Here is a 57,671-nt window from a genome sequence, read left to right on the forward strand (position 1 = left end):
TGGCGGCCTTAGCGCGGCGGTCCCACCTGACCCCATGCCGAACTCAGAAGTGAAACGCCGTAGCGCCGATGGTAGTGTGGGGTCTCCCCATGCGAGAGTAGGGAACTGCCAGGCATCCAAATACAGTGTGCTGATATGGCTCAGTTGGTAGAGCGCACCCTTGGTAAGGGTGAGGTCCCCAGTTCGACTCTGGGTATCAGCACCAGTTACGTAAGAGTTCGGCGAATAAAGAATTTGCCTGGCGGCTTTAGCGCGGCGGTCCCACCTGACCCCATGCCGAACTCAGAAGTGAAACGCCGTAGCGCCGATGGTAGTGTGGGGTCTCCCCATGCGAGAGTAGGGAACTGCCAGGCATCAAACAAGGAAAAGCCCTTTGCATACGCAAAGGGCTTTTTTCTTTTCTGCAATTTACCCTTTGCGCATAAAAAACCCCGGAACCTGTCCGGGGCGTCGATCTGTTGGCCGTCGTTAATGAATAACCTGCGATAAAAACGCACGCGTACGCTCGGACACAGGGTTTGAGAAAAAGGTCTGCGGCGGTGCCATTTCCACGATCTCGCCGCGATCCATAAAGATCACGCGATCAGCGACGGTGCGGGCAAACCCCATCTCATGAGTAACGCACAGCATCGTCATGCCATCTTCCGCCAGCCCTATCATGGTATCCAGCACCTCTTTGACCATCTCTGGATCCAGCGCTGAGGTTGGCTCATCAAACAGCATAATTTTCGGCTTCATACAGAGCGAGCGCGCGATCGCCACGCGCTGTTGCTGTCCGCCGGAGAGCTGTCCCGGAAATTTATGCGCATGTTCTGCAATTCGCACGCGCTGCAGATAATGCATCGCCAGCTCTTCAGCCTCTTTTTTCGCCGTCTTGCGTACCCAGATGGGAGCCAGCGTACAGTTCTGTAAAACCGTAAGATGCGGGAAAAGATTAAAATGTTGAAACACCATACCGACTTCAGTCCGTACGCGCTCAATATTACGCACATCATCATTAAGATGGATGCCATCGACCACGATACGCCCTTGCTGATGCTCTTCCAGATGGTTGATACAGCGAATCGTCGTGGACTTACCGGAACCAGAAGGGCCGCATAGTACGATACGTTCACGCGGCTTTACCTGCAGGTTAATGTCTTTCAGAACATGAAACTGCCCGTACCACTTATTCACGTTCTCGAGCGAAATCATTAAAGCTGAATCGTGATGCAAATTTTGTGTCATGGAAAACCTCAGTGCGATTTACGCCCGGTGTGAAAGCGCTTCTCCAGATGCTGGCTATAGCGCGACATGCTAAAACAGAAAATCCAGTAGACCAGCGCGGCAAAAACATAGCCTTCCGTCGACATGCCCAGCCAGGCGGGATCGACAGTGGCCTGTTGCACGCTGCTGAAAAGGTCGAACAGACCGATGATGATCACCAGGCTGGTATCTTTAAACAGCGCAATAATGGTGTTCACCAGGCCGGGTATAGTGAGCTTCAACGCCTGCGGTAAAATCACCAGCATCTGGGTTTTCCAGTAGCCAAGCGCCAGCGATTCCGCTGCCTCATACTGGCCTTTCGGCAACGCCTGTAAGCCGCCGCGTACCACTTCGGCCACGTAGGCCGACTGGAACAGAATCACCCCAACCAGCGCGCGCACCAGCTTATCGATACTGGTTCCTTCCGACATAAACAGCGGCAGCATGACCGATGACATAAACAGTACGGTAATCAGCGGCACGCCGCGCTAGAACTCAATAAAAATGATCGATAGCGTTCGCACTACCGGCATCCGCGAGCGGCGTCCCAAGGCCAGCAGAATACCCAGCGGCAACGCGCCAGCGATCCCGACGGCGGCGATAATCAGCGTTAATGTCAGCCCGCCCCACTGGCGCGTTTCGACATGCTCCAGCCCGAAAAGGCCGCCAGACATCAGCACCCAGACGGTGAGAGGATAAAGCACCGCCCAGCAGGCAATGTAGCGACCGCGATGCGGCAGGGATTTCATAAACATCGGGATAATAGAGGCTACGCCTGCTATCAGCGCCAGATTAATACGCCAGCGCAGCTCATGCGGATAGAGTCCATACATAAACTGGCCAAAACGCGCATGGATAAATACCCAGCATGCGCCCTCTTTGGTGCAGTCGGCACGCGTCTCGCCCACCCAGTTCGCCTGGAACAGCAGCCACTCCAGCGCGGGCGGAATTACCTGCCACATCAGCCAGAGGCAGAACAGCGTCAGCAGCGTATTGAACCAGCTGGAGAAGAGATTTTTACGCGCCCAGCCCCAGGCGCGTCTCAGCGGCGACGTAGCGACCGGTGAGGTTTCGTGTGTGGTAACAGACATCGTCATCCCGTTCTCTTAGCGCTCAACCAGCGCAATTTTGCGGTTATAGATATTCATCAGCAGTGAAATCACCAGGCTAATCACCAGATAGACGCCCATGGTGATGGCGATGGTTTCGATCGCCTGACCGGTCTGGTTCAGCACCGTACCGGCAAACAGCGACACCATATCGGGATAGCCGATGGCCGCGGCCAGCGAGGAGTTTTTCACGATGTTGAGATACTGGCTGGTAAGCGGCGGAATAATGACGCGCATCGCCTGCGGGATAATGACCTGGCGCAGCGTTACCGGATTAGGCAGCCCCAGCGAGCGAGCGGCTTCGTGCTGGCCGTACGGCACAGACTGAATGCCGGCGCGGATCACCTCAGCGATAAACGAGGAGGTATAGACAGAAAGCGCCAGGGTAAGCGCCGCCAGCTCAGGGATCATGACGAAGCCGCCGCGGAAGTTAAAACCGCGCAGCATTGGTACATCCCAGTGCGTGGCCGCGCCAAAGCCCAGATGCGCCACAGCAGGAAACAGCACCAGCATAGCGATAGCGGCAGGCCAGGTACGGCGCAGCTGGCCGATCTTGAGCTGATACCGGCGGTGATAGCGGAACAGCGCATAGCTGCCTGCGGCCGCCAGCGCCAGCGCAATAATAAACGGCCAGGAGCCGGGCGCATATTGCGGGCAGGGGACATAGAGGCCGCGATTGCTGATAAAGGCAAGATCGAATGCGCTTAACGCCTGGCGCGGGCCGGGAAGATTACGCAATACCGCGAAGTACCAGAAGAAGATCTGCAGCAGCGGCGGAATATTACGGAACGTTTCGATATAAATAGTTGAAAGCTTACGCAGCAGCCAGTTATCCGACAGGCGCGCCAGGCCAATAAAAAACCCCAGCAGCGAAGCGAAAACGATGCAGAGCGCAGAAACCAGCAGGGTGTTGGTCAGACCCACCAGGAAGACGCGCGCGTAGGTATCGCCTTCGGTGTAGTCGATCAGATGCTGAATGATGCCGAAACCGGCGCTGCGTTCAAGAAAGCCAAACCCGGACGTAATGCCACGGCTGGCAAGGTTAATTATTGTGTTGTGGATCAGATAACCCACCACGACCACTACCGCGACGACGGCGATAATCTGGTAAAGCCAGGCGCGAACCGCGGGATTACCGAATGAAATGTCCCTTTTCACGCTTGGGCGTTGTGACATGTTGAAACCTCAGAGACAAAACGCAGGCAGGACGCCGCGCGGCGCGGCGTCCCGTTAACATCGTTAATTAGCGGACCGGCGGAGCGTACTGGATGCCGCCCTGATTCCACAGCGCATTCTGACCGCGCGCGATTTTCAGCGCGCTCTCTTTGCCCACGTTGCGGTCGAAGACTTCCTGGTAGTTGCCTACCTGCTTAATGATGTTATAAGCCCACTTGTTGTCGAGTTTCAGGTCTTTGCCGAAGTCGCCTTCCGCGCCCAGCAGGTGTGCCATATCTGGCGTAGTCGGCTTAGCCGTCATCTCGTCGACGTTCTTCGAGTTGATGCCCATCTCTTCAGCGTTCAGCATGGCGTAGAGCGACCACTTAACGATGGTAAACCAGTCATCGTCGCCGCGACGTACGACCGGGCCCAGCGGCTCTTTCGAGATCACTTCTGGCAGAACGATAAAATCATCTGGCTTGCCGAGTTTGATGCGCAGCGCATAGAGCTGAGACTGATCGGAAGCCAGGGTATCGCAGCGGCCGCTGTCCAGCGCTTTGGCGGATTCGTCAGAGCGGTCGAAGGTCACCGGGGTATATTGCATCTTGTTGGCTTTGAAAAAGTCAGCCACGTTAAGTTCAGTATCGGTGCCCGCCTGAATGCAGACGGTCGCGCCGTCCAGCTCTTTCGCGCTCTTCAGGCCTGCTTTCTGGTGAGTCAAAAAGCCGATGCCGTCATAGTAGTTCACGCCGGCGAACAGGAAGCCCATTCCACCATCGCGCGATGAGGTCCAGGTAGTGTTGCGCGACAGGATGTCTACTTCGCCTGACTGCAGCGCGGTGAAACGCTCTTTCGCGGTCAGCGGCGTATATTTCACCTTACTGGCATCGCCGAACACAGCGGCCGCGGCCGCGCGGCAAACGTCGACGTCAATGCCGGAGAATTTGCCGCTGGCGTCGGCGTAGGAAAAGCCCGGCAGCCCATCGCTGATACCGCACTGCACAAAACCTTTCTTCTTAATTGCATCCAGCGTGGTGCCGGCGTGCGCCTGCTGAGTTACCGCGAAGAGCGCAGCGGCGGCGACCAGCGTAGAGAGCATCATCTTTTTCATAAAGCATCCTGTGTGGCGTAATTATTTTGTTATGTTTGATGCGCACTCTGCAGCGCGCTATTACCTGTCTGTGGCGGTCAGCCACGCATAGCTCTGCAAAGCTGGTGCCAGGTTTGCAGAAACTCGAGTGGGCTGGAGAGATCTCTTATTAATCCGAAATAGTGGGAGAGCAGCGCTACTATCGCGCACCAAAAGGAAGCAAAGCGAGTCGCCTCGATCACAATTAGTGCAAATAGTTTCACTATATGGAAGCAATGTGAGCCAAAGCTCAGGACAGAATGTAAGTCAGAAGCACGTTACGTTTTTCGCGAACGCAGATCACTGAGCGGGCGTCAGCACTGGCGTGACGGTAAAGCAGGCAATTAAAAAGCGGGCAGTCAGGAGAATAAGGAAAGAATAAATACGCAGGTAATTTTCACTGGCGCGATTGCAACTAAGGTTACCATCCTGCAGCATTTGTTTCACCGCTTCAGGCGTTATTGTGAAAACTGTACAAATAAAAACGCCAGCACTCAGGCTGGCGTCATTTACCGCATCAACTAAAAATCAGTTCATGCCGTATTTTTTCAGTTTCTTACGCAGAGTACCACGGTTGATACCCATCATCAGCGCAGCACGGGTCTGGTTGCCACGGGTATACTGCATCACCATGTCCAACAGTGGCTGCTCGACTTCAGCCAGTACCAGCTCATAGAGGTCATTAACATCCTGACCGTTCAGTTGAGCAAAATAGTTCTTCAGTGCCTGTTTAACCGAATCACGCAGTGGCTTTTGCGTCACCTGATCCTGTGAGTTAACGGTAGAAACGGTCAGTACGTCAGAATTTACGCGTTGTTCGAACATAGTTCTTTCAGCTCTTTATTTCGTTTACGCAAGATTTTCGAAGTATGCCTCCAACGCCTCCAGCTGTTCGCTGGCATCCTCTATGGCGTTGAATGTGCGCCGAAACTGGTCATTAGGGGCATGCTCCTGCAAATACCAGGAGACGTGCTTTCGCGCTATACGGTATCCCTTGCCTGGACCATAAAAGTCGTGCAGCTCACGTATATGCGTAACGAGCATACGCTTCACCTCTGCCAGCGGCAGCGGCGCAAGCAGCTCCCCAGTGTCCAGATAATGCTGGATTTCCCGGAAGATCCACGGTCTTCCCTGAGCCGCGCGGCCTATCATCAGGGCATCCGCCCCCGTATAGTCAAGCACGGCTCTGGCTTTATGCGGGTCAGTTATGTCGCCATTCGCGATAACGGGAATGGTGACACTCTGCTTAACTGTCCGAATGCTGTCGTATTCAGCTTCCCCGTTGAACAGGCAGGCACGAGTGCGTCCATGTATCGTCAGGGCCTGAACGCCACAGCGTTCAGCCAATTGGGCAATCTCTACACAGTTACGGTTTTCCGGATCCCAGCCGGTGCGAATCTTCAGCGTAACGGGCACATCTACTGCGTTAACCACGGCGGTGAGAATAGACTTCACCAGATCGGGATACTGCAGCAGCGCTGAGCCTGCCATCTTACGATTCACTTTCTTGGCCGGGCAGCCCATGTTGATATCGATGATCTGCGCGCCAGACGCCACATTAATGCGCGCGGCGGCGGCCATATCATCAGGATCGCAACCTGCAATCTGCACGGCGCGAACGCCGGGCTCGTCACTGTGCACCATACGCAAACGGGATTTGTCACTCGCCCAGACTTCAGGGTTAGATGACAGCATCTCGGAGACCGCCATACCGGCGCCGTTCTCAAAACAGAGAGTGCGGAATGGCTTATCGGTGATCCCGGCCATCGGCGCAGCAATGAGTCGATTACGAAGCTGGTGGTGTCCAATGCGCATGAAGAAGAAGTGACCGTAACTGTTCGCAAGGCGGCGTATATTACGCATTTTTTACCGAAGATGAAAGGCCAAACTTTGAACAATTCGCCGTAAATAACGGGAGAAAGCAGGTTAAACAGCGGTCAATTTTTTAATTTACATTAAAAATCAAACAATTAAAAAAATACGCTGAAATTGTGAACAAAAATTTTTCTTAAACCATGGCGTAAATCACAACATAAAAAGCGCCACATCAGGTAATTAACCAGAGATATGACGCCCAGATGGCGCTTTATTGCGCTAACATCGTTGCGAACTGAACGTAATTACCTCGCATTATACCGTCATCGTCGCTTGCTTCGTCTGATAACGGGCCAGCGGTAACTGGCCCGTCATGCAGCTTAGCGACGTACGCCGGTAATGCGGCACCACTCCTCTTTTTCCGCCACCGGATCGAGAGTGAAACGATCGGCATAGGCCTCGCAAACCCCCTCCGCCTGGCTGGCCAGTACGCCTGACAGCCCCAGATGGCCGCCTGCTTTCGGCAGTACGCTAATCAGCGGCGCCAGCTCGCGCAGCGGGCCGGCAAGAATGTTGGCGACCACCACGTCAGCCTGCAAATTCTCCGGCTGCTGGTGCGGCAGGTAAAGCGAGAGACGATCGGCGACGCCGTTGCGTTCCGCATTATCACGGCTTGCCTGGATCGCCTGCGGATCGATATCAATGCCGATCGCCTGCGCCGCGCCCAGCTTCAGCGCCGCAATCGCCAGAATGCCGGATCCGCAGCCGAAATCGATCACCGTTTTACCTGCCAGATCCAGACCGTCCAGCCAGCTCAGACAGAGCGAGGTCGTTGGATGGGTGCCGGTGCCGAACGCCAGGCCTGGATCGAGCATGACGTTAACGGCGTCAGGATCTGGCACGTCGCGCCAGCTTGGGCAGATCCACAGCCGCTCACCGAAGCGCATGGGATGGAAATTATCCATCCACTCGCGCTCCCAGTCTTTATCTTCGATCTGTTCGATCTTATGGCGGAAGCCGGATCCCAGCAGCGGGTGCTGACTCAGCTCCGCCACCACATCATCCATGTCCGTTTCCGCGTCGAACAGGCCGATGACATCGGTATCGCCCCACAGGCGGGTTTCGCCAGGAAGCGGCTCATAGACCGGGTTATCGTGTGTATCCTGAAAGGTCACGGAGACCGCGCCGCTCTCCATCAGCGCATCGCTGAGCGTTTCGGCGTGTTCGCCGGTGCTGTTAATTTTGATTTGAATCCATGGCATAGCGTTTCTCTTTATTCCAGCGCAGCATCAGGCGCGCGGCCAAACAGATTACCGACCAGAAAAGCCAGCAGGCTTAAGGTCAATGACGGAACGATAGGGTGGAAGCCACCCCATTGAATATTCAGGCTGGCAAGCAGCGTGTAACTTCCCGCACCCACCAGCATACCGGAAATGGCGCCCGCGGCGTTGGCGCGCGACCAGTAAAGGCCGAGCACCAGCGGCCAGAGGAAAACGGCTTCCAGACCGCCGAAGGCGAGCAGATTGAGCCAGATAATCATATCTGGCGGGTTCCATGCCGCCAGCAGCAGCAGCACGCCTAACACGAAGGTGATGGTGCCGGACAACATACGCAGACGCTTTTCGTTTGCGCTCTGGCGCGGCGCGATACGCAAATAGAGATCTTTGATCAGCGTAGCGGAGGATTGCAGCAGCTGCGCGTTGATCGTTGACATGATCGCCGCCATTGGCGCGGCGAGAAATACGCCCGCGGCCATCGGTGGCAGAACGGTAATCATCAGCGTTGGGATCACCCGATCGGGAATCGCCAGATCCGGCAGGATCGCCCGGCCGAGCGCGCCGGCCAGATGCATACCGAGCATAAGCACGACGACGACGATCGTGCCGAGGATAATGCCCCGATGCATCGCTTTGCTGTCCTTATAGGAGATACAGCGTACGGCGGTATGCGGCAGGCCAATCACGCCGAAACAGACCAGCACTGCAAAGGAACTGAGAAAGGTCGGATTGATAACGTTGCCGACGCCTTCCGGCGTGACCAGCTGCGGATCGATAGCGCGCAGTTTATCTACCGCAGTACCAAGCCCGCCTGCCTGATGGATCACGGCGAACAGCAGCAGGAAGGTGCCGACCAGCATCACCAGGCCCTGCATGGCGTCGTTGAGCACGCTGGCGCGAAAGCCGCCGAAGGCGGTATAGAGCGCGATGGTGCCGCCGAAAATCAGCAGGCCGGTATCGTAGGGAATACCGGCGGCGGTCTCCAGCAGACGCGCGCCGCCAATAAACTGCACCGTCATCGCGCCGATAAAGGCCACCAGCAGGCTAACGCTCGCCAGCCAGATCAGCAGCGTGCTGCGGTAGCGGGCATAAAGCATATCGTTCAGCGTTACCGCGTTATAGCGGCGCGCCAGAATAGCGAACTTTTTCCCTAATACGCCGAGCGACAGCCAGACCGCCGGCACCTGAATCATCGCCAGTAGTACCCAGCCGAGACCATATTTATAGGCCGCGCCGGGACCGCCGATAAAAGAGCTGGCGCTGATATAGGTGGTGGTAATGGTCATCGCCAGGACGAAACCGCCCATCGATCGGCTGCCAAGAAAGTATTCAGTGAGAAAATTGCCCTGACGCTGTTTACGCATGGCAAAAACCGACAGCCCGGCGATCAGCACCAGGTAAGCCAGCAGTGGAAGAATGATTTCATTTTCCATCGTTATCCTCCAGCGGCATATCGCGGAATACCAGACGTACCATCAGCCAGCACAGCACGATAAACAGCAGTGGGGCAAAAACGCAGGAGAGTTCAAACCAGCGCGGCAGGCCGGTGACGCCGGTTTCATCGCCGCCCAGCCACGCAGAGAGGCCCCAGACGGCCAGATAGGCCAGCGTCAGGTAGAGCGCCCAGCGCGCCTCTTTATTCGCTTGCAGAAAACGCCAGTCCATTATGCAACCTCTACGGCGACAAAAATGAAAAAGGCCGGTATCACCGGCCTCGCTATTAGTCAGCGCTGTGCTTACTTATCGTACAGGCCGAGTTTCTTCTCCAGATAGTGGATGTTGGTGCCACCCTGCTGGAAATATTCGTCGGACATGATACGCATCTGCAGCTCAATGTTGGTCTTGATGCCGTCGATGATCAGCTCAGCCAGCGCGTTTTTCATGCGGGCAATCGCCACGTCGCGGGTTTCGCCATAGCAGATCAGCTTGCCGATCATGGAGTCATAGTACGGCGGCACGCTGTAGCCAGCGTAAATATGCGATTCCCAGCGAACGCCAAAGCCGCCCGGCGCGTGGAAACGGGTGATTTTGCCCGGGCTCGGCAGGAAGGTGTTTGGATCTTCCGCGTTGATACGGCACTCGACCGCATGGCCGCGGATCACCACATCTTCCTGCTTGATTGAGAGCGGCTGACCGGCAGCGATACGCAGCTGCTCTTTAATCAGATCCACGCCGGTGATCATCTCGGTAACCGGATGCTCAACCTGAATACGGGTGTTCATCTCAATAAAGTAGAACTCGCCGTTCTCATACAGGAACTCGAAGGTGCCTGCGCCGCGGTAGCCGATTTCGATACAGGCGTTAGAGCAGCGTTCGCCGATATAGCGACGCAGTTCCGGCGTAATGCCCGGCGCTGGTGCTTCTTCGACCACTTTCTGGTGGCGGCGCTGCATAGAGCAGTCGCGCTCGGCCAGATAGATGGCGTTGCCCTGGCCGTCGGCCAGCACCTGAATCTCGATATGACGCGGATTCTCGAGGTACTTCTCCATGTACACCATGTCGTTGTTGAAAGCCGCTTTGGCTTCCGCTTTCGTCATGTTGATGGATTGCTCGAGCTCTTTGTCGCTGCGCACGACGCGCATACCGCGACCGCCGCCGCCGCCAGACGCCTTGATGATGACCGGATAACCGATACGCTTAGCGATAGCGCGGTTTTTCTCCATGTCGTCGCCCAGCGAACCGTCGGAACCGGGTACGGTCGGAACGCCCGCTTTCTTCATCGCGTTAATGGCGGAAACCTTGTCGCCCATCAGGCGAATGGTGTCTGCTTTCGGGCCGATAAAGATAAAGCCGGAACGCTCAACCTGCTCGGCGAAATCGGCGTTCTCAGAGAGGAAGCCGTAGCCGGGGTGGATGGCGACCGCGCCGGTGATCTCGGCAGCAGAGATCAGGGCAGGGATGTTGAGGTAGCTTTTCACTGACTGAGCGGGGCCGATGCAGACGGTTTCGTCCGCCAGCAGCACATGCTTCAGATCGCGATCGGCGGTGGAGTGCACCGCTACGGTCTTGATGCCCAGCTCTTTACAGGCGCGGAGAATACGCAGCGCGATTTCACCGCGGTTAGCAATGACAATTTTATCCAGCATGGTTCGCCTCGTTATTCGATGACGACCAGCGGCTCGTCAAATTCAACCGGCTGGCCGCTTTCGACCAGAATGGCTTTTACGACGCCAGATTTGTCGGCTTCGATCTGGTTCATCATCTTCATCGCTTCAACGATGCAGAGCGTGTCGCCGGCGTTGACTTTCTGTCCGATTTCAACAAAGGCTTTCGCATCCGGGCTTGGCGTGCGGTAGAAGGTGCCGACCATCGGCGAACGCACGATGTGGCCGCTGATTTCAGCAGGTTTGGCGGACTCAACTACCGGCGCTGCGATCGGCGCAACGGCAGTGGCCAGCGCAGGCTGCGGAGCCGGCGCGGCGAAAGCCTGCTGCATGACAGGGTAACCCACATTGGCAGGTGCACGGCTGATACGAACGGACTCTTCGCCCTCAGAAATTTCCAGCTCAGCAATGCCGGATTCTTCAACCAGTTCGATCAGTTTTTTAATTTTACGAATATCCATGAGTGTGGTTCCGTACTCTGTTTAATTGGAGTGAGACAGGCGTTTTACTGCCGTTTGTAAAGCCCATGAGTAGCCGTCGGCGCCTAAACCGCAAATGACACCGGCGGATACGTCAGAAAGATAGGAGTGGTGGCGGAAAGGTTCACGCGCGTGCACGTTAGAGAGGTGCACCTCGATAAAAGGAATGCTTACCGCCAGAAGGGCATCGCGCAATGCTACGCTGGTGTGCGTAAATGCAGCGGGATTAATAATAATGTAATCCACATTGCCTCTGGCCTCATGAATGCGATCGATCAGCTGGTGTTCCGCATTAGACTGCAAATGGCTCAGTTCCACATCAAGCTGGTTCGCCTGCGCTGTCAAATCGCCGACGATCTGCTGCAGCGTGGTGCGCCCATACTTTTCCGGCTCGCGCGTTCCCAGCAGATTAAGGTTGGGACCATTCAAAAGCAGAATGTGAAATTTATGCGCCATCTTGCTGCCATCTCCCGCAATCATTGAGGCATCGCGTAAAATACCTTGCTATCTTCCGTTTGTCACCCGCCGCGCCCAAAAAGGCGACGCCGCGCGCAACAAAGCCGGGCATTATATCCGTTTCGGGGCAATTCGCAGCAAAATACTGGTCTTATCTGCGAAGTTGATCCAGCGTGGCCCGAAGGCCACACCTTTTATCAGAAATAATGGGGAGAAGACAACTTAGCGCGGCAGCCAGTGACGAAACTTTTTGTAACGCCACGCTAACAACGCCAGTGCGGCCAGCGCGTAGAGCAGCGGCTGCGGCGAAAGAACCTTCACCGACCAGAGATAGTGAATGGGAGCAAGGATGGCCGCCAGATAGATAAAGTTATGCAGCGTTTGCCAGCGGCGGCCGAGTTTGCGCTGGGCGCGCTGGAAGGAAGTCACCGTCAGCGCCAGCAGAATCAGCCAGGTCAGAATGCCCAGGGTGAGATAGGGGCGGGACACCAGTTCGCGGCCCAGCAGCCCCAGGTTATCGACGCCCAGCTCCAGCAGGTAATAACTCAGCAGATGAAGAGAAGCCCAGACGAAGGTCCAGACGCCGAGCAGGCGACGAGTGCGAATCAGCAGCGGCTGCTTCATATAGCGCGTCAGCGGCGAGACCAGCAGCGTGCCCAGCAGCAGCTTCAACGCCATTCTGCCGGTGAAGTGCTGAATATCCTTCGCCGGATCGGCGCTCAGCCACCCCTGGTTCGCCGCCATAAAGAGATAAACCAGCGGCAAAAAAGCCGCGAGATGCAGGACCGCCTTCAGCCAGACGATCTGTTTCAGCGTCAGGCGCACTCAATAGTTCTCCCGCAGATCCAGCCCGCGATAGAGCGAGGCAACTTCATCAGCGTAGCCGTTAAACAGCAGCGTCGGCTGACGCTTAACGCTGAGGGTGCCGCCCGGCCCGATAAAGCGTTCGGTCGCCTGCGACCAGCGCGGGTGGTCAACGTGTGGGTTAACATTGGCGTAAAAGCCATATTCGTTTGCCGCGATCTGGCTCCAGGTTGTCGGCGGGCGATCGCGCGTCAGGGTGATTTTGACGATCGACTTAATACCTTTAAAGCCATATTTCCACGGCACAGTCAGGCGAATCGGCGCGCCGTTCTGCGGCGGCAGCGCTTTGCCGTACACGCCGGTGCTGAGCAGGGTCAGCGGATGCATCGCCTCATCCAGGCGCAAACCTTCCACATAGGGATAGTCCAGCCCGCCGCCGATAAAGCGGTCTTTCTGTCCCGGCATCTGATCGGGCGCATAGAGGGTCTGAAAGGCGACGAAGCGCGCATTGCTGTTAGGCTCCGCCAGCTTCAGCAGCTTATTGAGTTCGAAACCGACCCAGGGCACCACCATCGACCAGGCCTCAACGCAGCGCATACGGTAGATGCGCTGCTCCATAGCGAACTTTTTGAAAATATCATCCATGTTCAGCGTGATCGGCTTCGCCACTTCGCCGTCAATCGTCAGCTGCCAGGGATCGGTTTTCAGCGTACCGGCGTTGGCGGCCGGATCGGCCTTATCAAGACCGAACTCGTAGAAGTTGTTATAGCCAGCGACTTTATCTTCCGGCGTCAGCGTCAGGTTTGCCTGATATTTCTCCGGCTTGCTGAAATCCAGCGCGCGGCCGGCCGGCGCGGCGGGGCGATCGTTACCTTTAAACCAGCTCAGCACATCCGCCTGCGCCACGCCAGGCATGCTCAGCGCGGCAGCGCTCAGGCCGAGAGTTTTCAGCACCTGGCGGCGCCGCATGTTAAAGACGCTTTCCGGCGTAACGTCGGCTTCAGTCAGATATTTTGTGGGTTTCATCGCTCACCTCCCGGCTCGAATAGGCTTTCCAGCATGATGACTATTGCCGATCGGCGCGACTTTCGCCGCTAAAATATGAAATTTCCTGGGCCGCCTCGCCGATGAGAATGCGCCGAAAAGGTGAACGACGAAGAATAACCGTTGTCTGGTACGGATATACTTGCTCATCTTACGCAGCGGCGCTGCCGCATAGCGAAATTTGTGCTATTTTGCTCGCGCTTGCGTCAGGCGCGGCGCAGGGCGGGCAAACGGGTCATTACCGCAGCGAACAGGCACAGGGATGCGAATAACCACGAAACTATCTGCGTTTATCACCTCTTTAAGTTTACTGGCCATGTTTTTGATGCTGGTGGGCTGCGCTTTTAGCGTTTACTGGCTAACGCACCAGCGTGTTGAAGAGCGTGTACAAACGCTGGCGACGGAAGTGGACCAGGCGCTGCTGACGCAGCCCACTGACGCACTGCGCAGCTGGATGCTGCACACCATGACGGTAATCAATGCTGAACGGGTCGAGCTGCGTAACGGCAAAGAGGTCACGTTCAGGCTTAACCGGCATGAAAACCCGATGCTGGAAGATGAAACCAACCGTTTTATACAGTTTGACGTGCCGCTGCTGCATCAGCAGGGCGTCACGCTGCGTGTCGTCGTGCTCGATCCCGCCAGAACCTGGTTCCAGTCCTTTACCGGCGTCTATACCCTGGCGGCCATTCTCTTTGTGGTGCTGGTGATGAGCCTGCTGCTGTTTATGATGCACTGCTGGCTCAACCGCCAGTGGCGTGGCATGGAGCGGCTGGAAAAGCGCGCCGAGGCGATTCTGGCGGGCGAACGAACGCAGCTGCGCAAGGGTGACGTCGATGAATGGCCGCCGCGCGCCAGCAGCGCTATCGATCTGCTGCTGAACGATCTTCAGGAGGCGGGCGAGCAGCGGCTGCGTATCGACACGCTGATCCGCGCCTTCGCCGCGCAGGACAGCCGCACCGGCCTGAACAATCGGCTCTTTTTCGATAACCAGCTGGCGACGCTGCTGGAGGATCAGGAAGATGTCGGCACACACGGCGTGGTGATGATGGTGCGCCTGCCCGATCTCGATATGCTCAATGAAACCCTGGGCACCACGCTGGTGGATGAGTATCTCTACGATCTGGTCAATATGCTCTCTACGTTTGTGCTGCGCTATCCCGGCGCGCTGCTGGCGCGCTACTTTCGCAGCGATTTTGCGGTGCTGCTGCCGCATCGCAGCCTGAAAGAGGCTAACGGCATTGCGGACCAGCTGATCAATGCGGTCGATTCGCTGCCGCCGATGCGCATGGTGAACCGCGACGATCTGATCCATATCGGCATCAGCGCCTGGCACAGCGGCCAGAGCGTGTCGCAGGTTATGGATAACGTGGAAATGGCGACGCGGCGCGCGGCGCTGCTGGGCGGCAACAACTGGTCCAACGGCGAAGGCAACCCGCTGGACGCCGGGCGAGGCAGCGTGCGCTGGCGAACGCTGCTGGAAAATACCCTGAGTCGCGGCGGCCCGCGTCTCTATCAGAAACCGGCAGTGCGGCTGGACGGCAGCGTGCACCATCGCGAGCTGCTGATGCGTATCTTTGACGGCGATAAAGAGGTGCTGGCGGCTGAGTTTATGCCGCTGGTGCTGCAGTTCGGCATGGCAGACAGCTGGGATCGCCAGCTTGTTACGCGCATCGCCGCCTTATCTGACGTCTGGCCTGATGAAACGCTGGCGCTGCCGATTAATATCGACTCGCTGCTGCAGCGCCCTTTTATTAACTGGCTGCAGAATATGCTGTTGCAGTGTACGAAAGGGCAAAGAAAACGATTTTTATTTGAACTTGCATAGGCAGATGTTTGTCAACACATCAACCGCTTAGCGCCGGTATTCCGCGCGCTACAGGCGTTTGGCTGCCGTATCGCCGTCGATCAGGCTGGTTTAACCGTGGTGAGTAGCGCCTATATCAGGCAATTCCCCATTGATTTGATCAAGCTCGATCCCGGCCTGGTGCGCAATATCGATCGGCGCACCGAAAACCAGCTGTTTGTGCAGAGCCTGCTGGAAGTGTGTAAATCTGCCCAGACGCAGGTTTTCGCGACGGGCGTGCGGACACACGCTGAATGGCAGACGCTTATTGGGTTGGGCGTCTCGGGCGGGCAGGGCGATCTTTTTGCGCCGTCGCTGCCGGTAAACAGTAATGTGAAAAAGTATTCACAACGCTATCATATTTAGCCAGTTCAGAGGGCAGCCGCCTGAAGCAGGCTTTTGCCGACAGGCAGAGGCGGCGGCATCGCCAATATCCTGTAGCGGAAATGTTAGATTTTATGTCGAACGAGCGCGCCACAACAGGCGAAGAAAGTAGGTAAAACGGGTGAATACCGCTGTTTTACTCCCGTTAGTTCTCGTTGACGATCGTATAAAGCCAAAATGGTCTATTTTTTCACCGAAGCAGAACGTTTTTGCGCCTTGTGGCGGCTTCGCGTGGTTGGTAAAGTAAGCGGATTTTATTTTCCGCCCCCAGCTTGCAGGATTATCCTTTAGATATGTTTAAAAAATTTCGTGGCATGTTTTCCAATGACTTGTCCATTGACCTGGGTACCGCGAATACCCTGATTTATGTAAAAGGACAAGGCATCGTGCTGAACGAGCCTTCCGTGGTTGCCATTCGCCAGGACCGTGCCGGTTCCCCAAAGAGCGTGGCGGCCGTTGGCCATGATGCAAAACAGATGCTCGGCCGTACGCCAGGTAACATTGCAGCGATTCGCCCGATGAAGGATGGCGTGATCGCGGACTTTTTCGTCACTGAAAAAATGCTGCAGCACTTTATCAAACAGGTGCACAGCAACAGCTTTATGCGTCCGAGCCCGCGCGTACTGGTATGCGTGCCGGTCGGCGCGACTCAGGTAGAGCGTCGCGCTATTCGTGAATCCGCGCAGGGTGCGGGCGCGCGCGAAGTCTTTCTGATTGAAGAGCCGATGGCGGCAGCGATCGGTGCTGGCCTGCCGGTTTCAGAGGCGACCGGCTCAATGGTCGTCGATATCGGTGGCGGTACCACCGAAGTGGCGGTCATCTCCCTGAACGGCGTGGTTTACTCCTCGTCGGTCCGTATCGGCGGCGACCGCTTCGACGAAGCGATTATTAATTATGTGCGTCGTAACTATGGCTCGCTGATTGGCGAAGCGACGGCGGAACGTATCAAGCATGAGATCGGCTCAGCCTATCCGGGCGACGAAGTACGCGAAATCGAAGTACGCGGTCGTAACCTTGCGGAAGGGGTGCCGCGCGGCTTTACGCTGAACTCAAATGAAATTCTTGAAGCGCTGCAGGAGCCGCTGACCGGCATCGTGAGCGCGGTAATGGTCGCGCTGGAGCAGTGCCCGCCGGAACTGGCGTCGGATATCTCCGAACGCGGCATGGTGCTGACCGGCGGCGGCGCGCTGCTGCGCAACCTGGATCGTCTGCTGATGGAAGAGACCGGCATTCCGGTGGTCGTCGCAGAAGATCCGCTGACCTGCGTGGCGCGCGGTGGCGGTAAAGCGCTGGAAATGATCGACATGCATGGCGGCGATTTGTTCAGCGAAGAATAATCGCCTCAATCGGCTGAGACCTGAATCGAAATGCGCAGGGAGTCGCGTGGAAGCTAACGCCGCGTGCGTTGGCGTCAGACGTCCAGCCCAGGGAAGTACGGCGATGGCCGTACTTCCTTACCTGTTGTCGAGGAACACGCAGAATATATGAAGCCGATTTTTAGCAGGGGGCCTTCCCTGCAGTTGCGCCTGTTTTTGGCGGTGATAGTAGCCATCGCGATAATCGTCGCCGACAGCCGCCTGGGGTCGTTTACCCAAATCCGCAACTATCTGGATACATCGGTCAGTCCGTTTTATTTCCTGGCCAACGGCCCGCGACAGATTCTTGACGGCATTTCCGGTTCGCTGGCGTCGCGTCAGCAGCTTGAGCTGGAAAATAAAGCGCTGCGCCGCGAGCTTTTCCTGAAAAACAGCGACCTGCTGATGCTGGGGCAATATAAGCAGGAAAACGCGCGCCTGCGCGAACTGCTGGGTTCGCCGCTGCGTCAGGATGAGCACAAGATGGTGACGCAGGTGATCTCCACCGGCACCGATCCCTACACCGATCAAGTGGTTATCGACAAAGGCAGCGTCAACGGCGTCTATGAAGGCCAGCCGGTCATTAGCGACAAAGGCGTGGTCGGTCAGGTGATCGCCGTCGGCCAGGTGACCAGCCGCGTTCTGCTGATTTGCGATGCGTCGCACGCGCTGCCGATTCAGGTACTGCGCAACGACATTCGCGTTATCGCGGCAGGTAACGGCTGCACCGAAGATCTGCAGCTGGAGCATCTGCCGGGCAATACCGATATTCGCGTCGGCGATATGCTGGTGACGTCCGGGCTGGGCGGTCGTTTCCCGGAGGGTTATCCGGTCGCGGTTGTCTCTTCCGTGAAGGTAGATACACAGCGGGCTTATACCGTGATTCAGGCGCGTCCAACCGCCGGTCTGCAACGCCTGCGCTATCTGCTGCTGCTGTGGGGCGCAGACAAAAACGGCGATATGCCGATGGCGCCGGATGAAGTCCATCGCGTCGCTAACGAGCGCCTGATGCAAATGATGCCGCAGGTGTTGCCGCCAGCGGGCGAGATGGGCCCGCCTGCGCCATCCGCGCAAATGGGGCCGCCTGCGCCGACCAGCAGCGGCGCGCAAAGCGCGCCTGCGAACGGTCACGGAGGCCAGCCTTGAGTCGTTACCGCAGCCAGGGGCGTTGGGTCATCTGGCTGTCCTTCCTTGCCGCTCTCGTATTGCAGATTATGCCCTGGCCGGAACAGCTCTATATATTCCGGCCCTCATGGATCCTGCTTATCCTGGTTTACTGGGTGCTGGCGCTGCCGCACCGCGTCAACGTCGGCACCGGCTTTGTACTGGGCGGCGTAATGGATCTGATTGCCGGGTCCACCCTTGGCGTGCGCGCGCTGGCGCTCAGCATCATCGCTTACCTGGTCGCCTTTAAATTCCAGCTTTTCCGCAACTTAGCGTTGTGGCAGCAGGCTTTAATGGTTATGGTGCTGTCACTGGCGGTGGACGTGATTGTCTTTTGGGCGGAATTTTTGGTGATCAACGTTTCATTCAGGCCTGAAATTTTCTGGAGCAGCGTTATCGACGGGATTCTCTGGCCCTGGCTATTCTTACTGATGAGAAAGATTCGTCGTCAGTTCGCTGTTCAGTAAGGAATTTTATGCTATCCCTCTATCTGGCTTCCGGTTCACCGCGTCGACGTGAGCTGCTGACGCAGCTTGGCCTGCAGTTTGAACGTCTCCATACCGATGTTGAAGAGCAACGGCGTCCTGATGAAGCGGCGGAAAACTATGTGCGCCGTCTGGCAAATGACAAAGCGCGCGCTGGCGTCGCCGTGGCGGAACAGGACCTGCCGGTGCTGGGCGCGGATACTATCGTCGTACTCAAAGGCGACGTGCTGGAAAAACCGCGCGACGCCGCGGATGCCGCTGCCATGCTGACGCGTCTGTCCGGTCAGACGCATCAGGTGATGACCGCGGTTGCGCTTGCCGATCGCGAACGCTCGCTCGACTGCCTGGTGACGACGGATGTCACGTTTCGCCTGTTAAGCGCGGCGGACATCGCCGCCTATATCGCCACCGGCGAGTCGATGGATAAAGCCGGGGCATACGGAATTCAGGGCATGGGTGGAAACTTTGTCCGCAAAATTAATGGAAGCTATCACGCGGTTGTCGGATTGCCGTTGGTTGAGACAGGCGAGTTATTCAGCCATTTTCAGTCACTGCGTGCCGTAAGGGGATAACATGACGGCTGAATTACTGGTCAACGTCACGCCTTCCGAGACGCGCGTTGCCTATATTGACGGCGGCATTTTGCAGGAAATCCATATCGAGCGCGAAGCGCGGCGCGGTATTGTCGGTAATATCTACAAAGGACGCGTCAGTCGCGTTCTGCCCGGCATGCAGGCGGCCTTTGTCGATATTGGTCTGGAGAAAGCCGCTTTTTTGCACGCCTCCGATATTATGCCGCACACCGAGTGCGTGGCTGGCGATGAAAAGAAAAACTTTATCGTGCGCGATATCGCCGAACTGGTGCGTCAGGGTCAGGATCTGATGGTGCAGGTGGTCAAAGATCCGCTTGGCACCAAAGGCGCGCGTCTCACCACCGACATCACGCTGCCGTCGCGCTATCTGGTGTTTATGCCTGGCGCTTCGCACGTCGGCGTTTCCCAGCGTATTGAGAGCGAAAGCGAACGCGAGCGTCTGAAGGCGGTAGTGGCGGATTACTGCGACGATCTTGGCGGCTTTATTATCCGCACCGCCGCGGAAGGCATCGGCGAAGAGGAGCTGGCGCAGGACGCCGCCTTCCTGAAACGGCTCTGGACCAAAGTCACCGAGCGTAAAAAACGCAACCAGACTCGCTGCCTGCTCTATGGCGAACTGGCGCTGGCGCAGCGCATCCTGCGCGATTTCGCCGGCGCGGCGCTGGATCGCATCCGCGTCGATTCACGCCTCACCTGCGAACTGCTGGTGGAGTTTACGCGCGAATACATTCCAGAAATGGCCGACAAGCTGGAGCTTTACTCCGGCAAACAGCCGATCTTCGATCTCTTTGATGTTGAGAATGAGATACAGCGCTCGCTGGATCGCAAGGTAGAGCTTAAATCAGGCGGTTACCTCATCATCGATCAGACTGAAGCGATGACCACTATCGACATCAATACCGGCGCCTTTGTCGGGCACCGCAATCTGGATGAAACGATATTCAATACCAACGTCGAGGCGACGCAGGCGATTGCGCGCCAGCTGCGACTGCGCAACCTCGGCGGCATTATCATCATCGACTTTATCGATATGAGTAATGAAGAGCACCGGCGCCGCGTGTTGCACTCGCTGGAGTCGGCGCTGAGTAAAGATCGGGTCAAAACCGGCATCCACGGTTTTTCGGCGCTGGGACTGGTGGAGATGACGCGCAAGCGCACCCGCGAAAGCATCGAGCATGTGCTGTGCGAGGATTGCCCGGTCTGCAAAGGGCGCGGCACGTTGAAAACCGTAGAGACGGTCTGCTACGAAATCATGCGTGAAATCGTTCGCGTCCATCACGCCTATGATGCCGATCGTTTCCTGGTTTATGTTTCTCCTGCGGTCGGCGAAGCGTTGAAAAGCGAGGAGTCGCACGCGCTGGCCGAGGTGGAAATCTTCGTCGGCAAACAGGTCAAGGTACATATCGAACCGCTCTATACCCAGGAGCAGTTCGACGTTGTGATGATGTAATCCCGCGCGTTCGGGCGTAATCGCTCGCCGCCGGGCTAAAAATGCGGCCTTGCTTAGGTTAAAATGCCCATTCATACCGATAATTGTCTGGCGACGGTTGAGTATGAAAGATAACCATCCGTCAAACGCGGAAGACAAGGAGAGGTGTGTGAGGCAGTTGCCGAGGATTTTGTTACTGCTGGTTGCGACCGCGATTGTGATTGTGGCGCTGCTGGTCAGCGGGCTGCGTCTGGTCATGCCGCACCTCGACAGCTACCGCAGCGAGATTCTGGCGACGGTTTCGCGCGCCATCGGCGTCAGCGTGACCGGCGAAGAGGTGCGCGGTCGATGGGAAACCTTCGGTCCGACGCTCCAGATCCGCGACCTGCGTATCGATATGCAGGAGAACGGCAAGCTCGACATCGCCCGCGTTACGCTGGCGCTCGACGTCTGGCAGTCGCTGCTTCACTGGCGCTGGCAGTTTCGCGATCTCACCTTCTGGCAGCTGCGTCTCGACAGCAACCGTCCGCTTTTCTCCAGCGATGAAAAGAAAAACAGCTTCAAACCCGGACGCATCAACGAACTCTTTCTGCGTCAGTTCGACCACTTCGACCTGCGCGACAGCTCTATCTTTTTCCGCACCCCTTCTGGCCAGCGCGCCGAACTCGCCATCCCCAAACTCACCTGGCTGAACGAAAAAAACCGCCATCGCGCGGAAGGCGAGGTGAGCCTCTCCAGCTTCACTGGCCAGCACGGCGTGGTGCAGGTGCGGCTCGATCTTAACGACAGCGAAGGTTTGCTTAACGACGGACGCATCTGGATGCAGGCGGACGACGTCGACGTGCGGCCCTGGCTGGGACGCTGGATGCGCGACAATACGCGACTCGACAGCGCGCGCTTCAGCCTGGCGGCCTGGATAAACCTGCGTGACGGCGATCTCTACGCGGGCGATCTGCTGTTGCGTAAAGGTGGCGCTAACTGGCAGGGCGAAGATGGTTCGCATCACCTGCAGGTAGATGGCCTGACCGCGCACCTCTCGCGCTACCAGAACGGCTGGATGGTTAACGTGCCGCAGACGCGTCTCAGCACTGACGGCCAGGCCTGGCCTGCGGGCCACTTCGCGCTGCTCTGGACGCCACAGGATAAACAGCTGCTTGGGCCAGACCATCAGGGCGAAGTGCGCGTCAGGGCGACGCAGCTGGCGCTGAACCGCATTGCGCCGCTGGTGCCGCTCTTCGCGCCGCTGTCGCCGTCACTGTTTGAAAACTGGCGCGAGCTTCAGCCGCAGGGCACCGTGGAAGGGCTGGCGCTGGATATTCCTTTGCAGCAGCCGGATCAGACGCGCATGCAGGTAAAGTGGCGCGATTTCCGCTGGCAACCCTGGCAGCTGCTGCCGGGCGTCAGCAACCTCAGCGGCGAAGCGCGCGGCAGCCTCAGCAACGGCCAGCTGACCGTCGAGATGGGCCGCACCGATGTGCCCTACAGCGCGATGTTCAATGCGCCGCTGGAGATCCATCAGCTACACGGTTCGCTGAGCTGGCTACGCGATAGCAACGGATTAACCCTTGATGGCCGCAATCTTGATGTGCAGGCGCGCTCGCTCTGGGCGCGCGGCGATTTTCGCTATCAGCAAAACCTCGGGCGCGAGCCGCGCCTCGATATTCTCGCCGGCATCCGCGTGACCGACGCGGGAGACGCCTGGCGCTACTTCCCACAGCCGCTAATGGGCAAGGCGCTGACGCACTATCTGAGCGGCGCGATTAAAGGCGGCCAGGTCGATAACGCCACGCTGCTGTTTGCCGGTAATCCAAAGCTGTTCCCGTTCCGCCATAACGACGGCATGTTTCAGGTATGGGTGCCGCTGCGCCAGGCGACCTATGCGTTCCAGCCCAACTGGCCTGACGTGACGAAGCTGGATATCGATCTCAACTTCATTAATGACGGGCTATGGATGAAAGCGCCTCACTTCAGGCTGAGCGATGTGGATGTCAGCAACTTCAGCGCGGTCATCCCGGATTACCTGAAAGAGAAACTGCTTATCGACGGTGATATCAGCGGCGATGGCGATGAGATCGGACATTATTTCCAGGATACGCCGCTGAAAGCGTCGCTGGGCGCGGCGCTGGAACAGCTGCAAATCAAGGGAAAAACCGAGGGACACCTGAAGCTTGATATTCCGCTCGACGGCGAGCTGGTGCACGCCAGCGGCAATGTGGATCTCAACAACAATGGTTTACACATCAAGCCGCTCGGGACCACGTTAGAAAACCTGACCGGACGTTTCCGTTTCAATAACGGCAATCTGGATAGCGACAGGCTTCAGGCGAACTGGTTCGGCCAGCCGGTCAACGTCAGCTTTAGCACTAAAGAGAATCCGCAAGACTTCGGCATTAACATCAAGCTCGACGGCGACTGGCAACCGGCGAAGCTGTCGAAAGTGCCTGCGCAGATCGCCAGCCAGCTTAGCGGACATCTGCCGTGGCAGGGGGACGTTAACATTACGCTGCCGCATCAGGGCGGCGCGCGATATGACATTAACCTCAAAGGCGACGCGAAAGAAGTAATCAGTCGCTTACCTGCACCGCTTGATAAAGCAAGCGGCGTAGCGATGCCAGTTGAAGTTAACGCCAGCGGCGATCTGAAACAGTTCGAACTCAGCGGCAGCGTGGCGCATCGTCATCGTTTTAACAGCCGCTGGATACTGGAGCCGCAGCTGCGTGTCGATCGCGGTATCTGGCTTAACGATGCGCGCAGCAAACCCGCGCTGCCCGATCGCGCCGGCATGGTGCTGAATCTGCCGGCGCTGGATGGAGAAGCCTGGGCAGGACTGATGATGGCGGGTGGCGCCGGTAACGGGCGCGGCGCGAACGAAGTAGGCGGCGTCGCCTTGCCGGGCGATTTTACCTTGCGCAGCCCGGCGGTAACCCTGGCGGGGCAGCAGTGGCATGACGTTGACGCAACGCTTGAGCAGGGCGTCAACGGCAACAGCAGCGTCGCTATCAAAGGGCGCGAAATCCGCGGGACGCTGACGATGGCGCAAAATGCCGCGTGGCGCGTGGCGCTCGACTACCTTTACTACAACCCAGAATGGCAAAGCGGCAACAGCAGCAGCGCGGGGCAGCAGCAGGCCAGCAAAATTGATTTCAGCCGCTGGCCAGCGCTGCAGTTAAGCTGCGCCGAGTGCTGGCTGCGCGGACAGAAGTTTGGCCGAATTCAGGCGCAGGTCACGCCGAAAGGTGATACGTTAGCGCTTACTAACGGGTTGGTCGATACGGGCAGCTCGCGTCTTAACGTCTCCGGCGAATGGGTCAACAGCCCCAAGGCCCCGCGCACCTCGCTGAAAGGCACGCTGAGCGGCAGCAATATCAACAACGCCACCAACTGGTTTGGGGTCAACACGCCACTGCGCGACGCCTCGTTCAAAGTCGATTACGATCTACACTGGCGCTCGGCACCGTGGCAGCCTTCGGAAGAGACGATGAGCGGCACGCTTACAACCCATTTCGGCAAAGGACAGATTGCCGACGTCAATACCGGGGCGGCGGGACAGCTGCTGCGCCTGATGAGCTTCGACGCGCTGCTGCGCAAGCTGCGGTTCGATTTTAGCGATACCTTTAATAATGACGGTTTCTATTTCGACTCCATCAATGGCACCGCGTGGATTGAAAATGGCGTGATGCGCACAGATAACCTGCTGGTGGACGGCCTGGAAGCGGATATCGCTATGCAGGGCAAGGTAGATTTAGTGAAGCGTAATATCAATATGGAAGCGGTGGTCGCGCCGGAGATCTCCGCCTCTGTCGGCGTAGCGACCGCCTTTGCCATCAATCCGGTTGTGGGCGCGGCGGTATTCGCGGCCAGCAAAGTGCTGGGGCCGCTGTGGAATAAAATCTCGCTGCTGCGTTACCACATCGATGGCCCGCTGGATAAGCCGCAAATTAACGAAGTGCTGCGCAAACCGCGCGAAGAAGAGAAGAAGTGAATTTGACGCCGTACGGGAATTGCCGCAGGCTAGTAAAATCTGACTTTATCAGCGCAGAGCCAAAAGGCTCTGACGCAGAATGAGTGCGACCCCCTCATTATCCGAGCATAAAACGAGCGAGATACGATGACTCTGAACCTGGTAAGTGAGCAGTTGCTAACTGCTAACAATATTAATCAGCAGGACCTGTTTTCCCTGTTAGGGCAGCTTTCAGAACGTCGTCTGGATTATGCCGATCTCTATTTTCAGTCCAGCTTCCATGAATCCTGGGTGCTGGAAGACAAAATCATCAAAGACGGCTCCTGGCATATTGACCAGGGCGTCGGCGTGCGCGCCGTCAGCGGCGAAAAAACCGGCTTTGCCTATGCTGACCAGATTACCCTGAACGCGCTGCGCCAGTCAGCGGAAGCGGCACGCAGCATTGTGCGCGAACAGGGCAACGGCAAGGCGCATACGCTGTCGAACGTGATGCATCGCGCGCTCTATCAGCCGATTAACCCGCTCGACAGCCTGACGCGCGAGGATAAAATCGCCCTGCTGCAGCGCGTGGACAAAGTGGCACGCGCCGCAGACGCGCGCGTGCAGGAAGTTAACGCCAGCCTGAGCGGCGTCTATGAGCAGGTGCTGGTCGCGGCGACCGACGGTACGCTGGCGACGGATGTGCGCCCGCTGGTGCGGCTCTCCGTCAGCGTGCTGGTGGAGGATCAAGGCAAACGCGAGCGCGGCGCCAGCGGCGGTGGCGCGCGCGTCGGCTACGAGTTCTTCCTCGCCGATGAAAACGGCGACGTGCGCGCCGACGCCTGGGCGAAAGAGGCGGTGCGTATGGCGCTGGTCAACCTCTCCGCCGTGGCCGCGCCAGCGGGCACGTTGCCGGTAGTGCTGGGCGCAGGCTGGCCGGGCGTGCTGCTGCACGAAGCGGTAGGCCATGGCCTGGAGGGCGATTTCAACCGCCGCGAAACTTCGGTATTCAGCGGCAAAATGGGCCAGCTGGTGGCGTCAGAGCTTTGCACCGTAGTCGATGACGGCACCATTGAAGGGCTGCGCGGTTCGCTGGCGGTGGATGATGAAGGCGTCCCTGGCCAGTACAACGTGCTGATCGAAAACGGCGTGCTGAAAGGCTATATGCAGGACAAACTCAACGCACGTCTGATGGGCGTCGCGCCGACCGGCAACGGCCGCCGCGAATCCTATGCGCACCTGCCAATGCCGCGTATGACCAACACCTATATGCTGGCAGGTAAATCGACGCCGCAGGAGATTATTGAAAGCGTCGAGTATGGCCTTTATGCGCCTAACTTTGGCGGCGGCCAGGTGGACATCACCTCTGGCAAATTTGTCTTCTCGACCTCAGAAGCCTATCTGATTGAGAATGGCAAAGTGACGAAACCGGTGAAAGGCGCCACGCTGATCGGTTCCGGCATTGAGGCGATGCAGCAGATCTCTATGGTCGGCAACGATCTGGCGCTGGATAAAGGCGTCGGCGTGTGCGGCAAAGAGGGGCAGAGCGTGCCGGTCGGCGTCGGCCAGCCGACGCTGAAGCTGGATAAGCTTACCATCGGCGGCACCGCCTGATACCCCTGACAGCCCGCCATCAGGCGGGCTGTCAGCTTGCGCGGTGCTGTTTATACTGCTCCGCTACCTGCTGGAAATATTCAGTCAGATAGTCGATACAGACCTGCACCTTAAGCGGCAGCTTATCTTTTTCGGTATAGAGCGCATAAACCGGACGCGGATCGGACTGATACTGCGGAAAAAGGATATCGATTTCGCCCGCGTTAATCTCTTCAATCACCCACATCATCGGTACGTAGGCGATGCCGTTGCCAGCTTTCAGCCAGCGGATCAGCGTCAGCGAGTCGTTGGTGACAAAACGTCCCTGCGGCGACAGGCGCGTAACCAGCCCTTCGGGCGCGATCAGCTCAAAGTTATTATCCGGACGAACGCTATATTCAAGCCAGGCGAAGTTATCGACGTCGGCCGGTTTCTCCGGCGTGCCGTGTTGCTGCAAATAGCTTTTCGCCGCGCACACCACCATCGGCATCGCGCCGAGACGGCGAGAAAACAGGCTGGAGTCTTTCAGCGCGCCGACGCGGATAACCAGGTCCAGCCCGTCGGCGATCAGATCCGGCGCCGGGATGCCTGCAACCAGGTTCACGCTCAGACCGGGATACTCACGCAGCATATTGCTGGTCATCTCCGCGAGAACGTTTTGCGCCATCGTCGAGGAGCTGCCGATACGCAGCGTGCCAATCGGCGAGTTATTGAAAGCGTAGAGCTGCTCATGCACCTGCGAGGCTTCAGCCAGCATACGGCGGCAGCCCTGATAGTAAATTTTCCCCGCCTCGGTCAGGCCGATACTGCGCGTGCTGCGGTTAAGCAGCTTAATCTGTAGCTCATCTTCCAGTTTCGCCACAATCTGACTGATAGACGAAACGCTGAGGTGAAGCTGGCGCGCGGCGGCGGTAAAAGAACCTAATTCAACCACTTTGGCGAAAATGGACATGCCCTTCAGTCGTTCCATTATTACTCTGATTAAAAAGTGATTTAGCTCACAATCTGTAGAAAACGTATAGTCAGGCGCGTTACTATATGCGCGCCCGGGTATTTCCCGGTGATTCGCTTTTGCCCGGGAAGGGTTAAGCCAGCCTGCTGTAAAACGTCTGTTGCTGCCCGATGATACGCTATTATTTACTCAGCAGTGGTTCGGATGCTGCCATCCGCCACCAACTCGTTGCGGCTTGCAGCCCGGCAGGCTAAGGATCATCCCGGCAAGGTCGTACTAAGGATCCCTGATGAGTGTGCTTCCGGTTTTTGTTGTATTTGGGCTCTCTTTCCCGCCCATTTTCATTGAATTAATCGTCTCGCTAATGCTGTTCTGGTTAGTGAAACGCCTGCTGACGCCAAGCGGGATTTACGATCTTGTCTGGCATCCGGCGCTTTTTAACACGGCGCTCTATTGCTGTGTGTTTTACCTGGTATCCCGTCTATTCATCTGAGGTTTAAGTGAAATCGCTAATAAGAAAAATCGCGCGTTACGCGATTACTATCCTGCTGGTCATCATCGCTGTGGTTATCATCTTCCGCGCCTGGGTGTTTTATACCGAGTCGCCGTGGACGCGTGACGCTAAATTCGCTGCGGATGTCGTGGCTATCTCGCCGGATGTGACCGGCCTGATCACTGACGTGCCTGTACATGACAACCAGCTGGTGAAAAAGGGCGACACCCTGTTTGTGGTGGATCGTCCGCGTTATCAAAAAGCGCTGGATCAGGCGCAGGCTGACGTCGAATATTATCAGGCGCTGGTAAGCGAAAAACGTCGTGAAGCGGCGCGCCGCAACCAGCTGGGCACCTCGGCGATGTCGCGTGAAGCGATCGACCAGGCGAACAACGATCTGCAAACCACAGAACATCAGCTGGCGAAATCGATCGCCACGCGCGACCTGGCGAAAATCGATCTGGATCGAACCGCCATCACTGCGCCGTCCGATGGCTGGGTGACCAACCTCAACGTCTATGAGGGCGAATTCATTACGCGCGGTTCGGTCGCGGTGGCGCTGGTACAACAGCACTCCTTCTATGTGCTGGCCTATCTTGAAGAGACCAAGCTGCACGGCGTCGAGCCTGGCTATCGCGCGGAAGTGACGCCGCTCGGCAGCAATGTGGTGCTGCGCGGCACCGTTGACAGCGTCGCGGCTGGCGTAACCAACAGCAGCAGCTCGGTGGACAGCAAAGGCATGGCGACCGTGGACTCTAATCTGGAGTGGGTACGACTGGCGCAGCGTGTGCCGGTGCGCATCCGTCTCGATCAGCAGCCTGGTAACCGCTTCCCGGCGGGCACCACCGCAACGGTAGTGATCACCGGGCAAAACGACCGCGCCGATACGCAGACTTCGCCAATGGCGCGTCTCTTTAATCGCCTGCGTGAGTTTGGTTAAGCGGGGCCGATATGATCGAGTTCCTGCGTTTCCCGGTCAAGCTGACCTTCGCGCTGGTAGCGGCGCTGCTGATCGGCTTTCATCTCAACCTTGAAACGCCCCGCTGGGCGGTGATGACCGCCGGCATCGTCGCCGGCGGCACCGCTTTCGTCGCTGGCGGCGATCCCTATTCTGGCGCGCTGCGCTACCGCGGCATTTTGCGTATTATCGGCACCTTTATTGGCTGTATCGCTGCGCTGACCATCATGATCGCCACGGTGCGCGCGCCAGTGGTCATGCTGCTGCTCTGCTGTCTCTGGGCGGGAGTCTGCGTCTGGCTCTCCTCGCTGATCAAGGTCGAAAACTCCTACGCGCTGGGCCTGGCGGGCTATACCGCGCTGATTATCGTCGTGACCTCAGACGCCAGCGGCGGGCTGACGCTGGCGCCGCAGTTTGCGGTAGAGCGCTGTAGCGAGATTGTGCTCGGCATCCTCTGCGCCATCCTGGCTGATATGATCTTCTCGCCGCGCTCCATTAAAAAGGTGATCGACAATGAGGTCGACTCGCTGCTGGTAGCGCATTACCGCCTGCTGCAGCTCTGCGTCGCGCATGAAGATAAAGAGGAAGTCGATAAGGCGTGGAGCGCGCTGGTGCGCCGCACCTCGGCGCTCGGTACCATGCGCGGCCAGCTGATGATGGAGTCCTCGCGCTGGCAAAATGCTAACCGCCGCCTGCAAATGCTCAACACGCTTTCGCTGACCATGATTACCCAGGCGGCGGAAACCTTTCTGATCCAGAACGCCCGTCCGGAATATATTCCGCCTCAGTATCGCCTGCTGATAGAAAAGGATGTGGAAAACGTCGCCGACGTGCACAGGCGCATGAAGGTCATGCGACGGGTCATCGGCGCCAGCAGCGACGGCAAAGCACCCGTGACGCTGGCCAGCTGGGTCGGCGCGGCGACGGAATATTTGCTGCTGCTGAAGGGCATTAAAAGCAACAGCCGCATTACTGCGCTGGAAGAGAGTATTCTTGAGCGCGAAGTAGTGATCCAGGCGCGTTCCGCTGAAACGCACCATGCGATGATTAACGGCATCCGCACCTTTGTCGCCACTGCGCTCGGCTCACTGTTCTGGCTCTATACCGGCTGGACATCCGGCAGCGGCTGCATGGTAATGCTGGCGGTGATCACCGCGCTGGCGATGCGCGTGCCCAATCCGCTGATGATGGCGAAAGACTTTCTCTACGGCATGACCGTAGCGGTGCCACTCGGCGCGCTCTATTTTATCGTTGTGCTGCCGAATACGCAGCAGAGCGCGCTGCTGCTCTGTATCGCCATCGGCCTGCTCGGTTTTATTGGCGGTATCTTCGTACAGCGTCGCCAGATCGGCACCCTCGGCGCGCTGATCGGCACTCTTAACGTGCTGGTGCTCGATAACCCGATGAAATTCCAGTTCAACGCTTTTCTCGACAGCGTGCTGGGGCAGGTAATCGGCTGCTTCGTGGCGATGATGGTGATCCTGCTGATCCGCGACAAATCGAAAGCGCGTACCGGACGCAAGCTGCTTAATCGCTTTATGTATGCGGCGGTTTCGGCGATGACGACCAACCAGGCGCGCCGCCGCGAAAACCATCTGCCTGCGCTTTATCAGCAGCTGTTTATGTTGCTGAACCTGTTCCCTGGCGATATCGATAAATATCGCATCGCGCTGACGCTGATTATCGGCCACCAGCGGCTGCGCAATGCGGCTGTGCCGGTCAATGCCGATCTGTCGGCCTTTCACCGCCAGCTGCGCTACACGGCAGATCGCGTGGTTTCGGCGCGCAGCGATGAGAAGCGTCGACACTATTTCGAACAGCTGCTGGCGGAATTTGACGTCTACCAGCAGAAGCTGGTGCAGTATGATGCGCCGCTTAGCGTCACCGAGCCGGTGAAGCGTCTCGCCGATATGCTGAGCAAATATCAGAACACCCTCATCCAAATCTGAATCTGGCCGCTGCCCCCCGCAGCGGCCTTCTCAATGCCACGCCTTCACTAAAACGCCTGCTTTTGCCATCTATACTTTTCTGACAGGAAAAGAACTGACAGGAGCGAACCTATGACGACCACACTGCACGACAGCGAGCTTTTTCAGACCGGCTATCTGGCCGACGGCGAGTGGCGCCGCACCGCCGCTACCTTTGATGTGTTAAATCCGGCTACGGGCGAGGTGTTGGCCGCCGTCGCGAAAGCGGGAAAAGCCGAAACCGAACAGGCGATCGCCGCAGCCGAACGCGCCTTTCCCGCCTGGCGCGCGCAGACAGCCAAAGCGCGCTCGGAAATCCTCTATCGCTGGTATCAGCTAATGATCGAGAACAAAGCCTGGCTGGCGCAGTTGATGACCGCCGAACAGGGTAAACCGCTCAAAGAGGCGGAAGGCGAAGTGGAATACGCTGCCAGCTTTATTCAGTGGTTTGCCGAACAGGCGAAGCGCGCTAACGGTGAAATTATTCCGCCAGCCAAACCTGGCTCGCGCATTCTGGCGACGCGCGAGCCGATCGGCGTAGTGGCCGCAATTACACCATGGAATTTTCCTATGGCGATGTTAACGCGCAAACTCGGCCCGGCGCTGGCGGCGGGCTGCACCGGCATTATCAAACCCGCTAACAACACCCCGCTGAGCGCCTTCGCGCTGCTGGCGCTGGCGAAAAAGGCAGGCGTGCCGGATGGCGTGCTTAACGCGGTGGCTGGCGATACGCACGCGATCAGCGATGCGATTATGGCGAGCAAGGCGGTACGGAAAATTTCCTTCACCGGATCGACCCGGGTTGGCAAGACGCTGGTGCGCAACGCCGCCGAGACGATGAAAAAGGTGTCGATGGAGCTGGGCGGCAACGCGCCCTATATCGTTTTTGAAGATGCGGATATTGACGCGGCGGTGAAGGGCGCTATCGCCAATAAATTCCGCAATGCTGGTCAGGTCTGCGTCAGCGTTAACCGCTTCTATATTCATGACGCCGTTTACGATCGATTCGTGAATCAGCTGGCTGAAGAAGTGAAAAAGCTGAAGGTGGGCAACGGGGTAGAAGAGGGCGTGGTAGTAGGCCCGCTGATTGAGGCTTCCGCCGTGGATAAAGTGGAAGAGCACGTTAAAGACGCGAAAGCCAAAGGCGGCCGGATCGTTACCGGCGGCGAGCGCCATGCGCTGGGCGGCAACTTCTGGCAGCCGACGGTCATCGCCGACGCGCACGAAGAGATGAAGCTGGCGCAGGAAGAGACATTCGGACCGGTAGCGGCCTGTTTTCGTTTTAGCGATGAGGCGGAGGTTATTCGCCGCGCCAACGACACCGAATTCGGACTGGCGGCTTATTTCTATACCCAAAACCTGCAGCGCGTTTTCCGCGTTTCGGCCGCGCTGGAAAGCGGCATGATTGGCATCAACGAGTGCGCGGTATCGACCGAGCTGGCGCCGTTTGGCGGCGTTAAAGAGTCGGGGCTGGGACGAGAAGGTTCAGTGCTTGGTCTGGAGGAGTATCTGGAAGTCAAAGCGCTGCATATCGGCGGCCTGAGCGAAAGTTAACGCGCGGGCGGCTCCGGCCGCCCGGTAAGGAAGGACAGGAGCCTTCACTATGAAAACCGAGCGTTTCGACTTTAACGAGATTGTCGACCAGTCGCATTTTTTTCGTCAGTTTAGCGAGCGCTTCGCTCTGAATGCGCACCGCATCAGCGATCTGGACGCGTTATGGGACGTGCTCACCGGCAATGAACTGCCGATGCCGCTGGAAGTTGAATTTATTCATCTTGGAAAGGGGCAGAAGCGGCGCTATGGCGCGCTGATACTGCTCTTTGACGAGGCGGAAGAGGAGCTGGAAGGCCAGCTCCGCTTTAATATTAAGTAACCCGACAAAAAGGGCCCCGACAAGCGGGGCCAAGGGGTTCGTCAGTAGTTGACGAGGAATTACTTATAAAGTTCGGCAGTGAAGTGGTAGCTGTCGCCAGTGCGCGCTTCGATCACTTTATAGGCGCTGGCGCCTTGTTCATCGGCTTTCTGAGAAAGCTGCGCGCGATAATCCATCGGCGAGCCGGCTGTACCACTGATGGTCACTGTTCCCGCAGGCTGCATATTCTGGGCCTGATCGCCGGTAATCAGCTGCGCTGCCTGAGCGCCAAATGCGATTACGGAAAGCAGGCTAACAGTTGCGATGGTTGTTTTGATTTTCATAATTTATCTCCTCATTACAATCAACAACCTGCGGTTGGCATAAGTATGCGGGTCGTCGATATAGCCAGGCGTCGCATGGGCGCCCGATCGGTTAATTATTTATAAAGCTCAGCCGTGACGTGATAGGTATCGTCCTGGTTATTCTCGATGATGCGGTAGTGGCTGGCGCCCTGCGCATCGGCTTTCTGAGAAAGGGCCTGGCGAATATTGGTCTGGTCGCCGTCATGGCCGCTGATGCTGATGGTCTGGTTCAGCGGCTGCAGCGTTTCGGCCTGTTGATTTGATACCAGGCTGGCTGCGCTGGCGCCGAACGACAGGACGGCAGTCAAACTTGCTAAGGCAATAATGGATTTGGTTTTCATGGTCTACTCTCCTGAATTCATCGATTAGGCACCCGATGCGCAATGTGCGCTTCAATAAGGTCGCCGTTACAACGTTGTCTGGTTAACGAACTTATTTATAAAGCTCGGCAGTAGCGTGGTAGTTGCCATTGTTATAGGCCTCAATAACACGGTACGCGCTGGCACCCTGCTGCTCTGCTTTCGCATTGAGTTCGTCATTGATTTGCGCAGGAGAACCGGCTACGCCGCTTACGCTTACTGAACCGATAGACTGCAGATTTTGCGCCTGCTGCGAGTTAACAGATTCTGCTGCAAATGCGCCAAATGACAGTGCTGATAGAATACTCAGGGTTGCGATAGTAGTTTTAACGTTCATATATATTTCCTCGTCGTCTGTTTTTGTCTTTTTGTTTGGTGTGATTTGCGTCACGAAAAGAAGTATAGAACTAATAACGTCTGAAATTAATACCTGCCTAATAATGTTTAGTTGTTATTCTTTATCCTTATGACTCATTTTTATTCTTTAAAGTTATAAAAAATGGATAAAAAGTGACCATTGCCCCTTAAATGCTTTTAAAAACAAAATGGTAAGTGACTTTATCTTTTTGTGCGAAAAGGGGTGGTGAAAGTGGCTGGTTATTGATTTGGATCTGGGTATTGTCGCTAATTGCGTAGTGTAAAGCAGCGTAAAATAGCGCAAAAGGTTAAGCGGGCCAAAAGGTATGACCAACGTTAGCAGCGGCAACAGCAGCGAAATGAATAAGGCAACTAGCGGAATTAGCAGGGAATAAAGGGGTTTTATCGCGCGGGAGGCGCGACCAGCAGCGCGGATTGCCGGTCGCGTATAACCTTAAAGTTCCTGTTCAAACACCGTCAGAAGGGCGCTATGCAGTTTCCTGACGGTAAAGGCGCGCGCTGGCGTTATAAAAATCGTGTCGTCACCAGCGATAGTGCCGAGAATACCTTCCGCTTTGCCCAGTGAGTCAAGCAGGCGGGCAATCAGCTGCGCTGCACCAGGGCTGGTGCGAATCACGATCAGCGCATCGTTATAGTCGATATCCAGCACCAGGTTTTTTAACGGGCTGGTGGTTGTCGGCACGCCAAGTTCCGCAGGCAGACAGTAAACCATCTCCATCTTGGCGTTGCGCGTGCGCACCGCGCCGAATTTAGTCAGCATACGAGAGACCTTCGACTGATTGATATTGTCGAAGCCTTCTTCCTGCAGCGCCTGCACAATCTCGCCTTGAGAACTGAATTTCTCTTGTTTCAATAAGGCTTTAAACGCTTTGATCAATTCGTCTTGTTTTGATGGGTTTCGCATAAGCTACCAGTAAAGAAAAATGCCGAACGCCCGCCGACGGCAGATAAATTATTATGCATATGAATGAATTTTTATGCAATTGATCGATGAAGCAGGCAGGCGCCGCGTATTGCGGGCGCTCATGATAACAAAATTTTCTGCACAGACCAAAAACGGTACGGGTGTGGTAAGCGAAGGTTGCGGAATTGTTATACAATTGAGGTGTACTGAATGCATAGCTATCACGGCCGTGCTCTATCTGCTATCGACATCGTTGTCGGTCATTCAGGCGCGTTGTGCTGACAAAGTAGCAGCCCATAAGATTAAGTGCTGCGGCACGCATAATTAACAGTGGGTTTGTCATCGTCTGAGAAGTTGATTCAGGTCTGGACACAGATGGAAATTCGGCTCTACTCTGCCCCACCTTAATAAGGAGTACAGAATGAAAGTTGCCGTTCTTGGCGCTGCTGGCGGAATCGGTCAGGCGCTCGCCCTTCTGTTAAAAACCCAGCTTCCTGCGGGTTCCGAACTCACGCTCTATGATATCGCGCCGGTAACGCCTGGCGTGGCGGTGGATCTCAGCCATATTCCTACCGCCGTCAAAATCCAGGGCTTTAGCGGCGAAGACGCGACGCCTGCGCTGCATGGCGCGGACGTTATCCTCATCTCGGCGGGCGTAGCGCGTAAGCCGGGTATGGATCGCGCCGATCTGTTTAACGTCAACGCAGGGATTGTGCGTAACCTTATCGAGCAGGTGGCGCAAACCGCCCCTGAAGCGCTTATCGGTATTATTACCAACCCGGTTAACACCACGGTAGCGATCGCTGCTGACGTGCTGAAAAAGCATGGGGTGTATGACAAAAATCGTCTGTTCGGCGTCACTACGCTGGATATTATCCGCGCAAATACCTTTGTCGCCGAACTGAAAGGCAAACAGCCGAATGAGGTTGAGGTGCCGGTGATTGGCGGTCACTCCGGCGTCACTATCCTGCCTCTGCTGTCACAGGTGAAAGGGGTGAGCTTCAGTGACGAAGAGGTCGCCAGCCTGACGAAGCGTATTCAGAATGCGGGTACGGAAGTGGTCGAAGCGAAAGCGGGTGGCGGTTCCGCGACGCTGTCGATGGGCCAGGCGGCAGCACGCTTCGGCTTATCGCTGGTACGCGCGCTACAGGGTGAGGCGAACATCGTCGAGTGCGCCTATGTAGAAGGGGATGGCGAGTATGCCCGCTTCTTCTCGCAGCCGCTGCTGTTGGGCAAAAAGGGTATTGCGGAGCGACGCGCCATCGGCTCGCTCAGCGAGTTTGAACAGCAGGCGTTAAACGGCATGCTGGAGACGTTGAGAAAAGATATCGCGCAGGGCGAAGAGTTTGTGAAGCAGTAAACGCGCCGCTGTAGCACGCTTTCTCTGCTGACGAGGCCCGCATTCGCGGGCCTCTGTTTATCGGGAAGAACGACTGCTCGTGGTTATGACATAGCGCGGCGTTTCAGCTAAAGACCGCCTGACTTAAACGTACGCGATGACGGCGAACCGTTGCTGGCGGGCGACTTTTTGCCCAGCGTCTCCATACGCACCTGGAAAGGCGGGAAGGGCATTTCGATGCCGTGTTCGGCAAAGCCTTTCAGGATCAGCTGGTGCAGCTCATGGCGCAGCGGCATACGGTGGCCCATCTCCGCAGCGTGGATACGCAGCTCGAACAGCTGGATGCCCTGCTGCAAATCAACCAGGAAGACATCCGGCGCTGGCACATCCAGCACATAACTACAGCGCTCGCACGCCTGCCTCAGCACCGTTGTCACCTCTTCGCTGTCCACATGCGCGGGCGCAGGAATCGTCAACACCACGCGCGTTACCGAGTCGGAGAGCGACCAGTTAACGAACTGTTCGGTGATAAAGGCTTTGTTTGGGACAATGATCTCTTTACGGTCCCAGTCGATAATGGTGGTGGCGCGCGTATTAATGCGCGTAATGCTGCCGGTAAGATCGCGGATAGTCACGGTGTCGCCAATACGAATCGGCTTTTCAAACAGGATAATCAGGCCGGAGATAAAGTTGGCGAAAATCTCCTGCAGGCCAAAACCGAGTCCCACACCGAGCGCGGCGACCAGCCACTGCAACTTCGACCATTCGATGCCGAGCATTGAGAAGCCAATCAGGCCGCCGACCAGCATCAGCACATACTTGGTCAGGGTGGTAATGGCGTATCCGGTACCCGGCGTCAGATTAAGGTGCTGCAGCAGCGCCAGCTCCAGCAGCGCCGGCATATTGCGCACCAGCTGCGTGGTGATAATCAGCACCAGAATCGCAATCAGCACCGAGCCTAACGTAATAGGCTGAATGCTCTCAACGCCCTGCACCGTGGTGCTGACGTCCCACAGGCGAATGTTCTCAAGGAAGCCGAACGCGGAGTGAATCTCCGACCAGAGCACAATCACCGACACCAGCGCAATCAGGGTCAGGATAGAGCGCACCAGCCGCAGCGACTGTGCGCTGATGGCGTCGAGGTCGATAATCGGCTCGTCTACCTCGACCCCGCCGTTCTGCGCGGCCGAGTCTTTCTCATCTTCGTGACGCGCGCGGTTCGCCAGCATATCGGCCCGGCGCTGACGCGCGCGGTCAAAGGCGATGCGGCGGCGCTGAATCAGCATCCAGCGACGGATGATGTGGTAGATCACCAGCAGCAGGAACCAGATGGCGACAGAGGTTTCCAGCCGCGCCAGCAGCGCCTGCGCGGTCGCCAGATAGCCGATCGCCGAGGCGAGGGCGGCCGCCAACGGAATAGCGATCATCAGGTTCCATAAGACGCGGTTCACCAGGTTATCGCCGTTGCCCTCTTTATCCAGATAGAGCGGGATACCGGCGCGTTTCAGGCTGACGGTGACGATCGACAACGCGCCGCAGATCAAGATAAAACAGAGCCGGCCGAGCGAAGCGGAAAACTGGCGATCTTCCATATTGGCGAAGGCGATCAGCAGCATAATCAGCGGCACAATCAGACCGATGGTCAGCGTGTAGTAACGGGTCGCGCGCGCTACGCGGGTTTGCGGCCAGCGAAAATGCACCACAAACAGGCCGTTTGGACGGGCGAACGCCGCGCTGATCATAAAGGCCCACAGCAGCGGCAGCGTCGCCGTAATGCCGTCGCCGAAGGCCACCGCTATCGGGTAGGGCCAGGCGTGCTGCAGCCCATAGCCGAGCGCGGCCCATAACACCGGCAGCGGCAGCGCCACCAGAATCGACCAGAAAACGGTACGCACCGTCAGGCGGAAGCGATCCTGCGTCACTTTGCCCACCTTGCTCGCCGAGCGCGCCAGGAAGGCGTTGAAGTGACGTCGTGTTCTGATGCTAAAGCCGACCAGCAACACCGCGCCGAGCAGCGGCAGGACGGTCTCGCGGCTGGTAACCATCATTGCCAGCGCTTTGCCGAGCTGCCCCAGGGTGTTGAGCGACAGCAGACGCGTCAGATCGTGCGCCACTTCAACCGGATAATTGAGGCCGATGGGCGTGATATCCGCCGTCCAGAAAAGATAGCGATGGGTGGCGTCTTTCACATCGGTCAGCGCATCCTGCAGCTGGGTATTGGCGACCTTGAGTTTGGTGATCTCCAGAATCAGCGTATCGCAACCGGAAATCAGCGAGTTAAGCAGCTCGCGCTGGGTTTTTAACTGCGCATCCAGAATACGGCGCTGTTCCGCGGTAAAAGGCTGTCCGTCGGGCTGATGCTCCTTGCGCAGCGTATCCTGCATTTGCAGCAGATCTTCGTAGTGCAGGCGATGTACGCGCAGTTGTGCCATCTCATTATCAATCTGCTGCGATTTAGGCATCTCAGGCAGGCGCGCCACCTGCGCGCGCAGCGCTTCGCCGAGCAGATTTGACGCGCCGAGCCACTGCGACTGTTCGCGCAACGTGCCCAGCGCCTGACGGACCTGGATAATCTGATTGGTCGCCAGCCGCTGCTGGGAGGCGACCAGATCCATGCGCTGCGCCTGCTCGTTCAGGGCGCCGGAGAGTTCGCGGTTGATGTGAAACTGTTTGCTGATAACGGGCGGCAGGTCGCCGCTGTTTTCCGCCAGCTGCTCGGTACGCGCCAGCGCCAGTTCCGCTTCACGCTGTCGCTGTTCATTGAGCTGGTTGCGCAGAGCCTGTAAGTAATTATCGAGCTGTGTCGCCTTGCGCTGATGAAGATCGGCGCGCATGCGCGCCAGCTCCTGACGGTTGTTGGCAGAGAGCTGCGCCAGCTCCAGCTCGTCAACGCGCGCTTTATTCACCGCGTTTTCCGCCTGGCGCGCCCAGAGCTGCGCCTGCGTCTGCGGCGAAGCGGCGGTGGTTCCGTTCTGCAGACGGCGATCGCTTTCGGTCATCGCCCGGCGCGCCTCGGTTTGCTGCTGCGGAAGCTGCGACAGGGAATCGCTGATCTCGCGGGCGCGATCCTGCTCCTGCTGCGCCTGACGACCTTCCTCCAGCAGCTGACTGCTGACCTGCAGGATCTCCTGATCGAGCTGGGCGCTGCTCATGCTGCTGCGTACGCTTTTGCTGTTGTCGTCTATTAAGGCGATCTGCTGGCGCAGTTCGCGGGCGAGGCGGGGAAAATCATCAATGACCTGCTGATACTGCTTTGCGCGCTCCAGCGACTCATCGCGTTCGGAAAGATAATTGAGGGCGGCTTCAAGGGACTGCACCTGTTCCGCCTGCGCAGGCGTGTTTTTTGCCGCTTTCGCTTCGTCCAGCGCCTGTTTGATTTGGCTGGCATCCGGCACAGTGGCCGCCAGCGCTGAGGTGCTGAGCCAGAGGCTCAGCACCAGGATGAGAAACGATCGCACAGCAAAAACACTCTCAGCGGTTAGTCGGCGATAACGTCGACGGGGTCGGTCTGCGGCAGCGCCATCGCCAGCGGCTGGCCAAGACGGGTTTTGCTTTCGGCTTCCAGACTCTCCGCCAGCTTGACGCGTCCTGGCGCGAACAGATTGATAACGGTGGAGCCCAGCTTAAAGCGCCCCATCTCCTGGCCTTTCAGCAGCACAATTGCGCCTTCACTCTCCGCGGCCGGATAGTGCCAGCGTTTAATCACCCCTTCACGCGGCGGCGTAACGGTGCCAGCCCAGCTGGTTTCGATGCTGCCGACGATGGTGGCGCCCACAAGAATCTGCACCATCGGCCCGATATCGGTATCGAAATAGCAGATAACGCGTTCGTTGCGCGCAAACAGGTTCGGAATATTGCGCGCCGTCAGCGGGTTCACCGAGTAGAGATCGCCCGGTACGTAGATCATCTCGCGCAAAATACCGTTACACGGCATATGCACGCGGTGGTAGTCGCGCGGCGCAAGGTAGGTGGTGACGAAATGGCCGTCGCGGAACTGCGCCGCCATCTCTTCCTGACCGGCCAGCAGCGCATCCAGCGTATAATGGTGGCCTTTCGCCTGGAAAATCTGGTCGCCTTCAATGCGGCCCAGCTGGCTGATGGCACCATCGGCAGGCAGCACGATCAGATTCGCGTCGGGATCGACCGGACGCGCGTCGTCCTTCAGCGGACGAACAAAGAAGTCGTTGAAGGTGCGATAGCTGGCGGTATCGGACTTACGGGCTTCCGACATATCCACCTTGTAGAACCAGACGAAGATATCAATCACCAGTTTGGTCAACCAGCCGCCACGACGGCTGGCACCCCAACCCGCAAGTTCCGTTAACCATTTTTTCGGCAGTACATGATTCAGGCCGAGTTTTACACGATCAAACACCTTAGCCTCCTGGCTTTGTTTCGCGTCAATCAAAAGGGGGCGAATCATATCAGCGCCCCGGTCAGATGGCGAATTTCCCCCGTGATCCCTCTCGTTATAAAGGCGATGCAGGGTCAATGCCGTGATAAGAAGCGATTATCACTCGCTGGAGGAGAAATTTTTGCGCGTTTTAACCTGCGCCATGCTCTCCAGAATACGGTGATAGTTGTCGAAGCGCGAAATGTCTATCTGGCCCGCTTCGACGGCGGCGCGGATGGCGCAGCCGGGATCGCTGCCATGCTTACAGTCGCGGAATTTACAACTGCCGAGAAATTCACGGAATTCGACAAATCCGCGCGTAATTTGTTCCGGTTCGAGATGCCATAAGCCGAACTCGCGCACTCCCGGCGAATCGATCACATCGCCGCCGTGAGGGAAGTGGTACAGGCGCGACGCGGTGGTCGTGTGCTGACCCAGACCGGAAACGTCGGAAACATCATTGGTGACAATGGCGGTGGCCGCCGCCGCGTCAAGGCCGAGCAGGGCGTTCAGCAGGCTCGACTTACCGACGCCGGACTGTCCGGCAAAAATGCTGATCCGATCGGTCAGGGCGGCTTCCAGCTCCGCCAGGCCCGCTTTCGCATGGCTGGAGACCATCAGCACGCGATAGCCGATACGGCGATAGATATCCATCTGCTCATCAACGAACGCGCGCGCCTTGTCATCAAGCAGATCGGTCTTGTTCAGCACCAGCAGCGGTTCGATGCCCAGGGTTTCGCTCGCCACCAGATAGCGGTCGATGATATTGAGCGACAGCTCGGGCAAAATCGCCGAAACGATAATGATCTGATCGATATTAGCGGCGATAGGCTTCAGCCCGTCGTAGTAATCGGGGCGCGTCAGCACGCTGCTACGCTCATGGACCGCTTCGACAATGCCTTTGCCGCCGCCAAGCGCCGGACGCCAGACGACGCGGTCGCCGGTAACCAGCGAACGAATAGTGCGGCGCAGGTTGCAGCGATGCACCTCGCCCTCGCGGTCTTCAACGTCTGCGTGCATGCCGAAGCGGCTGATCACTACGCCTTCCGCCGCTTCACCAAACAGATTATCGTCAGCTTCCGGCGCTTCGCGCTGGTTCAGACGACGCTGATGGTTAGCGCTGACGCGACGTTGTTGACCTTTCGACAGTTTATTTTTGCTCACGCATCCTCTCAGGCTTTCGCCAGACTTCGCCCGGCTGGGCAAAACGTCTATGATACACCTTATTCACTATTGATGACGACTACGGCTACGGCGGGAAACAGCATGGCAACAGGAAATGAAAATAATCTGATTTGGATCGATCTGGAGATGACCGGGCTGGATCCGGAGCGCGACCGCATTATTGAGATAGCCACGCTGGTGACCGACGCGAATTTAAATATCCTGGCGGAAGGGCCGGTGATGGCGGTGCATCAGTCCGACGCGCAGCTGGCGCTGATGGATGAGTGGAACGTACGCACCCATACCGCCAGCGGGCTGGTCGAGCGCGTGAAGGCCAGCGAATTCGACGATCGCCGCGCCGAACTGGCGACGATTGAATTTCTCAAGCAGTGGGTGCCCGCCAACAGCTCGCCGATTTGCGGCAACAGCATTGGTCAGGATCGCCGCTTCCTTTTCAAGTATATGCCGGAGCTGGAAGCCTATTTCCACTATCGCTATCTGGACGTCAGCACCTTAAAAGAGCTGGCGCGTCGCTGGAAGCCAGAGATTCTGCCAGGCTTTAAAAAGGCGGGCACGCATCAGGCGCTGGATGATATTCGCGAATCTGTCGCCGAGCTGGCATACTATCGCGAGCACTTTTTGCAGCTTTAGCATTGAAAGGTGCGCAGGAAAACAGCAGGTTGCTGCTTTAATCGGCAAACGAATCGAAAGCGCAAAATTTTGCTTTTAGACTCTTGCAGCAGCAATAATTTCTCGTATAATGCGCACCCCGTACCGATGAAGAATTTATGCAACGGTACAAGGCGCGGGAATAGCTCAGTTGGTAGAGCACGACCTTGCCAAGGTCGGGGTCGCGAGTTCGAGTCTCGTTTCCCGCTCCAAAATTTGTTTGCAGTACCTTTCCTAAGCGGGAATAGCTCAGTTGGTAGAGCACGACCTTGCCAAGGTCGGGGTCGCGAGTTCGAGTCTCGTTTCCCGCTCCAAAATGTGTTTAGCAGTACCTTTCCTGTGCGGGAATAGCTCAGTTGGTAGAGCACGACCTTGCCAAGGTCGGGGTCGCGAGTTCGAGTCTCGTTTCCCGCTCCAAATTTTACATCGCTAAAAATCATACGCTTAGCTTAAGCCGTTGATGATCGCCGCGTACCGCTGCGCTTATCAGGTTATCCACAGCGCGTCAGCCGTGTTTTTACGCCGTTCACGGCGATCTGTAAAACTATTTTAAACAGAGTTATCCACAACTTGCCCTGCGCTCAGCAGCGCTATCCACATTATTATTTATACACATTCTCTATTTAACTCATTGAATTATATCCTAATGAGGATATTTCATTTTGTTAAAACCAGCCTTGACGCACTCTGTGTCAGTTGAATGACAACAGCTTTTTATTTTTATGCACAGCTTGTGGAAAAGTAGCTGACGATTCGCATTGATTAATCATGCGTCACGCGGCAAACCCTTCTCAATGGCGCGTACCAGCCGTTTTTGCTGCGCGGGCTGCACATCAATCGACAGCGCCTGCCGTTTCTCCTGCTGCTGAACCAGCGCCCACTCAATATGTTCATCAAGCAGCGGGTTTTCGCCCAGCCGCTTTTTCAGCACCTCTGTAATTTCCGCGCGCCAGGGCGCATTGCCCAGCGCCACGGCGATATTGCGCAGCCAGCGCAGGTGGCCGATACGGCGTATTGCCGAGCCTTCCGTCACGCGTAAAAAGGTTTTTTCATCCCACTGGAACAGCGTCATCAGCTCCGGCGCATGCAGCGCAGCGCGCGGCGAGAAGTCCGTTTCATCACTGAGTTGCCCGTAGCGATTCCACGGGCAGATCAGCTGACAGTCGTCGCAGCCGTAAATACGGTTGCCCATAAGCGGACGCAGCGCTTCCGGAATCGCCCCTTCAAGCTCAATCGTGAGATAGGAGATGCAGCGGCGCGCGTCTACCACGTAGGGTTCGACGATAGCGTTGGTCGGACAAATCGTCATACAGGCGACGCAGCGGCCGCACTGCTCTTCCTGCGGCGCGTCAATCGGCAGCGGCAGATCGATCAGCAGTTCGCCGAGAAAAAACCATGAGCCTGCTTCGCGGTTCAGGATCAGCGAATGTTTGCCGGTCCAGCCCAGGCCCGCTTTGGCCGCCAGAGGCCGTTCCAGCACCGGCGCAGAGTCGACAAAGGGGCGAAAATTAAGCTCACCGCACTTTTCCTGAATCATTTCTCCGAGCTTTTTCAGACGATTGCGCAATACTTTGTGGTAATCACGTCCCAGAGCGTAGCGGCTGACATAGCCGAGTTGCGGGTTTTTCAGCGTGCTGGCAAAGGCGGCTTTCGCCGGAAGGTAGTTCATGCGTACGCTGATCACGCGCAGCGTGCCGGGCAGCAGTTCATGTGGACGCGCACGCATCATGCCGTGGCGCGCCATCCACTCCATTTCGCCGTGATACTGTTTGTCCAGCCACGCCTGCAAACGCGGTTCTTCCGCGCTGAGATCGGTGTCGGTGATGCCGACCTGCTGAAAGCCGAGATCCTTGCCCCACTGTTTAATCTGTTGAGCAAGCTGATGAAGATCGAGAGGGTATGACATGAGTAACCAGGAATCGAAAGCAAACGGCCGCAGTTTACCATATTCCGTCTGGCCTGCGCAGGCTCTGCGCCAGCTGGAGCGCGACGGCGCCGACGCGCTGGGCATTACCCTGTACGAACTGATGCAGCGTGCGGGGCAGGCGGCGTTCGGGCTGGCGCGCGCGCAGTGGCCGCAGGCGAGCAACTGGTTAATCCTCTGCGGTCACGGCAATAACGGCGGCGACGGCTATGTGGTGGCGCGGCTGGCGCAGGCGGCGGGCTGCGCGGTGACGCTGCTGGCGTGCGAAAGCGATAAGCCGCTGCCGGATGAGGCGCAGCGCGCGCGTGAGGCCTGGCTGGAAGCGGGAGGCGATATCCATGCCGCTGATGCCGTCTGGCCGGAAGAGGTCGATCTCATTATCGATGCGCTGCTGGGCACCGGCATTAATCGCGCGCCTGCCGAACCTTACCTCAGCCTGATCAAACAGGCGAACGCGCACGCCGCGCCAGTGCTGGCGATCGATATGCCTTCGGGGCTGTCGGCGACGACCGGCTGCGCGCCGGGCGAGGCGATTAGCGCCACGCAGACGCTAAGCGTTATTGCGCTTAAGCCTGGCCAGATTACCGGCAAGGCGCGCGATCTTATCGGCGAGCTGCGCTATGCCGATCTCGGCTTAGGCGCTTTCCTTGCCGATGAAAACGCGCCGATGGCGCGTTTCGACGCCAGCTTTTTGTCGCACTGGCTAAAGCCGCGCAAGCCCACGTCGCATAAAGGCAATCATGGCCGTCTGCTGGTGGTGGGCGGCGATACCGGCACCGCAGGGGCGATTCGCATGACGGCGGAAGCGGCGCTGCGCAGCGGATCGGGGCTGGTGCGCGTACTGACGCATCGCGATAATATTGCGCCAATATTGACGGCGCGCCCGGAAATTATGGTGGACGAACTGACCGACGAGGCGCTGCAAAGCGGGCTGGAGTGGGCGGATGTTATCGCCATTGGGCCGGGACTGGGCCAGCGCGAATGGGGACAGAATGCGCTGAAAGCGGTCGAAGCCAGTGAAAAGCCGATGCTTTGGGACGCGGATGCGCTTAACCTGCTGGCAATAAACGCGCAGAAACGTCAGAATCGCATCATTACCCCGCACCCAGGCGAAGCGGCGCGACTGCTGGGTATTAAGACCAGCGAAGTCGAGAGCGATCGCCTTCTCGCCGCGCAGAAGTTAACGATGCGCTACGGCGGGGTAGTAGTGTTAAAAGGCGCCGGCACGATTATCGCCAGCGAGCAGGGCGAAATGGCCTTCGCTGACGTCGGCAATGCCGGCATGGCATCCGGCGGCATGGGTGACGTATTGAGTGGTATTATCGCCTCGATGATGGGGCAGCAGCTTGCGCTGTTCGACGCGGCCTGCGCAGGCTGCGTGGCCCACGGCGCGGCAGCGGACGCAGTGGCAGCGCGACGTGGTACGCGCGGCATGTTGGCAACAGATTTATTCGAGCTGCTTTGGCAGTTTGTTAATCCAGAGATGACCCAATAATAAAGCATGAAGACCTGTGTTATTTCCTTGCCCGATGAGGCGGCGACCCTCGATCTGGGCGCTCAGCTGGCCCGCGCCTGTACCGGCGCGGCGGTAATCTATCTCTATGGCGATCTGGGCGCGGGTAAAACGACCTTCAGCCGTGGATTTTTGCAGGCGCTTGGCCACCAGGGCAACGTTAAAAGCCCGACCTACACGCTGGTAGAACCCTATCAGCTCGGCGAGCGCGCGCTTTATCACTTCGATCTCTATCGGCTGGCCGATCCGGAAGAGCTGGAATTTATGGGCATCCGCGACTACTTCACCGGTGACGCAATCTGTCTGGTCGAGTGGCCGCAGCAGGGCGCTGGCGTCTTGCCGCCGCCCGACCTGGCGCTGACGCTGAGCTACGTCGGCGCTGCGCGTGAGGCGCGTCTTGAAGCGCATTCAGCGCTGGGTGAGATCCTGACAGAGCAGGTGGCGCAGGCATGATCGCAAGGATGAAAAGCGCGCTGCTGCTGATACTCTGCCTGGCTGCGGCGCCTGCGCTGGCCGCCAGCCTTTCCGATATCAAAGTGGAGAACGGCGACAGTCAGGCGACGGTTACCCTGAGCTTCGCTGGACAGCCGGTATATGGTTACTTTCCGCTGCGCAATCCGGATCGCGTGGTGCTGGATATTCGTCAGAGCGGCGTGATTAAGGGATTGCCGCTGAACTTCAGCGGCGAAAATATCGTTAAACGCATTCGCACCAGCACGCCAAAAGATAAGCAGAGCATTCGGCTGGTCTTCGAACTGACGCAGCCGGGCAAAACCCGCGCGGTCACTCAGCGTAACGGCAGCAGCTATAACGTGGTGTTTACCATTCAGGGCAGGCAGCGCGTCACCCACGCCGCGCCCGTTTCAACGGCAGCGACGGAGACGCCGGGCCGCGTAACGCCGCGCCAGGGTGCCGCTAACCCGTTTAACGCTAACCAGGTCACGGCGGTCAGTAATTCCAACACCACGACGCGGCCAGGCAACGCGATGCCCACCAGCAACGACACGGTGATTGTCGCGATCGACGCGGGTCACGGCGGCCAGGATCCCGGTGCGACCGGACAGCGCGGTCTGCACGAAAAGAACGTGACTATCGCTATCGCGCGCAAGCTGAAGGTGCTGCTGAACAACGATCCGATGTTCAAAGGGGTGCTGACGCGCGACGGCGACTACTTTATCTCGGTGATGGGCCGTTCCGAGGTGGCGCGTAAAGAGAATGCCAACCTGCTGGTCTCTATTCACGCCGACTCGGCGCCGAGCCACAGCGCTACCGGCGCCTCGGTATGGGTGCTCTCTAACCGCCGCGCCAACAGCGAAATGGCGAACTGGCTGGAGCAGCGCGAGAAGCAGTCCGAATTGCTGGGTGGTGCCGGGGATCTGCTGGCAAACAGTCAGGCGGATCCCTATCTGAGCCAGGCGGTGCTGGATCTCCAGTTTGGCCACTCACAGCGCGTTGGCTATGACGTCGCGGTGAAGGTGCTGCAACAGCTGCGCGGCGTTTCGCCGCTGCACAAGCGTTTGCCGGAGCACGCCAGCCTCGGCGTGCTGCGTTCGCCGGATATTCCCTCGCTGTTAGTAGAAACCGGCTTTATCAGTAATGCCTCGGAGGAGCGACTGCTCGGCAGTAGCGCTTACCAGGATAAAATTGCGATGGCTATCTACAAAGGCCTGCGCAATTATTTCCTGGCGCACCCGCTACAATCGCTCCCAAAGGAGGAAAACCGTCCGCTCGGCTCATCGCCGACGGTGAGCGTCGCCAGTAATCCGGCGACCGGCACTACGCAGTATACCGGCGCGGTGCAGCGTCATACGGTGACTCGCGGCGAAACGCTTTCCGGCATCGCCGCGAAATATGGCGTCAGCATGGGCACGCTGCGCGACATGAACCGGCTTAAGCGTGATGTGGTCTGGGTCGGACAGCGCCTGAAGGTGCCGGCCAGCAACAGCGTGGCCGCGCGCGCGCCGACGCGGCATAAAGTGGTGCGGGGCGACTCGCTGACGGCAATCGCCGCGCATTACGGCGTCAGCCCGCAGGCGATCATCCAGGCGAATAATATGAAGTCCTCGAACGTTATGTTGGGGCAAACCCTGAAAATCCCCGCCTCCTGACGGTCAGCCCGGCCAGGCGCCGGGCCAGCTCAACAAGGATAAACACCATGCCTATTCAAATTTTACCGCCGCAGCTGGCTAACCAGATTGCGGCGGGCGAAGTCGTCGAGCGCCCTGCCTCGGTGGTAAAAGAGCTGGTGGAGAACAGTCTTGACGCCGGCGCGACGCGTATCGACATTGATATTGAAAAAGGCGGCGCGAAGCTCATCCGCATTCGCGATAACGGCTGCGGCATCAGTAAAGAGGAGTTGGCGATGGCGCTGGCGCGTCACGCCACCAGTAAAATTGCCTCGCTCGACGATCTTGAGGCCATTATGAGCCTGGGATTTCGCGGCGAAGCGCTCGCCAGCATCAGCTCGGTCTCGCGCTTAACCTTAACCTCGCGCACCCAGGCCCAGAGCGAAGCCTGGCAGGCTTACGCCGAAGGCCGCGAGATGGAGGTGACGGTTAAACCCGCGGCGCACCCGTCCGGCACCACGCTGGAAGTGCTCGATCTCTTCTACAACACGCCCGCGCGTCGAAAATTCATGCGCACCGAGAAAACCGAGTTCGGCCATATCGACGAGGTGATCCGCCGTATCGCGCTGGCGCGTTTTGACGTTTCGATCTCGCTCAGCCACAACGGCAAGCTGATGCGACAGTACCGCGCGGTCAGCGACGAGGCGCAGCGTGAACGGCGGCTGGGCGCGATTTGCGGCGCGACCTTTATGCAACATGCGCTGCGCATCGACTGGCAGCACGACGATTTGCTGCTGCGCGGCTGGGTGGCCGATCCGGCCGGATCGCGTCAGCTGACTGATATTCAGTATTGCTACGTTAACGGTCGTATGATGCGCGACAAACTGATCAACCATGCGATACGCCAGGCTTTTCAGACCCAGCTGCAGGCCGACCAGCAGCCAGCTTATGTGCTCTACCTGGAAATCGATCCCCACCAGGTCGACGTCAACGTTCATCCCGCCAAGCATGAGGTGCGCTTTCATCAGTCACGGCTGGTGCACGACTTTATCTTCCAGGGAGTAATGAGCGTCCTGCAGGCGAGCAGCGCGCCGACCCTGCCAGCGGTGCAGGCGCAAGAGCCTGCGCCGCGCTGGCAGCCAGAGAATCGTCAGGCGGCGGGCGGCAATCACTTTTCCCAGCCCGCCGCACCGCGCCGCAGCGAAGCCGGAAGTGGAAGTGGAAGCGGCGGCGGCGGCGGAAACGCGCAGCCGGCCTGGCAGAATAAAGAGAACAGCTACAGCAAGCGCGAGGGAGCGGTCTATCAGCAGCTGCTGAAAACGCCGACGTCGGGCCAGCGCGCGCCGGCTGAACCGGCCGCGCCGCCAGTCATGCCGCGCGCGCAGCCTGCTGATGCGCCGCTGACGTCGCATGCTCAGAGCTTCGGCCGCGTGTTGACGTTAATGCGGGAGCGTTATGCGCTACTGGAACAGGAGCAGCGCCTGCAGCTGCTTTCGCTGCCGGTGGCGGCGCGCTGGGTGCGGCATGCGCAGCTACAGCCAGGCGAGACGGGATTGAAGCCGCAGCCGCTGCTGATCCCGGTGCGCATGAAGGTCGCCCGGCCGGAGCGCCAGATCGCCGCAGATAAGCAGAGCCTGCTGCAGGCGATGGGCATCGATCTGCAGCCGGAAGGCGATCACGTTACGCTGCGCGCGGTGCCTTTACCCTTACGCACGCAAAATTTACAAATCCTGATCCCAGAACTGTTAGGCTACCTTGCCCAGCAGCCGGAGAGCGACGCCCTGCAGCTGGCTCACTGGCTGGCGCGACGCTGCGAGACGGAAACCTCCCACTGGAATCACTCGCAGGCGATTGCGCTGCTGGCGGATCTCGAAAGGCTCTGTCCGCAATTGTTAAAGTCGCCGCCTTCGGGCCTGATTCAGACTATAGATATTGAGAGCGCGCTTGCCGCATTTAAGCATGAGTGAACAAAACCTGGCTGGCCGACCGAAGGCTATATTTTTGATGGGGCCGACCGCCTCGGGCAAAACCGCGCTGGCGATTGCGTTAAGAAAGCAGCTGCCGGTGGAACTTATCAGCGTTGACTCTGCCTTAATCTATCGCGGGATGGATATCGGTACGGCTAAACCCTCGGCTGAGGAGCTGGCCCTGGCGCCTCATCGCCTGCTGGACATTCGCGATCCGTCGGAAGCCTATTCAGCCGCCGACTTTCGTCGCGATGCGCTGGCGGCCATGGAAGAGATCGTTCAGAACGGCCGTATTCCGCTGCTTGTTGGCGGAACTATGCTCTATTTCAAGGCATTACTGGAAGGGTTGTCGCCGCTCCCCTCGGCCGATCCTGAGGTGCGTCAGCGCATAGAGCAAATGGCGCGTGAAAAAGGGTGGGATGAGCTGCATCGTCAGCTGTGTGAAATCGACCCGGTGGCCGGGGGGCGTATTCATCCGAATGATCCGCAGAGACTTTCGCGAGCACTGGAAGTTTTTTTTATTTCGGGTAAAACTTTAACGGAACTGACAAAAACATCCGGCGAAGCGTTACCCTACGATGTGTATCAGTTCGCAATCGCCCCCGCGACCCGTGAACTGCTGCATCAGCGTATCGCACTGCGCTTTCAGCAGATGCTGGCGTCGGGATTTGAAGCGGAGGCTCGGGCCCTGTTTGCACGAGGTGATTTGCATACGGACATGCCTTCCATTCGCTGTGTCGGTTATCGTCAGATGTGGTCATATCTGGCTGGCGAGATCGATTACGACGAGATGGTTTATCGAGGAATTTGCGCGACCCGGCAGCTCGCTAAACGCCAGATGACCTGGTTACGCGGCTGGGAAAATGTACGCTGGCTTGACAGCGACAGCCCAGAATCCGCGCGTAACGAGGTGCTTCAGGTTCTTAGTGCGAAGCATGGGTGATTGTGTACAATTGGTTGGTTATCGTGCGCAAATTTTTACGCAGTATTTTCAGGACTTCGGTTCTACAAGTAATAAACAACAAGCATATAAGGAAAAGATAGAATGGCTAAGGGGCAATCATTACAAGACCCGTTTTTGAACGCACTGCGTCGTGAACGTGTTCCGGTTTCGATTTATTTGGTCAACGGTATTAAGCTGCAGGGACAAATTGAGTCTTTCGATCAATTCGTGATTTTGTTGAAGAACACGGTAAGCCAGATGGTTTACAAGCACGCCATTTCTACCGTGGTTCCATCACGCCCGGTTTCTCACCACAGCAACAATGCTGGTGGCGGCAGCAACAACTACCATCACGGCGGTAGCAACGCTTCTGCACAATCGCAGCCACAACAAGACGGCGATAACGCGGAATAACGCGCTACTCGTACAAACCAGGGCGGGAGAACGCAGACCGTTTTCCGTCCTGGTCTTCTATTTTATAAGCGAGGTTATAGCTTGTTTGACCGTTATGATGCCGGTGAGCAGGCCGTACTGGTACACATCTGGTTCTCCCAAGACAAAGAGATGGAAGATCTCCAGGAATTTGAAACCCTGGTTTCTTCTGCGGGCGTAGAAGCGCTGCAAGTTATTACCGGCAGTCGTAAAGCGCCACATCCCAAATATTTTGTCGGTGAAGGAAAGGCAGCTGAAATTGCCGATGCGGTAAAATCGAGTGGAGCATCGGTCGTTTTATTCGATCATGCTTTAACCCCTGCGCAGGAACGTAATCTGGAGCGCCTGTGCGAATGCCGAGTCATTGACCGTACTGGTCTTATCCTGGATATTTTTGCCCAACGTGCCCGCACGCATGAAGGTAAGCTGCAGGTCGAGCTGGCCCAGCTGCGCCATCTTGCTACTCGTCTGGTACGCGGCTGGACGCACCTTGAACGCCAGAAAGGCGGCATCGGCTTGCGCGGCCCGGGCGAAACGCAGCTGGAAACCGACCGCCGTTTGCTGCGTAATCGGATCAGCCAGATTTTGTCCCGGCTTGAGCGCGTTGAAAAGCAGCGCGAGCAGGGACGTCAGGCGCGCGCTAAAGCGGACGTGCCAACCGTGTCGCTGGTCGGCTATACCAACGCCGGAAAATCCACCCTGTTCAACGCCATTACCTCCGCGAACGTCTATGCGGCGGACCAGCTGTTTGCAACCCTTGATCCGACCTTGCGCCGTCTGAACGTCGTAGACGTCGGCGAAGTGGTGCTGGCGGATACCGTTGGTTTTATCCGTCATCTGCCTCATGACCTGGTGGCCGCGTTTAAAGCGACGCTGCAGGAAACGCGTCAGGCGACGCTGCTGCTGCATGTGATCGACGCCGCCGACGTGCGCGTAAACGAGAATATCGAAGCGGTCGATACGGTGCTGGAAGAGATCGAGGCGGATGAGATCCCCACGCTGCTGGTAATGAATAAAATCGATATGCTGGACGGATTCGTGCCGCGCATCGACCGTAATGAAGAAAATCTGCCAGTCCGCGTCTGGCTTTCAGCGCAGAGCGGCGAAGGCATACCGTTGCTGTGGCAGGCGCTTTCTGAGCGGCTGGCGGGCGAAATCGCGCAGTTCGAGCTGCGCCTGCCGCCGGAAGCGGGCCGCCTGCGCAGCCGCTTCTATCAGCTGCAGGCCATTGAAGATGAATGGAATGAAGAAGACGGCGGCGTCGGGCTACGCGTGCGTATGCCGATGGTTGACTGGCGACGCCTGTGCAAGCAGGAACCGGCGCTGCTCGATTACATAGTTTGACACGTTGCCCAAACGTCCTTACGCAATAGCGTGTATGGTGTAGCAGGCGGCTGCCGTTTTTCTGGGATGATTCTCCCTGTCCGTTTACACCGGTAAATAGCGGGGTGAACGAAGGCAGCCAACAAGAGCTACAGCCTGAAAGCTGCAGGGTAAACAGCGCACTAACAATAAATGGAGTAGAACATGGCGTGGAATCAGCCCGGTAATAACGGACAGGACCGCGACCCGTGGGGAAGCAGCAATAATAAAGGCGGCAACTCTGGGGGAAATAAAGGCGGTCGTGAACAGGGACCTCCGGATCTGGATGATATCTTCCGTAAGTTGAGCAAAAAGCTCGGCGGACTGGGCGGTGGCAAACAGGGTGACAGTGGTCAGCGCAGCGGCGGCGGCGGTGGCAAACTGGTTGGTATTGTCGCGGTCGCGGCGGTGGTTATCTGGGCCGCCAGTGGATTCTACACTATCAAAGAAGCGGAGCGCGGGGTGGTTACGCGCTTCGGCAAGTTCAGTCATCTGGTTGAGCCAGGCCTGAACTGGAAACCCACCTTTATCGATCAGGTGCGTGCAGTAAACGTCGAAGCGGTGCGTGAGCTTGCCGCAACGGGCGTGATGCTGACCTCCGATGAGAATGTGGTGCGCGTCGAGATGAACGTGCAGTACCGCGTAACCGATCCTGAGCGCTACCTGTTCGCCGTCACCAGCGCGGACGATAGCCTGCGCCAGGCGACCGACAGCGCGCTGCGCGGCGTAATTGGCCGCTCCACGATGGACCGCATCCTGACCGAAGGGCGTACCGTTGTGCGTAGCGATACGCAGCGTGAAATTGACGAAACCATTCGTCCTTACAACATGGGCATCACGCTGCTGGACGTTAACTTCCAGGCGGCGCGTCCGCCGGAAGAGGTGAAAGCCGCATTTGACGATGCGATCGCCGCGCGCGAAAACCGCGAGCAGTATGTGCGCGAGGCGGAAGCCTACGCGAACGAAGTACAGCCGCGCGCGAACGGCCAGGCGCAGCGCATTCTTGAAGAGGCGCGCGCTTATAAAGAACGGACCGTACTGGAAGCGCAGGGCGAAGTGGCGCGCTTCGCTAAGCTGCTGCCCGAGTACAAGGCAGCGCCGGCTATTACCAAAGAGCGCCTCTATATCGAGACCATGGAGCGCGTGCTGAGCCATACCCGTAAAGTGCTGGTTAACGATCGCAGCAATAACCTGATGGTACTGCCGCTCGACCAGCTGATGCGCGGCGCAAGCAGCGCGGCGCAAGGCGGCCAGAAAGGCGCGAGCCTGTCTACGCTGCCCGCTTCGCCCGGCAGCACTGCCAGCCGCAGCGACACGTCAGCCTACAGTCCAGACAGCATCATGGATCAGCGTCGGGCCAATGCTCTGCGCAACGATACCCAGCGCGAAGGGAGAGAGTAATCGATGCGTAAGCCCATAATTGTAGTCATTATTGTTGTACTGGTGGCGCTCTACGCTTCACTGTTCGTGGTACAGGAAGGGGAGCGCGGCATCGTTATGCGCTTCGGTAAAGTGCTGCGCGACGATGAAAACAAACCGCAGGTGTTCGCGCCGGGTCTGCATATGAAAGTTCCCTTCCTTGAGACGGTAAAAACGCTGGACGCGCGTATTCAGACCATGGACAACCAGGCGGATCGTTTCGTCACCAAAGAGAAGAAAGACCTGATTGTTGATTCCTATATTAAATGGCGCATCAGCGATTTCAGCCGCTACTACCTGGCGACGGGCGGTGGCGACGTATCACAGGCGGAAGTGCTGCTGAAACGTAAGTTCAGCGACCGTCTGCGTTCTGAGATGGGGCGTCTTGACGTGAAAGACATCGTGACGGACTCCCGCGGCCGTCTGACCACCGACGTGCGTGATGCGCTGAATACCGGCAGCGCCGGCAGCGACGACGAGGTGCAGACGCCAGCGGCTGATGATGCTATCGCCAGCGCAGCGGCGCGCGTCGAGCGCGAAACCAACAGCAAAGAGCCAGCGATCAACCCAAACAGCATGGCGGCGCTGGGTATTCAGGTTGTTGACGTACGCATCAAGCAGATCAACCTGCCGACCGAGGTTTCAGATGCGATTTACAACCGTATGCGTGCCGAACGTGAAGCGGTAGCGCGCAGCCAGCGCTCGCAGGGGCAGGAAGAGGCGGAAAAACTGCGTGCTCAGGCGGACTATCAGGTTACCCGCACGTTAGCGGAAGCGCAGCGTACCGCGCTGATCACGCGCGGCGACGGCGATGCCGAGGCGGCGAAACTCTTCGCTGACGCGTTCAGCCAGGACCCGGACTTCTACGCCTTTATCCGCAGCCTGCGCGCCTATGAAAACAGCTTCGAAGGCAATCAGGATGTAATGGTGCTCAGCCCGGACAGCGATTTCTTCCGATATATGAAAGCGCCCTCTAACGCGACGCGATAAGAACTGCTATAACCTACGGGCCGACAATAATGTCGGCCTTTTTTTTGGAATGGCAAATGAATACAACCATATGGATGGCGCTGGCGCTGGTATTAGTGCTGGAGGGCCTGGGTCCGATGTTTCTGCCGCGCATCTGGCGCCGTATGATCCTCAGCATGGCGCAGTTGCCGGATCGCCTGCTGCACCGTTTCGGCGGCGGACTGGTGGTCGCAGGCGTGGTGATTTATTACATGCTCAGCGCTCACAGCGGCGCCTGATTCTTTTATCCTTCGGCTAAATTGTGCCTTTTGCGTTCCGTTTCCCCTGGATGTTGTAGTGAGCAAAATTCGGGCGAAAAATGCGCGCAAACGTATGCTAAAAGTGCTGAAAGCCGCAAGATCAGATGGTAGAATCCATTTTTAAGCAATCGGTGATTTTGAAAATGGGTAAGAACGTCGTCGTACTGGGCACCCAATGGGGTGACGAAGGCAAAGGTAAAATCGTAGACCTTCTGACTGAACGCGCTAACTATGTTGTGCGCTACCAGGGTGGCCACAATGCAGGCCATACGCTTGTCATCAACGGTGAAAAAACCGTCCTCCATTTAATTCCATCTGGCATCCTGCGCGAAAACGTAACCAGCATTATCGGTAACGGCGTGGTGCTTTCGCCTGAAGCTCTGATGAAAGAGATGAAAGGCCTGGAAGAGCGTGGCGTACCGGTACGCGAACGTCTGCTGATTTCTGAAGCCTGCCCGCTGATCCTGCAATACCATGTCGCGATGGATCTGGCGCGCGAAAAAGCGCGCGGCGCGAAAGCCATCGGCACCACCGGTCGCGGCATCGGCCCGGCCTATGAAGATAAAGTGGCGCGCCGCGGTCTGCGCGTCGGCGATCTCTTCAATAAAGAGACCTTCGCCGTCAAGCTGAAAGAGATTGTTGATTACTACAACTTCCAGCTGGTTAACTACTACAAAGAAGATGCGGTCGACTACGACAAAGTGCTGCGCGACGTGCTGGCGGTTGCCGACGTGTTGACCAGCATGGTAGTTGACGTCTCTGACCTGCTGGATACGGCGCAGAAGCGCGGCGACCTGATTATGTTCGAAGGCGCGCAGGGCACGCTGCTGGATATCGATCACGGCACCTATCCCTATGTGACCTCGTCCAACACCACCGCCGGCGGCGTGGCGACCGGTTCGGGTATTGGCCCGCGCTGCGTCGATTACGTGCTGGGCATCGTTAAGGCTTACTCAACGCGCGTTGGCGCTGGCCCGTTCCCGACTGAACTCTTTGACGATATCGGCGAGTTCCTGTGTGCCAAAGGCAATGAGTTCGGCGCGACCACCGGTCGTCGTCGTCGTACCGGCTGGCTGGATGCGGTCGCGGTACGTCGCGCGGTACAGATCAACTCCCTGTCGGGTTTCTGCATGACCAAACTGGACGTGCTGGATGGCCTGAAAGAAGTGAAAATCTGCGTGGGCTATCGCCTGCCGGACGGCCGCGAAGTCACCACCACACCGCTGGCGGCAGAAAACTGGGAAGGCATTGAGCCGATCTATGAAACCCTGCCGGGCTGGAGCGAAACCACGTTTGGCGTGAAAACGCTGGAAGGTCTGCCGCAGGCCGCACGCGACTACATTAAACGCGTTGAAGAAGTGACGGGCGTACCGGTTGATATTATCTCTACCGGCCCGGACCGTAGCGAAACCATGATTCTGCGCGATCCGTTCGACGCTTAATCCTGCACAGGCCGGAGCTGCTCCGGCCTCTGTTTCCCCCGCTGAACAAGCCGCTTATCATCCCTTCGCTTTATCACATCGCCGTTCGGCTGAAAAAAACACACTCTGGGTTCGACTCTGGTTTATCATCTAGAGTAACCGCAAGCCGGTTTACTATTAAAATCAACCGCAACGCGGACGAAGTTAATCAACACGCCATGGGTGATTCACTGAGGTAATTGTGCAGCTGACAAGTTTTACCGATTATGGTCTGCGGGCTTTAATTTTTATGGCCAGTTTGCCGGAAGGCAGAATGACGAATATTACTGAAGTCACTGAGACCTACGGCGTGTCGCGCAACCATATGGTTAAAATCATTAATCAACTCAGCCGTGCGGGTTTTATCGCTGCGACGCGCGGCAAAAATGGCGGCATCCGTCTTGGGATGGATCCGCATGATATCGTCATCGGTGATGTGGTGCGCAAAATGGAGCCGCTACAGCTCGTAGACTGCGCTGCCTGCGCCATCACGCCAGCCTGCCGCTTAAGAAAAGCGCTAAACGACGCGGTACAGCTGTTTCTGCGGGAACTGGACAGCTACACGCTGGCAGACTTAGTCGAGGGGAATGAACCCTTATACCAAATTTTATTGTCCGAACCGCCGGTGGCAATGAATCTGAAATGACATCGGAGGAACCGCTATGTCAAACGATCCTTTTCAGCAAAGAGAAGCTGAAAAATATGAAAACCCAATTCCGAGCCGTGAATTTATTCTGGCTCATCTGGAAAAACGCGAAAAACCTGCCAGCCGCGACGAGCTGGCGCAGGAGCTGAACCTCACCGACGAAGAGCACCTGGAAGCGCTGCGCCGTCGTCTGCGCGCCATGGAGCGCGACGGCCAGCTGGTCTTTACCCGTCGCCAGTGCTATGCGCTGCCGGAAAGGCTCGATCTGCTGCGCGGCAAGGTTATCGGCCACCGCGACGGCTACGGCTTTCTGCGCGTAGAAGGCCAGAAGGATGACCTCTATCTCTCCGCCGAGCAGATGAAAATGTGTATGCACGGCGACGTTATTCTGGCGCAGCCGCTGGGCGCCGATCGCAAAGGACGCCGCGAAGCGCGCGTCGTGCGCGTGCTGGAGCCGCGCAACAACCAA

Annotated in this window: 49 protein-coding genes, 4 tRNA genes, 2 rRNA genes and 2 pseudogenes (1 of these 57 running past the window's edge); 34 read left to right on the forward strand and 23 right to left on the reverse strand. The window is 57.5% G+C overall.

What is annotated here, in order from left to right:
* The 3 genes from rrf (MHZ89_RS20385) to rrf (MHZ89_RS20395) form a co-directional block, all read left to right on the forward strand.
* Window positions 1–114, forward strand: a 5S ribosomal RNA gene (rrf, locus tag MHZ89_RS20385); the annotation flags it as partial.
* Between the two features lie 15 nt (window positions 115–129).
* Window positions 130–205, forward strand: a tRNA-Thr gene (locus MHZ89_RS20390).
* A gap of 32 nt (window positions 206–237) precedes the next feature.
* Window positions 238–353: ribosomal RNA gene (gene rrf, locus MHZ89_RS20395) — 5S ribosomal RNA — on the forward strand.
* A 115-nt stretch (window positions 354–468) separates the two neighbouring features.
* Here rrf (MHZ89_RS20395) and MHZ89_RS20400 read toward each other — a convergent pair.
* From MHZ89_RS20400 to msrP, 14 genes and pseudogenes are all read right to left on the reverse strand, one after another.
* Window positions 469–1,227, reverse strand: a complete 759-nt coding sequence (locus MHZ89_RS20400; protein ID WP_120455095.1) for an amino acid ABC transporter ATP-binding protein — start codon at window positions 1,225–1,227, stop codon at window positions 469–471.
* 8 nt (window positions 1,228–1,235) lie between these two features.
* Window positions 1,236–2,336 (reverse strand): annotated as a pseudogene (locus MHZ89_RS20405) (amino acid ABC transporter permease).
* A 15-nt stretch (window positions 2,337–2,351) separates the two neighbouring features.
* A complete protein-coding gene (locus MHZ89_RS20410) occupies window positions 2,352–3,530 on the reverse strand; it encodes an amino acid ABC transporter permease (protein ID WP_311784476.1) in 1,179 nt (392 codons plus the stop codon).
* A 67-nt stretch (window positions 3,531–3,597) separates the two neighbouring features.
* Entirely contained in the window at window positions 3,598–4,623 is a 1,026-nt protein-coding gene (locus MHZ89_RS20415) for an amino acid ABC transporter substrate-binding protein (protein WP_311784477.1), read from the reverse strand.
* A gap of 546 nt (window positions 4,624–5,169) precedes the next feature.
* Entirely contained in the window at window positions 5,170–5,466 is a 297-nt protein-coding gene (fis, locus tag MHZ89_RS20420) for a DNA-binding transcriptional regulator Fis (RefSeq protein ID WP_000462905.1), read from the reverse strand.
* A 24-nt stretch (window positions 5,467–5,490) separates the two neighbouring features.
* A complete protein-coding gene (dusB, locus tag MHZ89_RS20425; protein ID WP_311784478.1) occupies window positions 5,491–6,456 on the reverse strand; it encodes a tRNA dihydrouridine synthase DusB in 966 nt (321 codons plus the stop codon).
* A 380-nt stretch (window positions 6,457–6,836) separates the two neighbouring features.
* Window positions 6,837–7,718 (reverse strand): 50S ribosomal protein L11 methyltransferase, encoded by an 882-nt coding sequence (gene prmA, locus MHZ89_RS20430; RefSeq protein ID WP_311784479.1) that lies wholly within the window; start codon window positions 7,716–7,718, stop codon window positions 6,837–6,839.
* 11 nt (window positions 7,719–7,729) lie between these two features.
* Window positions 7,730–9,166 carry a sodium/pantothenate symporter gene (panF, locus tag MHZ89_RS20435; RefSeq protein ID WP_311784480.1) on the reverse strand — a complete coding sequence of 479 codons (1,437 nt, stop codon included), beginning with the start codon at window positions 9,164–9,166 and terminating at the stop codon, window positions 7,730–7,732.
* Window positions 9,156–9,398: a YhdT family protein gene (locus MHZ89_RS20440; protein ID WP_103794461.1), complete on the reverse strand. Its 243-nt coding sequence runs from the start codon at window positions 9,396–9,398 to the stop codon at window positions 9,156–9,158. Before MHZ89_RS20440 ends, panF begins: the two co-directional genes overlap by 11 nt.
* Before the next feature lie 71 nt (window positions 9,399–9,469).
* Window positions 9,470–10,819, reverse strand: coding sequence for an acetyl-CoA carboxylase biotin carboxylase subunit (gene accC, locus MHZ89_RS20445; RefSeq protein ID WP_271152598.1), 1,350 nt, complete (start codon window positions 10,817–10,819; stop codon window positions 9,470–9,472).
* A gap of 11 nt (window positions 10,820–10,830) precedes the next feature.
* Complete coding sequence (gene accB / locus MHZ89_RS20450; protein WP_311784481.1) at window positions 10,831–11,298, reverse strand: acetyl-CoA carboxylase biotin carboxyl carrier protein; 468 nt, start codon at window positions 11,296–11,298, stop codon at window positions 10,831–10,833.
* 21 nt (window positions 11,299–11,319) lie between these two features.
* Window positions 11,320–11,772, reverse strand: coding sequence for a type II 3-dehydroquinate dehydratase (aroQ, locus tag MHZ89_RS20455; protein ID WP_311784482.1), 453 nt, complete (start codon window positions 11,770–11,772; stop codon window positions 11,320–11,322).
* A 222-nt stretch (window positions 11,773–11,994) separates the two neighbouring features.
* Window positions 11,995–12,597 carry a protein-methionine-sulfoxide reductase heme-binding subunit MsrQ gene (gene msrQ / locus MHZ89_RS20460; protein WP_311784483.1) on the reverse strand — a complete coding sequence of 201 codons (603 nt, stop codon included), beginning with the start codon at window positions 12,595–12,597 and terminating at the stop codon, window positions 11,995–11,997.
* Complete coding sequence (msrP, locus tag MHZ89_RS20465) at window positions 12,598–13,602, reverse strand: protein-methionine-sulfoxide reductase catalytic subunit MsrP (RefSeq protein ID WP_120455076.1); 1,005 nt, start codon at window positions 13,600–13,602, stop codon at window positions 12,598–12,600.
* 280 nt (window positions 13,603–13,882) lie between these two features.
* Between msrP and csrD the strand changes: the two are divergent.
* The 8 genes and pseudogenes from csrD (at window position 13,883) to tldD (ending at window position 26,430) form a co-directional block, all read left to right on the forward strand.
* A pseudogene (csrD, locus tag MHZ89_RS20470) lies at window positions 13,883–15,832 on the forward strand (RNase E specificity factor CsrD).
* 311 nt (window positions 15,833–16,143) lie between these two features.
* Complete coding sequence (gene mreB / locus MHZ89_RS20475; protein ID WP_003855260.1) at window positions 16,144–17,187, forward strand: rod shape-determining protein MreB; 1,044 nt, start codon at window positions 16,144–16,146, stop codon at window positions 17,185–17,187.
* Window positions 17,188–17,334: 147 nt separating this feature from the next.
* Window positions 17,335–18,351: a rod shape-determining protein MreC gene (mreC, locus tag MHZ89_RS20480; protein ID WP_311784484.1), complete on the forward strand. Its 1,017-nt coding sequence runs from the start codon at window positions 17,335–17,337 to the stop codon at window positions 18,349–18,351.
* Entirely contained in the window at window positions 18,348–18,836 is a 489-nt protein-coding gene (mreD, locus tag MHZ89_RS20485) for a rod shape-determining protein MreD (protein WP_120455071.1), read from the forward strand. Before mreC ends, mreD begins: the two co-directional genes overlap by 4 nt.
* Window positions 18,837–18,844: 8 nt before the next feature.
* A complete protein-coding gene (locus MHZ89_RS20490) occupies window positions 18,845–19,426 on the forward strand; it encodes a Maf family protein (RefSeq protein WP_311784485.1) in 582 nt (193 codons plus the stop codon).
* A 1-nt stretch (window position 19,427) separates the two neighbouring features.
* A complete protein-coding gene (rng, locus tag MHZ89_RS20495) occupies window positions 19,428–20,897 on the forward strand; it encodes a ribonuclease G (protein WP_311784486.1) in 1,470 nt (489 codons plus the stop codon).
* Between the two features lie 148 nt (window positions 20,898–21,045).
* The gene (yhdP, locus tag MHZ89_RS20500) at window positions 21,046–24,858 is read left to right on the forward strand and encodes an AsmA2 domain-containing protein YhdP (protein ID WP_311784487.1); all 3,813 of its coding nucleotides are present in this window, start codon (window positions 21,046–21,048) and stop codon (window positions 24,856–24,858) included.
* A 126-nt stretch (window positions 24,859–24,984) separates the two neighbouring features.
* Complete coding sequence (tldD, locus tag MHZ89_RS20505; RefSeq protein WP_120455064.1) at window positions 24,985–26,430, forward strand: metalloprotease TldD; 1,446 nt, start codon at window positions 24,985–24,987, stop codon at window positions 26,428–26,430.
* Between the two features lie 31 nt (window positions 26,431–26,461).
* Here the strand turns inward: tldD and aaeR are convergent, their stop codons facing one another.
* A complete protein-coding gene (gene aaeR / locus MHZ89_RS20510) occupies window positions 26,462–27,379 on the reverse strand; it encodes an HTH-type transcriptional activator AaeR (RefSeq protein ID WP_311784488.1) in 918 nt (305 codons plus the stop codon).
* A 271-nt stretch (window positions 27,380–27,650) separates the two neighbouring features.
* Between aaeR and aaeX the strand changes: the two genes are divergently transcribed.
* The 5 genes from aaeX (at window position 27,651) to MHZ89_RS20535 (ending at window position 32,652) form a co-directional block, all read left to right on the forward strand.
* Window positions 27,651–27,854, forward strand: a complete 204-nt coding sequence (gene aaeX, locus MHZ89_RS20515) for a p-hydroxybenzoic acid efflux pump operon protein AaeX (RefSeq protein ID WP_123802514.1) — start codon at window positions 27,651–27,653, stop codon at window positions 27,852–27,854.
* Window positions 27,855–27,861: 7 nt separating this feature from the next.
* Window positions 27,862–28,794, forward strand: a complete 933-nt coding sequence (aaeA, locus tag MHZ89_RS20520) for a p-hydroxybenzoic acid efflux pump subunit AaeA (RefSeq protein ID WP_120455060.1) — start codon at window positions 27,862–27,864, stop codon at window positions 28,792–28,794.
* An 11-nt stretch (window positions 28,795–28,805) separates the two neighbouring features.
* Window positions 28,806–30,761: a p-hydroxybenzoic acid efflux pump subunit AaeB gene (aaeB, locus tag MHZ89_RS20525; RefSeq protein WP_311784489.1), complete on the forward strand. Its 1,956-nt coding sequence runs from the start codon at window positions 28,806–28,808 to the stop codon at window positions 30,759–30,761.
* A gap of 111 nt (window positions 30,762–30,872) precedes the next feature.
* Window positions 30,873–32,333 (forward strand): NAD-dependent succinate-semialdehyde dehydrogenase, encoded by a 1,461-nt coding sequence (locus MHZ89_RS20530; protein WP_311784490.1) that lies wholly within the window; start codon window positions 30,873–30,875, stop codon window positions 32,331–32,333.
* 49 nt (window positions 32,334–32,382) lie between these two features.
* Window positions 32,383–32,652, forward strand: coding sequence for a barstar family protein (locus MHZ89_RS20535; RefSeq protein WP_311784491.1), 270 nt, complete (start codon window positions 32,383–32,385; stop codon window positions 32,650–32,652).
* A 59-nt stretch (window positions 32,653–32,711) separates the two neighbouring features.
* Here the strand turns inward: MHZ89_RS20535 and yhcN (MHZ89_RS20540) are convergent, their stop codons facing one another.
* The 4 genes from yhcN (MHZ89_RS20540) to argR all read right to left on the reverse strand — a co-directional run bounded on the left by yhcN (MHZ89_RS20540) (window position 32,712) and on the right by argR (window position 34,637).
* On the reverse strand, window positions 32,712–32,975 hold the full coding sequence (yhcN, locus tag MHZ89_RS20540; RefSeq protein ID WP_033754807.1) for a peroxide/acid stress response protein YhcN: 264 nt from the start codon (window positions 32,973–32,975) through the stop codon (window positions 32,712–32,714).
* A 95-nt stretch (window positions 32,976–33,070) separates the two neighbouring features.
* Complete coding sequence (locus tag MHZ89_RS20545) at window positions 33,071–33,337, reverse strand: YdgH/BhsA/McbA-like domain containing protein (RefSeq protein WP_120455051.1); 267 nt, start codon at window positions 33,335–33,337, stop codon at window positions 33,071–33,073.
* A 91-nt stretch (window positions 33,338–33,428) separates the two neighbouring features.
* On the reverse strand, window positions 33,429–33,692 hold the full coding sequence (gene yhcN, locus MHZ89_RS20550; RefSeq protein ID WP_120455050.1) for a peroxide/acid stress response protein YhcN: 264 nt from the start codon (window positions 33,690–33,692) through the stop codon (window positions 33,429–33,431).
* A gap of 474 nt (window positions 33,693–34,166) precedes the next feature.
* Window positions 34,167–34,637, reverse strand: a complete 471-nt coding sequence (gene argR, locus MHZ89_RS20555) for a transcriptional regulator ArgR (RefSeq protein ID WP_103794479.1) — start codon at window positions 34,635–34,637, stop codon at window positions 34,167–34,169.
* A 421-nt stretch (window positions 34,638–35,058) separates the two neighbouring features.
* Here argR and mdh point away from each other — a divergent pair, with 421 nt between their 5' ends.
* Window positions 35,059–35,997 (forward strand): malate dehydrogenase, encoded by a 939-nt coding sequence (mdh, locus tag MHZ89_RS20560; protein ID WP_311784492.1) that lies wholly within the window; start codon window positions 35,059–35,061, stop codon window positions 35,995–35,997.
* 107 nt (window positions 35,998–36,104) lie between these two features.
* Here mdh and mscM read toward each other — a convergent pair whose 3' ends face one another.
* The 3 genes from mscM to rsgA form a co-directional block, all read right to left on the reverse strand.
* The gene (mscM, locus tag MHZ89_RS20565; protein WP_311784493.1) at window positions 36,105–39,434 is read right to left on the reverse strand and encodes a miniconductance mechanosensitive channel MscM; all 3,330 of its coding nucleotides are present in this window, start codon (window positions 39,432–39,434) and stop codon (window positions 36,105–36,107) included.
* A 20-nt stretch (window positions 39,435–39,454) separates the two neighbouring features.
* The gene (gene asd / locus MHZ89_RS20570; RefSeq protein ID WP_120455044.1) at window positions 39,455–40,351 is read right to left on the reverse strand and encodes an archaetidylserine decarboxylase; all 897 of its coding nucleotides are present in this window, start codon (window positions 40,349–40,351) and stop codon (window positions 39,455–39,457) included.
* A gap of 138 nt (window positions 40,352–40,489) precedes the next feature.
* Window positions 40,490–41,533 (reverse strand): small ribosomal subunit biogenesis GTPase RsgA, encoded by a 1,044-nt coding sequence (gene rsgA / locus MHZ89_RS20575; RefSeq protein ID WP_311784494.1) that lies wholly within the window; start codon window positions 41,531–41,533, stop codon window positions 40,490–40,492.
* Between the two features lie 102 nt (window positions 41,534–41,635).
* On the opposite strand from rsgA, the gene orn reads away from it, so the two are divergent.
* From orn to MHZ89_RS20595, 4 genes are all read left to right on the forward strand, one after another.
* Entirely contained in the window at window positions 41,636–42,184 is a 549-nt protein-coding gene (gene orn / locus MHZ89_RS20580) for an oligoribonuclease (RefSeq protein WP_033754827.1), read from the forward strand.
* 154 nt (window positions 42,185–42,338) lie between these two features.
* A tRNA-Gly gene (locus tag MHZ89_RS20585) sits at window positions 42,339–42,414 on the forward strand.
* A gap of 26 nt (window positions 42,415–42,440) precedes the next feature.
* Window positions 42,441–42,516: transfer RNA gene (locus MHZ89_RS20590), tRNA-Gly, on the forward strand.
* Between the two features lie 27 nt (window positions 42,517–42,543).
* Window positions 42,544–42,619 (forward strand) — tRNA-Gly (locus MHZ89_RS20595).
* Between the two features lie 349 nt (window positions 42,620–42,968).
* Here MHZ89_RS20595 and queG read toward each other — a convergent pair.
* Complete coding sequence (gene queG / locus MHZ89_RS20600) at window positions 42,969–44,108, reverse strand: tRNA epoxyqueuosine(34) reductase QueG (RefSeq protein ID WP_311784495.1); 1,140 nt, start codon at window positions 44,106–44,108, stop codon at window positions 42,969–42,971.
* Here queG and nnr point away from each other — a divergent pair.
* From nnr to rnr, 13 genes are all read left to right on the forward strand, one after another.
* The gene (gene nnr, locus MHZ89_RS20605; RefSeq protein WP_311784496.1) at window positions 44,107–45,621 is read left to right on the forward strand and encodes a bifunctional ADP-dependent NAD(P)H-hydrate dehydratase/NAD(P)H-hydrate epimerase; all 1,515 of its coding nucleotides are present in this window, start codon (window positions 44,107–44,109) and stop codon (window positions 45,619–45,621) included. The two genes, queG and nnr, sit on opposite strands and share 2 nt — an antisense overlap.
* Window positions 45,622–45,627: 6 nt before the next feature.
* Window positions 45,628–46,092: a tRNA (adenosine(37)-N6)-threonylcarbamoyltransferase complex ATPase subunit type 1 TsaE gene (gene tsaE / locus MHZ89_RS20610; RefSeq protein ID WP_311784497.1), complete on the forward strand. Its 465-nt coding sequence runs from the start codon at window positions 45,628–45,630 to the stop codon at window positions 46,090–46,092.
* Window positions 46,089–47,747, forward strand: coding sequence for an N-acetylmuramoyl-L-alanine amidase AmiB (gene amiB / locus MHZ89_RS20615; protein ID WP_311784498.1), 1,659 nt, complete (start codon window positions 46,089–46,091; stop codon window positions 47,745–47,747). Before tsaE ends, amiB begins: the two co-directional genes overlap by 4 nt.
* A 47-nt stretch (window positions 47,748–47,794) precedes the next feature.
* Complete coding sequence (mutL, locus tag MHZ89_RS20620) at window positions 47,795–49,672, forward strand: DNA mismatch repair endonuclease MutL (protein ID WP_311784499.1); 1,878 nt, start codon at window positions 47,795–47,797, stop codon at window positions 49,670–49,672.
* Window positions 49,665–50,615 (forward strand): tRNA (adenosine(37)-N6)-dimethylallyltransferase MiaA, encoded by a 951-nt coding sequence (gene miaA / locus MHZ89_RS20625; protein WP_311784500.1) that lies wholly within the window; start codon window positions 49,665–49,667, stop codon window positions 50,613–50,615. Before mutL ends, miaA begins: the two co-directional genes overlap by 8 nt.
* A gap of 102 nt (window positions 50,616–50,717) precedes the next feature.
* Window positions 50,718–51,029 (forward strand): RNA chaperone Hfq, encoded by a 312-nt coding sequence (hfq, locus tag MHZ89_RS20630; protein WP_081140747.1) that lies wholly within the window; start codon window positions 50,718–50,720, stop codon window positions 51,027–51,029.
* 81 nt (window positions 51,030–51,110) lie between these two features.
* Window positions 51,111–52,391, forward strand: coding sequence for a ribosome rescue GTPase HflX (gene hflX / locus MHZ89_RS20635; protein ID WP_311784501.1), 1,281 nt, complete (start codon window positions 51,111–51,113; stop codon window positions 52,389–52,391).
* Between the two features lie 183 nt (window positions 52,392–52,574).
* Window positions 52,575–53,810 carry an FtsH protease activity modulator HflK gene (gene hflK / locus MHZ89_RS20640; RefSeq protein ID WP_311784502.1) on the forward strand — a complete coding sequence of 412 codons (1,236 nt, stop codon included), beginning with the start codon at window positions 52,575–52,577 and terminating at the stop codon, window positions 53,808–53,810.
* A 3-nt stretch (window positions 53,811–53,813) separates the two neighbouring features.
* Window positions 53,814–54,818: a protease modulator HflC gene (gene hflC, locus MHZ89_RS20645; RefSeq protein WP_311784503.1), complete on the forward strand. Its 1,005-nt coding sequence runs from the start codon at window positions 53,814–53,816 to the stop codon at window positions 54,816–54,818.
* Window positions 54,819–54,874: 56 nt separating this feature from the next.
* Window positions 54,875–55,075 carry a DUF2065 family protein gene (locus MHZ89_RS20650; protein WP_311784504.1) on the forward strand — a complete coding sequence of 67 codons (201 nt, stop codon included), beginning with the start codon at window positions 54,875–54,877 and terminating at the stop codon, window positions 55,073–55,075.
* Between the two features lie 164 nt (window positions 55,076–55,239).
* Window positions 55,240–56,538 carry an adenylosuccinate synthase gene (locus MHZ89_RS20655; RefSeq protein WP_120455127.1) on the forward strand — a complete coding sequence of 433 codons (1,299 nt, stop codon included), beginning with the start codon at window positions 55,240–55,242 and terminating at the stop codon, window positions 56,536–56,538.
* A gap of 220 nt (window positions 56,539–56,758) precedes the next feature.
* Window positions 56,759–57,202 carry a nitric oxide-sensing transcriptional repressor NsrR gene (gene nsrR, locus MHZ89_RS20660; RefSeq protein WP_311784505.1) on the forward strand — a complete coding sequence of 148 codons (444 nt, stop codon included), beginning with the start codon at window positions 56,759–56,761 and terminating at the stop codon, window positions 57,200–57,202.
* Between the two features lie 16 nt (window positions 57,203–57,218).
* A protein-coding gene (gene rnr / locus MHZ89_RS20665) for a ribonuclease R (protein WP_311784506.1) crosses the window boundary here: on the forward strand, window positions 57,219–57,671 show its beginning. Its footprint extends 1,977 nt past the window's final position; 453 of the gene's 2,430 nt are visible here — the first part of the coding sequence; the start codon lies at window positions 57,219–57,221; the stop codon falls past the right edge of the window.

The organism is Pantoea sp. ACRSB, from assembly GCF_022346905.1.
In the GTDB taxonomy this organism is placed as follows: Bacteria; Pseudomonadota; Gammaproteobacteria; order Enterobacterales; family Enterobacteriaceae; genus Pantoea; species Pantoea piersonii.

Coding starts and splice junctions, on each gene's coding strand:
- argR (WP_103794479.1), bottom strand. CDS start 34,637: ATGCGAAACCCATCAAAACAAGACGAATTGATCAAAGCGTTTAAAGCC.
- tldD (WP_120455064.1), top strand. CDS start 24,985: ATGACTCTGAACCTGGTAAGTGAGCAGTTGCTAACTGCTAACAATATT.
- MHZ89_RS20655 (WP_120455127.1), top strand. CDS start 55,240: ATGGGTAAGAACGTCGTCGTACTGGGCACCCAATGGGGTGACGAAGGC.
- mreB (WP_003855260.1), top strand. CDS start 16,144: ATGTTTAAAAAATTTCGTGGCATGTTTTCCAATGACTTGTCCATTGAC.
- mreC (WP_311784484.1), top strand. CDS start 17,335: ATGAAGCCGATTTTTAGCAGGGGGCCTTCCCTGCAGTTGCGCCTGTTT.
- tsaE (WP_311784497.1), top strand. CDS start 45,628: ATGAAGACCTGTGTTATTTCCTTGCCCGATGAGGCGGCGACCCTCGAT.
- hfq (WP_081140747.1), top strand. CDS start 50,718: ATGGCTAAGGGGCAATCATTACAAGACCCGTTTTTGAACGCACTGCGT.
- aroQ (WP_311784482.1), bottom strand. CDS start 11,772: ATGGCGCATAAATTTCACATTCTGCTTTTGAATGGTCCCAACCTTAAT.
- accC (WP_271152598.1), bottom strand. CDS start 10,819: ATGCTGGATAAAATTGTCATTGCTAACCGCGGTGAAATCGCGCTGCGT.
- dusB (WP_311784478.1), bottom strand. CDS start 6,456: ATGCGCATTGGACACCACCAGCTTCGTAATCGACTCATTGCTGCGCCG.
- MHZ89_RS20535 (WP_311784491.1), top strand. CDS start 32,383: ATGAAAACCGAGCGTTTCGACTTTAACGAGATTGTCGACCAGTCGCAT.
- amiB (WP_311784498.1), top strand. CDS start 46,089: ATGATCGCAAGGATGAAAAGCGCGCTGCTGCTGATACTCTGCCTGGCT.
- prmA (WP_311784479.1), bottom strand. CDS start 7,718: ATGCCATGGATTCAAATCAAAATTAACAGCACCGGCGAACACGCCGAA.
- MHZ89_RS20440 (WP_103794461.1), bottom strand. CDS start 9,398: ATGGACTGGCGTTTTCTGCAAGCGAATAAAGAGGCGCGCTGGGCGCTC.
- aaeR (WP_311784488.1), bottom strand. CDS start 27,379: ATGGAACGACTGAAGGGCATGTCCATTTTCGCCAAAGTGGTTGAATTA.
- MHZ89_RS20410 (WP_311784476.1), bottom strand. CDS start 3,530: ATGTCACAACGCCCAAGCGTGAAAAGGGACATTTCATTCGGTAATCCC.
- MHZ89_RS20545 (WP_120455051.1), bottom strand. CDS start 33,337: ATGAAAACCAAATCCATTATTGCCTTAGCAAGTTTGACTGCCGTCCTG.
- hflK (WP_311784502.1), top strand. CDS start 52,575: ATGGCGTGGAATCAGCCCGGTAATAACGGACAGGACCGCGACCCGTGG.
- MHZ89_RS20415 (WP_311784477.1), bottom strand. CDS start 4,623: ATGAAAAAGATGATGCTCTCTACGCTGGTCGCCGCCGCTGCGCTCTTC.
- msrP (WP_120455076.1), bottom strand. CDS start 13,602: ATGAAACCCACAAAATATCTGACTGAAGCCGACGTTACGCCGGAAAGC.
- fis (WP_000462905.1), bottom strand. CDS start 5,466: ATGTTCGAACAACGCGTAAATTCTGACGTACTGACCGTTTCTACCGTT.
- MHZ89_RS20530 (WP_311784490.1), top strand. CDS start 30,873: ATGACGACCACACTGCACGACAGCGAGCTTTTTCAGACCGGCTATCTG.
- rng (WP_311784486.1), top strand. CDS start 19,428: ATGACGGCTGAATTACTGGTCAACGTCACGCCTTCCGAGACGCGCGTT.
- MHZ89_RS20490 (WP_311784485.1), top strand. CDS start 18,845: ATGCTATCCCTCTATCTGGCTTCCGGTTCACCGCGTCGACGTGAGCTG.
- mdh (WP_311784492.1), top strand. CDS start 35,059: ATGAAAGTTGCCGTTCTTGGCGCTGCTGGCGGAATCGGTCAGGCGCTC.
- MHZ89_RS20400 (WP_120455095.1), bottom strand. CDS start 1,227: ATGACACAAAATTTGCATCACGATTCAGCTTTAATGATTTCGCTCGAG.
- orn (WP_033754827.1), top strand. CDS start 41,636: ATGGCAACAGGAAATGAAAATAATCTGATTTGGATCGATCTGGAGATG.
- queG (WP_311784495.1), bottom strand. CDS start 44,108: ATGTCATACCCTCTCGATCTTCATCAGCTTGCTCAACAGATTAAACAG.
- yhcN (WP_033754807.1), bottom strand. CDS start 32,975: ATGAAAATCAAAACAACCATCGCAACTGTTAGCCTGCTTTCCGTAATC.
- mutL (WP_311784499.1), top strand. CDS start 47,795: ATGCCTATTCAAATTTTACCGCCGCAGCTGGCTAACCAGATTGCGGCG.
- nnr (WP_311784496.1), top strand. CDS start 44,107: ATGAGTAACCAGGAATCGAAAGCAAACGGCCGCAGTTTACCATATTCC.
- miaA (WP_311784500.1), top strand. CDS start 49,665: ATGAGTGAACAAAACCTGGCTGGCCGACCGAAGGCTATATTTTTGATG.
- accB (WP_311784481.1), bottom strand. CDS start 11,298: ATGGATATTCGTAAAATTAAAAAACTGATCGAACTGGTTGAAGAATCC.
- aaeB (WP_311784489.1), top strand. CDS start 28,806: ATGATCGAGTTCCTGCGTTTCCCGGTCAAGCTGACCTTCGCGCTGGTA.
- MHZ89_RS20650 (WP_311784504.1), top strand. CDS start 54,875: ATGAATACAACCATATGGATGGCGCTGGCGCTGGTATTAGTGCTGGAG.
- panF (WP_311784480.1), bottom strand. CDS start 9,166: ATGGAAAATGAAATCATTCTTCCACTGCTGGCTTACCTGGTGCTGATC.
- aaeX (WP_123802514.1), top strand. CDS start 27,651: ATGAGTGTGCTTCCGGTTTTTGTTGTATTTGGGCTCTCTTTCCCGCCC.
- yhcN (WP_120455050.1), bottom strand. CDS start 33,692: ATGAACGTTAAAACTACTATCGCAACCCTGAGTATTCTATCAGCACTG.
- hflC (WP_311784503.1), top strand. CDS start 53,814: ATGCGTAAGCCCATAATTGTAGTCATTATTGTTGTACTGGTGGCGCTC.